This is a genomic window from Pseudomonas sp. 7SR1, from assembly GCF_900156465.1.
GTDB lineage: Bacteria > Pseudomonadota > Gammaproteobacteria > Pseudomonadales > Pseudomonadaceae > Aquipseudomonas.
The window spans coordinates 3,540,344-3,596,989 of sequence record NZ_LT707064.1; the positions used below are offsets into that span (position 1 = coordinate 3,540,344).

Here is a 56,646-nt window from a genome sequence, read left to right on the forward strand (position 1 = left end):
TCGATGCCAACATCGCGACCCCGGACCACAACGTGCCGACCACTGCGGAGCGCAAGGGCGGCATCGACGCGATTGTCGACCAGGTCTCGCGCCTGCAGGTCCAGACCCTCGATGACAACTGCGACGAATATGGCATCGTCGAATTCAAGATGAACGACGTGCGCCAGGGCATCGTCCACGTCATCGGCCCGGAGCAAGGCGCGACCCTGCCGGGCATGACCGTGGTCTGCGGCGACTCGCACACCTCGACCCACGGTGCCTTTGGCGCCTTGGCCCACGGTATCGGCACCTCCGAGGTGGAGCATGTGCTCGCCACCCAGTGCCTGGTGGCCAAGAAAATGAAGAACATGCTGGTGCGCGTCGAGGGCAAGCTGCCGTTCGGCGTGACCGCCAAGGACATCGTCCTGGCCGTGATCGGCAAGATCGGCACCGCCGGCGGTAACGGCCATGCCATCGAGTTCGCTGGCAGCGCCATCCGTGACCTGTCCGTCGAAGGCCGCATGACCATCTGCAACATGTCCATCGAGGCCGGTGCCCGGGTCGGGCTGGTGGCCGCCGATGAAAAAACCATCGAGTACGTCAAGGGCCGTCCGTTCGCCCCGAAAGGCGTCGAATGGGACAAGGCAGTGCAAGCCTGGAAAGACCTGGTGTCCGATCCCGATGCGACATTCGATACCGTGGTCGAGCTCGACGCCGCGCAGATCAAGCCGCAGGTCAGCTGGGGCACTTCGCCGGAAATGGTGCTGGCCGTCGACCAGAACGTCCCCGATCCGGCCAAGGAAATGGACCTGGTCAAGCGCGACTCCATTGTCCGCGCCTTGAAGTACATGGGCTTGAGCGCCAACCAGGCGATTACCGACATCAAGCTCGACCGCGTGTTCATCGGCTCCTGCACCAACTCGCGGATCGAAGACCTGCGCGCCGCGGCGGTAATCGCCAAGGGCCGCAAGGTGGCCTCGACCATCAAGCAGGCCATCGTCGTACCGGGTTCCGGCCTGGTGAAGGCCCAGGCGGAAGCGGAAGGGCTGGACAAGATCTTCCTCGAGGCCGGTTTCGAGTGGCGCGAGCCAGGGTGCTCCATGTGCCTGGCGATGAACCCTGACCGCCTGGAATCGGGCGAGCATTGCGCTTCCACCTCCAACCGTAACTTCGAAGGCCGTCAGGGCGCCGGTGGCCGTACGCACCTGGTGAGCCCGGCCATGGCCGCTGCGGCGGCCGTCAACGGCCGTTTCGTCGACGTCCGCGAATTGATCTGAAGGAGCGCAGCAATGAAAGCTTTTACCCAGCACACCGGTCTTGTCGCGCCTTTGGATCGTGCCAACGTCGACACCGACCAGATCATTCCCAAGCAATTCCTGAAGTCCATCAAGCGCACCGGTTTCGGCCCGAACCTGTTCGACGAATGGCGCTACCTGGATGTCGGCCAGCCATACCAGGACAACTCCAAGCGGCCGTTGAACAAGGATTTCGTGCTCAACGCCGAGCGCTACCAGGGCGCCAGTGTGTTGCTGGCCCGGGAGAACTTCGGTTGCGGTTCGAGCCGCGAGCACGCGCCGTGGGCTCTTGAAGAGTACGGTTTCCGCAGCATCATCGCGCCGAGCTACGCCGATATCTTCTTCAATAACAGCTTCAAGAACGGCCTGCTGCCGATCATCCTGAGCGACGCTGAAGTGGACGAGCTGTTCCAGCAGGTCGAGGCCAACCCGGGCTACCAGTTGCAGATCGATCTGGCAGCGCAAACCGTGACCCGTCCAGACGGCAAGGTGCTGAGCTTCGAGATCGATGCGTTCCGCAAGCATTGCCTGCTCAACGGCCTGGACGACATCGGCCTGACCTTGCAGGACAGTGACGCGATTGCCGCGTTCGAAGCCAAGCACCGAGCGAGCCAGCCCTGGTTGTTTCGCGATGCTTGATGGATCGATGTAGGCAGTACCGGCTTCATCGCGAGCTTGCTCGCGATGGGGTCCACCCAGGCAAAAAAACATAAGGACATCCCATGACCAGCACTGCCCACAGTCAGGTTGTACAAAAGCAATTCGGTGAGCAGGCTGCGGCCTACCTGAGCAGTGCCGTGCACGCCCAGGGCGCTGAGTTCGCGCTGCTACAGGCCGAACTGAAGGGACGTCCCGAGGCCCGCGTCCTGGACCTGGGCTGCGGTGCCGGTCACGTCAGTTTCCACGTGGCGCCCCTGGCCGGTGAAGTGGTGGCCTACGATCTATCCCAACAGATGTTGGATGTCGTGGCCACAGCAGCGGCCGAGCGTGGCCTGGGCAATATCAGCACGGTGCGGGGCGCCGCCGAGCGCCTGCCGTTCGCCGCCGCTGAGTTCGACTTCGTGTTCAGCCGCTATTCGGCGCATCATTGGAGCGACCTGGGCCTGGCGCTGCGGGAAGTGCGCCGGGTACTCAAGCCGGGCGGGGTGGCGGCCTTCATCGATATCCTTTCGCCGGGTGCGCCGTTGCTGGACACCTACCTGCAGAGCGTTGAAGTGCTGCGCGACACCAGTCATGTGCGCGATTATTCGGCCGGCGAATGGTTGCGCCAGGTCAGTGAAGCGGGGTTGCACACCCGCAGCACCTCGCGCCAGCGCCTGCGCCTGGAGTACCGCTCGTGGGTCGAGCGCATGCGCACCCCCGAGGTGATGCGGGCGGCGATACTCGAGCTGCAGCGTGCCATGGGCGACGAAGTGCGTGAATATTTTGAGATTGAGGCCGATGGTTCGTTCAGTACAGATGTACTGGTGCTGTGGGCCGAGCGATAGCCTTTTTCCCGGCCAGCCCCAGGGGCCTGTGCCGATAGAGCAAACGAGGAATACATGAGCAAGCAGATTCTGATTCTCCCTGGTGATGGCATTGGCCCGGAAATCATGGCCGAAGCGGTCAAGGTCCTGGAGCTGGCGAACGACAAGTACGGCCTGGGCTTCGAGCTCAGCCACGACGTGATCGGCGGCGCTGCCATCGACAAGCACGGCGTGCCCCTGGCCGATGAGACCCTGGATCGTGCCCGTGCCGCCGATGCCGTGCTGCTGGGTGCCGTGGGCGGCCCGAAATGGGACAGGATCGAGCGCGATATCCGTCCGGAACGCGGCCTGCTGAAGATTCGTGCGCAACTGGGCCTGTTCGGCAACCTGCGTCCTGCGATTCTCTACCCGCAACTGGCCGATGCTTCGAGCCTGAAGCCGGAAATCGTCTCGGGCCTGGACATCCTCATCGTCCGTGAGCTGACCGGTGGTATCTACTTCGGCGCCCCGCGTGGCACCCGTGATCTGGATAATGGCGAGCGCCAGGCCTACGACACCTTGCCGTACAGCGAGAGTGAAATCCGCCGTATCGCCCGGGTCGGTTTCGACATGGCCCGGGTGCGTGGCAGGAAACTGTGTTCGGTGGACAAGGCCAACGTCCTGGCTTCCAGCCAACTGTGGCGCGAAGTGGTAGAGCAGGTGGCCAAGGATTATCCAGACGTCGAGCTGAGCCATATGTACGTGGATAACGCCGCCATGCAACTGGTGCGTGCGCCCAAGCAGTTCGATGTGATCGTCACCGACAATATGTTCGGTGACATCCTGTCCGACGAAGCGTCGATGCTCACCGGTTCCATCGGCATGCTGCCGTCGGCGTCCCTGGATGCCAACAACAAGGGCATGTACGAGCCATGCCACGGCTCGGCGCCGGACATCGCCGGGCAGGGCATCGCCAACCCGTTGGCGACCATCCTGTCGGTGTCGATGATGCTGCGCTACAGCTTCAACCTCCATGACGCGGCGCACGCGATCGAGCAGGCCGTCAGCGTGGTGTTGGACCAGGGCTTGCGCACCGGCGACATCTGGTCGGACGGTTGTACCAAAGTCGGTACCCGGCAAATGGGCGATGCAGTAGTCGCCGCGCTGCGGAATCTGTAATCTTTCGGGCCCACCGCCAAGACGGTGGCCCACTTTTGTATAGGTGTAGTTGCGATGAAACGTGTAGGTCTGATCGGTTGGCGCGGCATGGTCGGTTCCGTGCTCATGCAGCGAATGCTGGAAGAGCAGGATTTCGATCTCATCGAACCGGTGTTTTTCACCACCTCCAATGTCGGTGGCCAAGGCCCGTCCGTGGGCAAGGATACCGGTGCGCTCAAGGATGCCTACAGCATTGAGGAGCTCAAGACCCTCGACGTGATCCTGACGTGTCAGGGCGGCGACTACACCAGCGAAGTCTTCCCCAAGCTGCGCGAAGCCGGCTGGCAGGGCTACTGGATCGACGCCGCTTCGAGCCTGCGCATGCAGGACGATGCCGTCATCATCCTCGACCCGGTGAACCGCAAGGTCATCGACCAGCAACTGGACGCGGGCACCAAGAACTACATCGGCGGCAACTGCACCGTCAGCCTGATGCTGATGGGCCTGGGCGGCCTGTTCGAAGCCGGCCTGGTGGAGTGGATGAGCGCCATGACCTACCAGGCGGCCTCCGGTGCCGGCGCGCAGAACATGCGCGAGCTGATCAAGCAGATGGGCGCGACCCACGCCGCCGTCGCCGATGACCTGGCCAACCCGGCCAGCGCCATCCTCGACATCGACCGCAAGGTTGCCGAGGCGATGCGCAGCGACGCGTACCCGACCGAAAACTTTGGCGTGCCGCTGGCCGGCAGCCTGATCCCGTGGATCGACAAGGAACTGCCTAACGGCCAGAGCCGCGAAGAGTGGAAGGCCCAGGCTGAAACCAACAAGATCCTGGGGCGCTTCAAGAGCCCGATCCCGGTGGACGGCATCTGCGTGCGCATCGGTGCCATGCGTTGCCACAGCCAGGCGCTGACCATCAAGCTGAACAAGGACGTGCCGATCGCCGACATCGAAGGGCTGATCAGCCAGCACAACCCTTGGGTGAAGCTGGTGCCGAACAACCGCGAAGCCAGCATGCAGGAGCTGAGCCCGACCAAGGTCACCGGCACCCTGAACGTGCCGGTGGGCCGTTTGCGCAAGCTGAACATGGGCTCGCAGTTCGTCGGCGCCTTCACGGTCGGCGACCAGTTGCTCTGGGGCGCGGCCGAGCCGCTGCGCCGCATGCTGCGGATCCTGCTCGAACGTTGATCGGCCGCTGCTGTGAAAGAACCCGTGCCTTGTGAGAGGCGCGGGTTTTTTTTGGGAGACGGTTGTGTGTCAGGTCGCCCCATCGCGAGCAAGCCCAGGCACTGCAAGTCCGCCAGCCGATTGCCTGCATACCGGTCACCCGGTAAAGTGCCGCTCCCCCCGTTTTACCTGAGGTAGACCCATGAGCCAGTCCTTTGATATTGCCGTGATCGGCGCCACCGGTACTGTCGGCGAAACCCTCGTCCAGATTCTTGAAGAGCGGGATTTTCCCGTCGGCAACCTGCACCTGCTGGCCAGCAGCGAGTCGGCGGGAAGCTCGGTGATGTTCCGCGGTAAAAACGTGCGGGTGCGTGAGGTCGATGAGTTCGATTTCAGCAAGGTCCAGCTGGCCTTTTTTGCCGCGGGCCCGGCCGTGACCCTGAGCTTCGCCCCGCGGGCCACGGCTGCCGGGTGTGCATTGATCGACCTGTCTGGCGCCTTGCCTGCGGAACAGGCACCGCAGATCGTGCCAGAGGCCAACGCCCATGTCCTGGCCGGGCTGGGCAAGCCGTTGCAGGTCGCCAGCCCCAGCGCTTCGGCTACGGCGCTGGCGGTAGCGCTGGCCCCCTTGCGTGAATGCCTGGACCTGCAGCGCGTCAGCCTGACCGCCAGCCTCGCTGTATCCACCCAGGGACGCGTCGCCGTCACCGAGCTGGCGCGCCAGACCGCCGAGCTGCTCAACGCCCGCCCGCTGGAGCCCACGTTCTTCGATCGGCAGATGGCATTCAACCTGCTGGCCCAGGTCGGCACGCCGGACGAGCAGGGCCATACACCGCTGGAAAAACGCCTGGTGCATGAGCTGCGGCAGGTGCTGAATCAACATTTATTAAAGATTTCCGTTACTTGCATTCAAGCCCCGGTGTTTTTCGGCGATAGCTTTAGCGTGACCTTGCAGTCCACAGCGCCTGTCGACCTGGCGAAGGTCAACGCGGCCCTGGAAGCGGCGCCCGGCATCGAGCTGGTGGAGGCGGGCGATTATCCGACGCCTGTGGGTGACGCCGTGGGCCAGGATGTGGTTTATGTGGGGCGCGTGCGCCGCGGTATCGACGATCCGACGGAGCTCAATCTGTGGCTGACCACGGATAACGTGCGCAAGGGCGCGGCGCTCAACGCGGTGCAGGTGGCGGAGTTGTTGATAAAAGACCTGCTGTAAAAGATACTTGGCAACAATTTGTCGAATGATTCTAGCTGGGCGCTATGCTTGGCCAGAGTGATGAAGGCGAACCTTGCTCCCGGGGCATTCCCGGGCATGCGTGAAACGATCGCGCGCACCGTTGTTTCTGGGGGCAGTGCGCAAAGCCTCGTGGCGGCGACAACAATACCTTCTCGCTGGCCGAGGAATGTTCAAACAAAGGAAGAGGCTATGGTTCAAGTTCGCAAACTGGTGTTAGCAATAGCGGCCGCCTCGGCGCTGTCCTCCGGTATGGCGCAAGCGCTCGGGCTCGGGGAATTGACCCTGAAGTCGACGCCGAACCAGCCTCTGGTCGCCGAGATCGAGCTGCTCGATGTCCAGCAGCTGTCCGCTGCCGAAGTCGTACCGAGCCTGGCCTCGCCCGAAGACTTCGCCAAGGCCGGCATCGACCGCCAGGCTTTTCTCAACGACCTGACCTTCACCCCGGTGATCAACGCCAACGGCAAGAGCGTGCTGCGCGTGACCTCCAGCCGGCCGTTGTCCGAGCCGATGGTCAAGTTCCTGGTGCAGGTGATGTGGCCCAATGGGCGCCTGCTGCGCGACTACAGCGTCCTGCTCGACCCGTCCAAATTCTCGCCCCAGGCTGCCGAGGCGGCCCGACCGAAACCACCCCAGGTCATATCGACACCGGTGACCGGGGCTACCAAGCCATCCCAGTACACCACTACACCGCGCGATACCCTGTGGGAAATCGCCGCCAAGGCCCGTAACGGCGGCTCGATCCAGCAGACCATGCTGGCGATCCAGGCGCTGAACCCGAACGCATTCATCGATGGCAACATCAACCTGCTCAAGACCGGCCAGGTGCTGCGTCTGCCCGACCCTGTGCAAAGTACTGCCTTGCCGCAGCCCCAGGCCATCGCCGAAGTGGCGGCGCAGAATGCCGCCTGGCGCCAGGGCCGCCAAGGACGCCAGGGCGTGGCGGGTACTGGCCAGCAGCAACTGGACGCGACCCGGCGCGGCCGTGGCGAAGATGCGCCGGCCCAGGCTGCCGGTCGCGACAAGCTGAGCCTGGTGTCGGCCGAGTCCGCCAAGGCCGGGGCCAAGGGCAAGGGCGCCGCCGGGGATGCCCAGGCGCTGAGCAACAAACTCGCGATCACCCAGGAAAGCCTCGATTCGGCTCGCCGTGATAACGAAGAATTGAAAAGCCGCATGGCGGATCTGCAAAGCCAGTTGGACAAGCTGCAGCGCCTGATCGAACTGAAGAACGACCAGTTGGCCAAGATGCAGGCCGAAGGCGCCGCTGTGCCACCGGCTCCGGGATCGACCCCGGCGATGTCGGCGCAACTGACTCCGCCGCCGCCCTCGGCGCAAGCACCAGCCACTGTGCCCACACCCGCACCCCAGGCCACGCCGCAAACGCCTCCTGAAGCCTCGCCTGGAAGTACGTCGGAAGCGACGCCAGCGGCGACGTCGACCGAGCAGAAATACAACGACCTGCTGACCAACCCGATCCTGCTGGGGTTGATCGGTGGCGGCGTGGTGCTCCTGCTTTTGCTGCTGTTGCTGCTTGCCCGTCGTCGCAAGGCGCAACAGGAAGCCGAGAAACATTTGCGCATGGCCCGAGCCCTCGAGGAGGAGGCCGACTTCTCCCCGGAGCTCGATCTGCCCCCGAGCAGCTTCGAGGGCATTGAAGTTCCACCACCGAGCGTCAAACTCGAACCCAAGCCAGTACCTGCCCCGGCGCCCAAGCCGGCTCCGGTGGTCGCGCCTGTCGTGGTCACGCCGCCGATCGCCGCGCCACTGGTGGCTCCGGCCGCCGATCGTTTCGACGACGTTCTGCCACAGGCCCAGGCTCATATCGATCGTGGTCGCCTGAACCAGGCGGCCGACCTGCTCGAACAAGGCATCAAGGCCGAACCGCAACGCAGCGATCTGCGCCTGAAGCTGATGGAAGTCTATGGCCAGCAGGGCGACCGTGACGCGTTCGTCGCCCAGGAGCGCCAGTTGGTGGCCAATGGCGATAACTACGCCCAGGTCGAGCAGCTCAAGAGCCGCTTCCCGGCCATGGCGGTCGCCGCCGGTGCCGGCCTGGCCGCCGCCGCAGTGGCTGCGGAACTGGACGCGCAGTACGTCAAGGATCTGCTGGAAGACACGCCGCCCACCGACGAGGAGCTCGACAGCGCCTTCGACCTGAGCCTGGATGATCTTGAAGCCGCACCGGCGGCCACGCCGCAGCCCGAGCCGATTCCGGAGCTGGATGCATTCCCGACCGACGACGACCTGAGTTTCGAGTCGGTGCTCAAACAGCAGACCGAAGCCGCCGAAAGCCTGGACGACCTGTCGGAGTTCGACCTGGACCTGGGCGCCGATGCCCCGGCGCCAGCCTTGGCCGACGAAGATTTCCTGCTGGACCTGGACAATGATCTCAAGGACCTGGACGTGCCGGCAGCCGAGACGCCGGCCCTGGACGATACCCCGGCCGACGACCTGGAGTTGCCGGCGGATTTCGATCTGTCCCTGGCCGACGAAATGAATGCCGGCGAGGCGCCCAAGGATCCCTTCGAGTCCGAACTGGACGATGTCAACGCGGAGCTGGAACGTCTGTCCGACAGCCTGGGCCAGCCATCCTTCACGGCTGAAGACGCCCTGGCCAGCGCCGACGAGGAGCCGGACTTCGACTTCCTCAGCGGTACCGATGAAGTCGCCACCAAGCTCGACCTGGCCCAGGCCTACATCGATATGGGCGACAACGACGGCGCCCGGGACATCCTCGGTGAAGTCCTCAATGAAGGCGATGCCACCCAGAAGAGCGAAGCGCAGGAAATGTTGTCGCGCTTGGCGTGAGATGAGCGATAGACAACGACGGCAGCCGGTGAGGCTGCCGTTTTTGTTTGTGGTGGGAATTGGAGTTGGGCGCGATGGCTCCATCCTGCCACCATAGGATCGACGGTGGCACTGGCATCCCGCCCGGCCGGCCTTATAATGCCCGCCTTTGCGTACCTCAGCAGGCTGTAATTCTTGGCAAACATAGATAATCCGACCGCCGAAATGGCGGCCGACGGCTTTTTCCGGATCGCCCTGGGCGTTGAATACAAAGGTTCGCGCTACCGTGGCTGGCAGCGCCAGGCCTCCGGCGTGCCGACGGTCCAGGAAATCCTGGAAAACGCGCTTTCCAAGGTCGCCGATTCGCCTGTGGCGCTGCATTGCGCCGGTCGAACCGACGCCGGTGTGCACGCCTGTGGCCAGGTGGTGCATTTCGACACCCAGGCCGAGCGATCGATGAAAGCGTGGGTCATGGGCGCCAATATCAACCTGCCGCACGATATCAGCGTCAGTTGGGCCAAGGTGATGCCGGCGCACTTCCATGCGCGCTTCAAGGCCATCGCCCGGCGTTATCGCTACGTGATCTACAACGACCAGATCCGCCCGGCGCACCTGAACGAAGAAATCACCTGGAACCATCGTCCACTGGATGTCGAGCGCATGGCCGAGGCTGCGCAATACCTGGTGGGCGTTCACGATTTCAGCGCCTTCCGCGCCGGCCAGTGCCAGGCCAAATCGCCGATCAAGCAATTGCATCACCTGCGTGTGACCCGTCACGGCAAGATGATCGTACTCGACATCCGCGCCAGTGCGTTCCTGCACCACATGGTGCGCAACATCGCCGGCGTGCTGATGACCATCGGTGCCGGTGAGCGGCCGGTGGAGTGGATCAAGGAAGTGCTGGACAGCCGCATCCGCCGTTCCGGTGGGGTGACGGCGCATCCGTTCGGGCTGTATCTGGTGCAGGTCGAATATCACAGAGAGTTCGAGTTGCCGGAGCGTTACATCGGGCCGCATTTCCTCACGGGCTTCTCGGAACTCGACGGCTGACGCCCTCCGTTGCATTTGCTACCATCCGGAACTTTCACGGGATCTGCCTGAGGTTTTTCACGACATGTCAGCCGTTCGCAGCAAGATTTGCGGGATTACCCGGGTCGAGGACGCGCTGGCGGCGGTCGAGGCCGGCGCCGATGCCATCGGGCTGGTGTTCTACGCCAGGAGTCCCCGGGCGGTGACGGTGCAGCAGGCACGAGCGATCATCCGGGCCTTGCCCCCGTTCGTGACCCCTGTCGGCCTGTTCGTCAACGCCAGCCGTTGCGAACTGGGGGAGATCCTCGACGCGGTGCCGCTGGCGCTGTTGCAATTTCATGGCGACGAGACCCCCGAGGATTGCGAGGGCTGGAATCTTCCCTATATCAAGGCGCTGCGGGTCAAGGCCGGCGACGACATCGCGGCTGGGTGCGAGGCGTTTGCCGGGGCCAGCGGGATCCTGCTGGATACCTACGTGGAAGGCGTTCCCGGCGGTACCGGTGAGGCGTTCGACTGGTCCCTGGTGCCCCGGGGGCTGAGCAAGCCGATCATCCTGGCGGGGGGGCTGACGGCCGAGAACGTGGCCGAAGCCATTCGCCAGGTTCGCCCGTATGCGGTGGATGTGAGTGGCGGAGTGGAGCAGGCCAAGGGCATCAAGGACCCGGCCAGGATCCGGGCGTTCATGGCGGCTGTGCACAGCAGCCAGTCGCCAATGTGACGGCTGGCAGACTGCCGCCGTCCATACCTGCACTGTACAAGCAGGCAGGCGCCGCCTTCGGGTGGGCCGATAGCGTAGTGGCAGCCGCGGTGGAGCGGTTGCCGGAATGGCAGAGGAGGTTGGGCTGCACGCAGGTCATGTTTCGCGCTGACCGTGGTGGCTCCTCGAACCTCGCCGCACAATGAATTTAGCTCAAGGGCATACGCGGGGCCGCGAACCAGAGCGTTCGGGCCGCCGGTACTGGAGAAAGAAAGCATGAGCAACTGGTTGGTAGACAAACTGATCCCTTCGATCATGCGTTCCGAGGTGAAGAAAAGCTCGGTGCCTGAAGGTCTGTGGCACAAATGTCCATCCTGCGAGGCGGTGCTGTACCGCCCCGAGCTGGAAAAGACCCTGGACGTTTGCCCCAAGTGCAACCACCACATGCGCATCGGCGCACGTGCCCGTATCGATATTTTCCTGGATGCCGAAGGCCGTGTTGAGCTGGGCGCCGACCTGGAGCCCGTGGACCGCCTGAAATTCCGCGACGGCAAGAAATACAAGGATCGCCTGACCGCTGCCCAGAAGCAGACCGGCGAAAAGGATGCCCTGGTGTCCATGAGCGGTACCCTGCTGGGCATGCCGGTGGTGGTCTCGGCCTTCGAGTTCTCCTTCATGGGCGGTTCCATGGGCGCCATCGTCGGCGAGCGCTTTGTCCGCGCCGCCAACCATGCCCTGGAAAACCGTTGCCCGATGGTCTGCTTCTCCGCTTCTGGCGGCGCGCGGATGCAGGAAGCGCTGATTTCCCTGATGCAGATGGCCAAGACCTCCGCGGTGCTGGCGCGTCTGCGCGAAGAAGGCATTCCCTTCATCTCGGTGCTGACCGACCCGGTCTACGGCGGCGTTTCCGCCAGCCTGGCGATGCTGGGCGACGTAATCGTCGGCGAGCCGAAGGCCCTGATCGGCTTTGCCGGCCCGCGCGTCATCGAGCAGACCGTGCGTGAAAAACTGCCGGAAGGCTTCCAGCGCAGCGAGTTCCTGCTGGAGCACGGCGCCATCGACATGATCATCCATCGCCAGGAGCTGCGTCCGCGCCTGGGTAACCTGCTGGCGCAACTGATGGGCCTGCCGACGCCTAAGTATGTCGCCACGCCCATCGAGCCGATGGTCGTTCCACCGGCGCCTGCGGGCCTATGATCCAACGTACCCTGGGCGATTGGCTGGCCTATCTCGAGCAGCTGCACCCGTCGGCTATCGACATGGGGCTGGAGCGCTCGCAGGCCGTCATGTCCCGCATGGGGCTGGGCAAGCCGGCCCCCAGGGTCATCACTGTCACCGGTACCAACGGCAAGGGGTCGACCTGCGCCTTCATGGCCTCGCTGTTGCGGGCCCAGGGGCTGAGTGTCGGTGTGTACAGCTCGCCGCACCTGCTGCGTTACAACGAGCGGGTGCAGATCAACGGCGTCGAGGCTGGCGACGCCGAGCTGTGCGAGGCCTTCGTCGCGGTGGAAGCCGGGCGAGGCGAGATATCCCTGACCTATTTCGAGATGGGCACTCTTGCGGCGTTCTGGTTGTTCGCCCGTGCCGGTCTCGATGCCGTTGTGCTGGAAGTGGGCCTGGGAGGTCGCCTGGACGCCGTCAACCTGGTGGATCCAGACGTCGCGCTGGTGACCAGTATCGGCGTGGACCATGCCGATTACCTGGGCGACACCCGCGAATCCGTGGCTTTCGAAAAGGCCGGCATCTTCCGCCAGGGCGCGCCTGCGCTCTGCGGCGACCTCGATCCACCACAGCCATTGCTGGACAAGGCTCGGGAACTGGGCTGTCCGTTTTTTGTGCGTGGGCGCGATTTCGATCTGGCCACGACCGAGCAGCATTGGCAATGGCGTGGCAGCGATGCCCAGGGTAATCCGGTGGAGTTGCATGACCTGCCGCTGCTGGAGCTGCCAATGGAGAATGCCGCGCTGGCGCTCCAGGCCTACCGGTTGCTGGGGCTGCCCTGGGATGCCGGCCAGATCGTCAAGGCCTTGCAGGCGACCCGTGTCGTCGGCCGGCTCGATCGCCGCACGTTCGATTGGCAGGGCAAGCGCCTGAGCCTGCTGCTGGATGTCGGCCACAACCCCCATGCGGCGCACTACCTGGCCGAGCGCCTGGCTCATCGGCCTGTGGCGGGGCGGCGACTGGCGGTATTCGGGTTGTTGTCCGACAAGGATCTGGATGGCGTGGTCGAGGCGTTGAGTGCTAGTGTCCAGCATTGGGCAGTCGCGCCGCTGGACTCGCCGCGTTCGCGTCCGGCGGCACAATTGCAGGCGGCCTTGCAGGCGCGTGGCGCTTCGGTGGATGCTTATGCAAGCGTGGTCGCCGCGCTGGAAGGGCAGTGCGCCCTGGCGACCGCCGACGACGAAATCCTGGTGTTCGGATCATTTTTTTGTGTCGCCGAGGCCCTTCAATGGCTGAGCCGGCGCTCCACGGAGGAAGCTGCAGATGGCATTGCTGGATAAGGCATACAAGCAGCGCATGGTAGGGGCCCTGGTATTGGTGGCCCTGGCGGTGATTTTCCTGCCGATGCTGTTTTCCCGTCAGGACGAGCAGCGTCAGGTCACGGTCGATGCACCGGCCGCGCCCCAGGCGCCGGCGATGCCACCGGTGCAGGTCGAGCCGGTGACGGTGCCTGAGCCCCAGGCGCTGCCCCAGGAACCCGTTCCAAGCGATGAAGAACTGGCCGCGCAACCCGCGCCTGCGATGCCGATCACGCCCGCTCCAGCGGCTCCAGCGGCGCCGACCGCTGCACCGACTACATCGAGCAAGCCGTCTGTCGCAGCAGCGCCTGCGCCTGCTGCTCCGGCAGCCAAGCCGGCACCGAGCCAGCCGATCACCGCAGCGCCGACCAAGCCGGACACCACCCAAAGTCGCGTGGACGCCAACGGCCTGTCGGTCAGCTGGTCCGTGCAACTGGCCAGCCTGAGCAGTCGCGAGAGCGCCGAGAACCTGCAGAAATCCCTGCGCAGCCAGGGGTACAACGCCTATATCCGTTCCGCCGACGGCAAGAACCGGGTATTTGTCGGGCCGCTGATCGAGCGTGCCGAGGCCGATCGCCTGCGGGACTTGCTTGGCCGTCAGCAGAATCTCAAGGGGTTCGTGGTGCGTTTCCAGCCAGAGCGTGGTTGATCGCGGTTTGCCTGATTTGAATCACACTGACAATCGCAGCTTACCGACAGCCCTGCGCTCTGCTAAAATGCGCCGCCTTATCCGTCTGTAGGCTGCACCGTGCCATTTACCTGGGTTGACTGGGCGATCGTTGCAATCATCGCCATCTCCGCATTGATCAGTCTGAGTCGCGGCTTCGTCAAGGAAGCCCTCTCGCTGCTGACCTGGATCATCGCGGGGGTCGTGGCCTGGATGTTTGGTGGTTCGCTGTCCCAGTACCTTGCCGGATACATCGAAACTCCGTCGGCTCGCGTGATCGCGGGCTGTGCCATCTTGTTTATCGCCACCTTGCTGGTCGGCGCAATGATCAATTATCTGATCGGCGAACTGATTCGTGTCACCGGGCTTTCCGGGACCGACCGGTTCCTGGGCATGGCCTTTGGCGCGGCGCGTGGCGCCTTGCTGGTGGTCGTGGCCGTCGGGCTGCTGAGCCTGGGGCCGGTACAGCAGGATTCGTGGTGGCAGGAGTCCCGGCTCGTGCCACAATTTCTATTGGTCGCAGACTGGTCCAAGAACCTGATCCTGGGTTGGAGCAGTCAGTGGCTTGCCAGCGGTATCAGCGTACCCGCTGAAATACCGTTCAAGGAACAACTATTGCCGACGGCCAAAACGCCGCAGTGATCGTTGTTCAGTTCAGATCCATTAAGTAGGGGTTGCGTCGCATGTGTGGCATCGTCGGTATCGTCGGTAAGTCGAACGTCAATCAGGCGCTGTATGACGCGCTAACCGTGCTCCAGCACCGCGGCCAGGACGCTGCCGGTATCGTGACCAGCCATGACGGCCGGTTATTCCTGCGCAAGGACAATGGCCTGGTCCGTGACGTGTTCCATCAGCGCCACATGCAACGCCTGGTCGGCCACATGGGCATCGGTCATGTGCGCTATCCGACCGCCGGCAGCTCGACCTCGGCCGAAGCCCAGCCGTTCTACGTCAACTCGCCGTATGGCATCACCCTGGCGCATAACGGCAACCTGACCAACGTCGAGCAGTTGGCCAAGGAAATCTACGAATCGGACCTGCGCCACGTCAACACCAATTCCGACTCGGAAGTGATGCTCAACGTCTTCGCCCATGAGCTGGCCCAGCGTGGCAAGCTGCAGCCTACCGAAGAAGACGTGTTCGCCGCCGTGACCGAAGTGCACAACCGTTGTGTCGGTGGCTACACCGTGGTGGCGATGATCACCGGCTACGGCATCGTCGGCTTCCGCGACCCCCATGGCATCCGTCCGATCGTGTTCGGCCAGCGTCACACCGACGAAGGCGTCGAGTACATGATCGCTTCCGAAAGCGTATCCCTGGACGTGCTGGGCTTCACCCTGATCCGCGACCTGGCTCCGGGCGAGGCGGTCTACATCACCGAAGACGGCAAGTTGTTCACCCGTCAGTGCGCGACCAACCCGACCCTGACGCCGTGCATCTTCGAACACGTCTACCTGGCGCGTCCGGACTCCATCATCGACGGCATCTCGGTCTACAAGGCCCGCCTGCGCATGGGTGAGAAGCTGGCCGAGAAGATCCTGCGCGAGCGCCCGGACCACGACATCGACGTGGTGATCCCTATCCCGGACACCAGCCGCACCGCGGCCCTGGAGCTGGCGAACCACCTGGGCGTCAAGTTCCGCGAAGGCTTCGTGAAGAACCGCTACATCGGTCGCACCTTCATCATGCCGGGCCAGGCCGCGCGGAAAAAATCCGTACGCCAGAAGCTCAACGCCATCGAACTGGAATTCCGCGGCAAGAACGTCATGCTGGTGGACGACTCCATCGTGCGTGGCACCACTTGCAAGCAGATCATTCAGATGGCCCGCGAAGCCGGCGCCAAGAATGTGTATTTCTGCTCGGCGGCCCCGGCCGTGCGTTACCCGAACGTCTATGGCATCGACATGCCGAGCGCCCATGAGCTGATCGCCCACAACCGCACCACCCAGGAAGTCGCCGACCTGATCGGCGCCGACTGGCTGATCTACCAGGACCTGCCGGACCTGATCGAAGCGGTAGGCGGCGGCAAGATCAAGATCGAGCAGTTCGACTGCGCGGTATTCGATGGCAAGTACGTCACCGGTGATGTCGACGAGGCATACCTGAACAAGATCGAAAGCGCCCGCAACGATGCATCCAAGGCCAAGACCCAGGCGGTCAGCGCGATCATCGATCTGTATAACAACTGAGTGACGAACCGGCCCCGAGGGGCCGGTTTGCGTTTAACCGAGGAGTGGCAGCATGAGTCAGGATTGGGATGCCGGTCGGCTGGACAGCGACCTTGAAGGCGTAGCGTTCGACACCCTGGCGGTTCGCGCCGGTCAGCACCGCACGCCGGAAGCCGAGCACGGCGATCCGATGTTCTTCACCTCCAGCTATGTATTCCGTACCGCTGCCGATGCGGCGGCGCGGTTTGCCGGCGAAGTGCCCGGCAACGTCTATTCACGTTACACCAACCCCACCGTGCGGGCGTTCGAAGAGCGCATCGCCGCCCTCGAAGGCGCCGAGCAAGCGGTTGCCACCGCCACCGGCATGGCGGCGATCATGGCGGTGGTCATGAGCCTGTGCAGCGCCGGCGACCACGTACTGGTGTCGCGCAGCGTCTTTGGCTCCACCATCAGCCTGTTCGAGAAGTACTTCAAGCGCTTCGGCGTGGAAGTCGACTACGTGCCCCTGGCGGACCTGTCCGCCTGGGATGCGGCGATCAAGGCCAACACGAAGCTCTTGTTCGTCGAATCGCCCTCCAACCCATTGGCCGAGCTGGTGGACATTGCCGCCCTGGCGGAGATCGCGCACGCCAAGGGCGCCATGCTGGTGGTGGATAACTGCTTCTGCACCCCGGCGTTGCAACAACCGCTGAAGCTGGGGGCGGACGTGGTGGTGCATTCGGCCACCAAGTTCATCGATGGCCAGGGGCGTTGCATGGGCGGCGTGGTGGCCGGTCGCAGCGAGCAGATGAAGGAAGTCGTGGGCTTCCTGCGCACTGCCGGGCCGACCCTCAGCCCGTTCAACGCCTGGATCTTCCTCAAGGGCCTGGAAACCCTCGGCCTGCGCATGAAGGCGCATTGCGCCAACGCCCAGGCCCTGGCCGAGTGGCTGGAGCAGCAGGACGGTATCGAGAAGGTGCATTACGCCGGCCTCAAGAGCCATCCGCAGCACGACCTGGCCGTGCGCCAGCAACGGGGGTTCGGTGCGGTGGTGAGTTTCGAGGTCAAGGGCGGCAAGGAGGGCGCCTGGCGCTTCATCGACGCGACCCGGTTGATTTCCATCACCGCCAACCTGGGCGACAGCAAGACCACCATCACCCATCCGAGCACCACCTCCCACGGTCGCCTCTCGCCCCAGGAGCGTGAGGCGGCGGGCATCCGTGACAGCCTGATCCGCATCGCGGTGGGCCTGGAAGACGTGGCGGACCTGCAAGCCGATCTGGCTCGTGGGTTGGCGGCCTTGTGATCGAAGGCACTCATGGCCGGGTCGCACTCGTAACGGGTGCCGCCCGGGGCATCGGCCTCGGCATTGCGGCCTGGCTGATCTGTGAGGGCTGGCAGGTGGTCCTGACCGACCTGGATCGCGAGCGCGGCTCCCGGGTGGCCAAGGCCCTGGGGGATGGCGCCTGGTTCATTGGCATGGATGTGGCGGACGAGGCGCAAGTGGCGACGGGCATCGCCGAAGTCCTCGGGCAATTCGGACGGCTCGATGCGCTGGTGTGCAACGCAGCCATTGCCGACCCGCACAACATCACCCTGGAAAGCCTCGACCTGGCCTACTGGAACCGGGTCCTGGCGGTGAACCTGGGCGGCCCGATGCTGCTGGCCAAGCACTGTGCGCCTTACCTGCGCGCTCACAACGGCGCCATCGTCAACCTGGCCTCGACCCGCGCCGCGCAATCGGAGCCCGATACCGAGGCCTACGCGGCGAGCAAGGGCGGCTTGCTGGCCCTGACCCACGCTTTGGCGATCAGTCTGGGGCCGGAAATCCGCGTCAATGCCGTCAGCCCTGGCTGGATCGACGCCCGCGACCCGTCCCAGCGCCGCGCGCAGCCGCTGACCGACGCCGATCACGCCCAGCATCCGGCGGGCAGGGTAGGGACGGTCGAGGACGTGGCGGCAATGGTGGCATGGCTGCTGTCGCGTAACGCCGGTTTCGTCACGGGCCAGGAGTTCGTGGTGGACGGCGGCATGACCAAGAAAATGATTTATGAATGAACAGCAGCCACAAGTCGCGAGCTACAAGCGGCAAGTGGTTATGCGGTGTTGGGGCTTGCGAGTTGCCGCTCGAAGCGTGCAGCTCGAAGCTGTTTTTGAAAAAAATCCAACCCTGCTATTGACTTAGCTTCGGCACCTGCGTAAATTTCGCGGCCTCAGCGAAGCAAAGGGTGATTAGCTCAGCCGGGAGAGCGTCTGCCTTACAAGCAGAATGTCGGCGGTTCGATCCCGTCATCACCCACCATGTTCCATGAGAGTCTTGCGAAAGCAAGATGGAAGCCGTCAAAAGCCTCCACCGACGCGCAGCGGTAGTTCAGTCGGTTAGAATACCGGCCTGTCACGCCGGGGGTCGCGGGTTCGAGTCCCGTCCGCTGCGCCATATTTACCGAGTCAGGTCAGCCTGGTTCGAGATCGAGGCTTCAAAGGCCCTGGTCAGACGAGTTAACTGGACGCAAGTCCATAGCGATACGCAGCGGTAGTTCAGTCGGTTAGAATACCGGCCTGTCACGCCGGGGGTCGCGGGTTCGAGTCCCGTCCGCTGCGCCATATCTGCTTCGAGGCCCACTGAACGCCTTGAAGCCAGGAAGAAAGCCGTACAGCGGACTTCTGATCGATAGCAAAGACCCTGGTCGAAAGACCGGGGTTTTTTTGTTTCTGGTGTAACGATATTGCGAAGATCGGAACAAGCCCGTGATAAGCGAGCTTGCTCCCGCTGGGCTGCGAAGCAGCCCTTGCTTGCTGAGTTGGCAAGACTCAGGGGGCGAGCCTCAGAACCCCAATCTATCCCGCAGCCCGTAATACCACGCACCCATCGCCGCAAACGGCGTGCGCAACAGCTGGCCGCCAGGGAACGGGTAGTGGGGCAGATCGGCAAATGCATCAAAACGCTCAGCCTGACCACGCAGCGCCTCGGCCAGGACCTTGCCTGCCAGGTGCGTGTACGTCACGCCATGGCCGCTGCAGCCCTGGGAGTAGTAGATGTTGTCGCCCAGACGCCCCACCTGTGGAAGACGCGACAACGTCAGCAGGAAATTTCCGGTCCATGCGTAATCGATCTTCACATCCTTGAGCTGGGGGAAGGCCTTGAGCATCTTCGGACGGATGATCGCTTCGATGTTCGCCGGATCCCTCGCGCCATACACTACGCCGCCGCCGAAGATCAGGCGCTTGTCGCCTGTCAGTCGGTAATAGTCCAACAGGTAGTTGCAGTCCTCGACGCAATAATCCTGGGGCAACAGGCTGTGGGCCAACTCTTCCCCCAGAGGCTCGGTGGTGATCACCTGGGTGCCGCAAGGCATCGACTTGGACGCCAGCTCCGGCACCAGATTGCCCAGGTAGGCATTGCCCGCCACGATGATGAACTTGGCCCTGACCTTGCCTTGTGGCGTATGCACCACCGGGCTTGCACCGCGTTCGATGCGCACCGCCGGCGATTGTTCATGAATGACCCCGCCAAGGGACTCCACCGCAGCGGCTTCGCCCAACGCCAGATTGAGGGGATGGATATGCCCGCCGCTCATGTCCAGCATGCCACCCACGTACTCTTCGCACGCCACCACTTCGCGAATGCGGCGTTGATCCAGCAGCTCCAGCTGGGTATGGCCGAAACGCTCCCATAGACGTTTCTGCGATTCCAGATGCCCCATCTGTTTAGCGGTAAGGGCTGCGAAGACGCCACCGTCCTTCAAGTCGCACTGGATCTGATACTTCGCCACCCGCTCACGAATGATCCGACCGCCCTCGAAGGCCATGTTGCCCAGCAATTGTGCCTGCTGCGGCCCGACACTGCGTTCGATCACATCGATGTCGCGGCTGTAGCTGTTGACGATCTGCCCGCCGTTGCGACCCGATGCGCCAAACCCCACCTTCGCGGCCTCGACAATCGTGACCTTGAAGCCGTTCTCCAGCAAAAACAGGGCAGAGGACAGGCCGGTATAGCCAGCGCCGATCACACACACGTCGGTTTCGACGTCACCTTGCAGGGCCGGGCGCGACGCAGCCGCGTTGGCCGATGCGGCGTAGTAAGACGCTGGATAAGGAGTGTTCGCCATTCTGCAACCTCTGTTTTATATTTTTTACGAATGCGCCGATCCTACCCGAGATAAAAATCCGCCGCCAGCCACCGCAAATACTTCATTGCCCCGGCGAAATTAAATATTTTGCATATTCATAGGGTTAGGTGAAAAAAGGTGTTGACACCCCTTCGGAATTCCGTAGAATGCCGCCTCACAGCAGGCACGTAGCTCAGTTGGTTAGAGCACCACCTTGACATGGTGGGGGTCGTTGGTTCGAGTCCAATCGCGCCTACCAAACAAAATCCGCTCTGCTGGGCGGTCTAGAAGGGTCAACCGAGAGGTTGGCCCTTTTTTGTTTGCCGCTGGCAAAAGTCCAGTCCCATCCAGCCGCTCTGGCTCGGCGCAACAATCCCAACAAACTCCTCCCTCTGCGAATAGACAGAAAAGTGGCGTAGGCGCTGTTCCGTCATTCTTTAGCCGTGAGCGACTATAGGGGGGCCGTGGCACCGTAACGCTGGTTGATAGGTGGCTTCTTTTCGACAGTGGCGTACGTAGAGACTGGAAAGAGCTCATCGAACGGTGCAAGTCACGGAGGGGAACTATCGAGTAGCGATGGTGAAGGCTTGCGTTGAACCTGGATCCCGAGAAAAAGCCCGGCGCACCGGGCCTGATCGGGGCCAATTTTCAGCGGGAAATTTCTTTCTCTGTCACGCCGACGGCTGATCTTTCCCTGCGTCTGCGAAGCCAGCTATAGAGTGCATGCACGGGGTGCAGAAATGCCGCAAGCACGGCCACCAGCATGACGATGAAGATGATGATCAGTGGGACGCTTTCGTGCGAGAACATGGTGGTCACTCCTGTAGTCACTATGTTGGAACCCGCAGGGTAGACGCATCGGACCTTGCTTGCGGTGAACGAATGTTCATCATGGGACGCTTGATTTGTGCTAAGGCAGGGCTCGAAGAGTGATTGGGTCGAGTATGCAGTCCCAGCGTCGTCACGATGGAAAGCTCCGTATCGGCGAGAACCCGTGTAATGTTCGAGCGTGAGGCGCTCGTGGGGGAGGGAGTGAAGGTTGGCTGCTTGCCGGCTTGGACATCCGCATGGTGTTCTGTTGTTGTGTATTCGCATTGAAGCGGGTGACGCAACACCCTGGAGATAGGTTGATCAATGCCAAAGAAACATCAGGAAAGCAAAGCAGTGACGGCTGCTGATATCGAGCGCTCTATCCAGGCGCTTAATATCATGGCGGAACGCCTCTGGGGCGATGGGCGGGAAGCGGAGGCGAAAGCTCTGCTCAATGCCCTGGATGCCTTAAACAGGGCACTGGATCGGATCAGGATTGGAGAGAGTCGCAGGGTTCTTCATTGAACGGAAAAGGCAGGGTTCTCCTGTAAAAGACTGACCGCTTCGTCAGCTTCTTGACCCGGCTAGTCCTGGGTAGACTTCGCAGGTTGGCTGGATTGGCCGGTCATCTACATGGATTTGGAAATTATGGATAATCCTGCACCTCTGGTTAGGAATATCTCACGCTCGGTCCTGGCAACCTCGCCGTGATCTACTGCCTTTTTCGTACATTCAAAAAATGCCTGCTGGCTGGTCGGCGAGGGCTGGAGCCAAGCCAGAATGGCCGATATCGCGCTCATTAGTCGGCTCCACCTGCTTGCTGCTGGCAATCGCCGGCCTGTTGCTATGGCGGCGTAGCGCAAAGTCATCCTGGGTCCTGTTGGGGGCATTGCTCCTGGGGCTGACATTGATTCCGATCATGCTGCCTGACATCTTCCATATGCCGGCCAGCCTTTACATCCAGCTTGCCTGGTGCCTGCTGCCGGTTATCCTGCAAGCCGTTCTGCTGGTTGCGGTATGGGGCTATAGCCTGCGGTTGCGTAAATCCGGTTATCTGAAATAGAGCTTTCAACTTCGAAGCCCAGCCTATCCCGCTGGGCTTTTTCGTTATGGCTGGCAGGGGTGGCAGAATGGGGCAGGAGCGTCGTATGGACAGAATGTCTCTGGCGTTTTCCCGTTAGAAATCCCTTGGAACCAAAAAACGTTGATAGGTAGCTGGTTACCCAAGTTTAAGCACTTCCGTTGCTCGCTACGACATGCGCGCACAATAAGATGGGGGGCAAATGACGGTTACGAGATGAGCCAATAGCAACGAACTCGAAACGAGCTCTGCCCCCATAGTTTTCGTATCAGGCTTGTCCTTGATAAAAGGTGATCGTCTCTTTTAAAGAGTCCGAGAACCCGTAAATATCGTCAAGCGAGCTTATCGGGTGACGCGTTTCGTTCTTGTCTTTATCGAAGACGCCTAAATACTTTTGCGTTCTATTGAAATGCAACCTTGCGATTGGTTTTCGATTGTTGTCATCCAATAGAATTCCGAAATAACTTTGTGTATCTCGGTGTGCGATCCGCTTTGCATCAATAACTGTACGCACTATCGCTTTTATTATATGGAATCCTTCGAGTTCTTCCATGGTAGTGAGAACTCTATCTTCTGGTACATCATTAGCATCCGGTTGGGTTTCGGATACTACAACTTCGGCCGGAGTAGGAAGGGGTACGCCACTGATTGCAGATTTCAATCGATCATTTATCTGATCGTTCAGGAACTGAGCAGCGGCTTTTTTTGTAAGCAGTGCAAACTGTTCTCTTACCTTCTGGGTAATCGCGCCTTCGTAGATCCGTGAAGCAAAGAAACGCACGAAATCATCGTCGGGCTGAGTTAGTTGTGAGGCCATTTCTCTTTTGATCTGTCCTACATATTTCAGCTCGCCAGCTGCATTGATAATCGATTCAACGTCGAATGCTGATTTCGTAAGTTTTTGCAGCTCGGGAATAACGTGCTCGTCAATGTCTAAAAGATCTATTTCTAAAAATGGTTTTTCATCCATTTTGTTAGGAGCGTCTAGGTCGGTGAAAAATCTATAGAATCTGCCGTTTGTCAGGATTGAAATTCTAGCGGTTGTGACGTGGAAGTATCTGAATAGTTGGCTGGCGTGGTTTATGTTTAAGGGTTCGCCAATTTTCTTGGTTTCAATAAGAATTTGAATTTGGCCGTTCTTTAGTATTGCGTAATCAATTTTTTCGCCTTTTTTGGTACCAATGTCACATACATATTCGGGCACGACTTCAGATGGATCGAAAACATCGTAGCCAAGCACTGTATGGATGAAGGGCATTACAAACGCGGTTTTAGTTGCTTCTTCCGTTTGGATCGTTGACGCTAACTGACTCACCTTTGCCGACATCGCATTCAAGCGCTCTAAAAATTCCATTTTCCTGGCTCCACTGCAGATTCGCCCGATTGGGCTGATGGAGGCCTAACGCTACTACTTGTTAGCTGTGTTCGAATACTGTGTTTTTATCCACGCTGGATACACATGCAGCTAGAAAGGCTTGTACAGCGATCATAGTGAAAGCCTCGTAAATCTGTTACCAAGTTGAACCGCCGATACTATTCAGTGGCCAAAACCCTTATCCACCCCAGAGGACACTGCAATGGCCGATGAAAAGCAAAAAGACCCGCCCAAGAACGACACCCCTGCGCATTCCACAGAGCAGGAACGTGAGCGTCTGAAGGATTTCAACAAGGACGGTATTCCACCGGGGGCGTGCTGATCTGGTGATCTGGCATGCTTCGTAATGTTTGAGGCGGTCCCTCCAATGGGGTGGCAGACGGTCGAAAATGTCTTGCTTCGATGAAGGAGCGGTGCGCGCGTCCTCAATATTCATCTCAGGTCCTTGGGGGACCGTTAGCAAGTCATGGACGTGCTAAAGGCATTGTCTGGGATACGGCGCAAGGGCGTCTCCCTGCCGCGCGGGTTGCAGTCCTTCGGGCCGAGCTTTTGTTTCCAACCGTATCTCGCTTTGTTACCGTGACGGCCTTTTGCATGCAGGGAAGAACAGAAGAGATGGTTCCATTAAGAATGCTGGCAATTGCCATTTGGGCATTGCTCAGCGCTGAGGCGCGAGCGTGGTATGTCGAAAATCCGGTCGAGAGAGCGTTGACCGCTACGACGCTGGTGCCGACTATGATCGTTGGCGCAACGACGGCCTTCACCGTAGATGGGCCGGCCATATTCAAGTCCGCCAAGAGTGATGCGATTGTATTCATCGGATCAGATGGCGAGATCAGAGGGGCGCATTTTGAGCAGGCCTCCCGTTACTATCGAGCGACCCACAGCTTGCCTCTGATGTCAGATCGGCAACTGGCCCGAGTGATCGTAACGTCTTACTGACCGATTCTCACCTCCCATGCTCAAGCGTCTCATGCTTGGCGACGCCTCACACTTTTCGCAGAGCCTGGCTGAAAATGTTCTGGACTCGTTCGACCTGCCGCTCAGCCTCTTCGCCGATACGCTGTTCCTGCCCCGTACCGTCTTTACTCGTCTTGGTTCATCCGCAACAGTATTCAGCGAATATCAGCGGTGAATTCTTTGGCAGTGGCTTCGGTACGTTCACATTGGCCTGATGCCGTGAAGCAGAAGTAATCCCGCTGTCGGGTGGGGAAGCCCTGGCATATCAGCCGGGGCTTTCTTCGCCCGTGCTGGGAGGCTCCGGTTTTTCTCTAGACGCTCGTTAAAGCCGTCAGATACTCCACGGCCTTGCGATATTTCTCTACCCGCTCCAGGTCTTTCGGTCCGGGCCTGTCGATCCGTGACAAATCGCTGTTTTCCGCAAGATCGGCCAGTTTCACTCGACGAGCCAGGGGATTGCGGGCAGCCCGTTCGATGAAGATTTGGTAAGGCTCGCCTTCGTGCCTGGTGAGAGACTCGATGGCGGCGAGGATCGTTTCGCTGAAGCCATCCTTGCGCAGATCGGCGATGCTCACCCGGGTGTCTTCGATCACATCGTGCAATACCGCGACGATCCGTTCGTCCTCATGGGCCAGGCGCCGCATGACGTTCAACGGATGCAGGATGTAAGGCGCGCCGCCTTTGTCGGTCTGCCCTTCATGGGCCAGAGCGGCAATCGATATAGCCTTTTCAAGTGTGCTCACGACCTTTCCCTCGTCCGCTTTCGATTGTTGCCGGTAAGCGAGAATGTCATGCCTTTTCGACGATTACACCCCGGGACCGTCGGGCTCGTCATTCATCTGAGGTGTCTGCACAGGGACGGCGCCTGATACAGAGGGCGCATTGCACTTGATTGTTGTTCGAGGGAATGAATCCTGGCCGGACGAGACCGAACCACTGCCCAGTCGCCCGCGCAAAAGCGGGCGATGGCTTCCTCAATAGCCAGCCTCGGCAATCAGGCCACGCAGCCAATTCCCTCCGCGAAGCCATGTTCCTGCACCGCGGCCATGAAGTGCAGTGGCATGTCCTGTTTCACTTCGATGGCCGGCATTTCAAAGCCGCCCACGATTTGTCCCTGAAGCCCACTCAGCCGTATCGACTCTTCTTCCTTTGCCTTTGCCATTCTCGCGTGGTTCGCTGCGATTTCGTTGAGAGTTGACACGGTACATCTCCGATGACTGACCAAGCGGTAATTAAAGGCCGCCGCGTCAGGGTTACGTCGTCCTGAGGCTGCCATGCCAGGTCGGTGCAAGCCTTGAGCCAGACGTGGCGGCTGACGGTGCATGCGGTTCCATTCACGACGAATGGTACGCACGCACAAATTCATACCGGTCACAGATGAATATTTGAAGACGTCAGCCGTCCGTGTCGACCCCGTAGCCCTGCGGGCTGCCTTCCCTGTGGCTGAACAACACCAGTACCGCCAGGCCTGTCAGGCTGGTGGCGAGGGCCAGCAGCAGGATCACCTGGCGGGTGCCGAGTGGCGCGGCCAGCAACGCGACCAGCAGGCCCGCCAGGGGTTGCGACAGATTGTTGAGCAGGGTGATGACGCCGACGGTCTTGCCGAAGTCCTGGGGCGGAATGATTTTCTGGCGGACACTGCGCATGTACACGTTAAACATCTTGTCGAAACCGACGATCAGCAGGAAACCAACCACATAGCCCCACGCGGATGGGCTGAGCGCGGTGATGAACGCGCCTGCGGCGATCAGGCTGTAGGACAGGACTCCCAGCAATTTCAGGGGCAAGGTGGCGCGGGCCAGGAAGAACAGGATGAGAATGGTGGTCACGGCTCCGGCGGCTTGCAGTCCGGCATAGTCATCCTTCGTGGCGTCGTATTGACCGATCGCCATGGCGGCGGAAGTGGCGAGGGTGACACCGATGACCAGATTGACCCCGGCTGCCAGGCAGATGAGTTTTTTCAGCTGGGTGAGTTTGCCGATGTGGCCCAAAGCAATGCGCAGCGGGCTCAGCCATGCGTCGTAGCGTTGTTCGAAGATTTGCAGCGTGACCGGGCTGCTCCGCTGCCAGGACAGCATCGCCAGGTCCGCCAGCAGGAACAGGCCGGCAATCGCCAGCACTACCCAATGCCACGCCCATGCCTCGAGCATCAGCGCTGCCACCAGCGGGCCCAGTACCAGCCCGGCCTGGTCGGCGATCTGCGAATAGGACAGGGTCTTGGCATAGGTGTACTGCTTGAAAATGTAGGGCATCACCACTTCACGGGCCATGATGCCCTGGGTGGTCAGCACGCCGCACAAGGCGGACAACGCGACGATCCAGTAGATCCCGCCAAAGAGCCCGTAGAGTCCCACGCCGACGATGCACGCCACGGCGCGATAGACCTGGCTGATGTGCAGGATACGAATCGGCGAGAATCTATCGCACAGCGCGCCGCAGATCGGGAACGACAAGTAACGCGGCAAGGCTTCGGCGAAGAAGGCCAGGCCCGCCCAGGACGCACTGCCGGTGGTCTGGAACACCATCAGCGGGACGATGAACAGGAGGATCTGGTCGGCCAGCCGGGAAAGAAACAATGAGACGAAAAAGGCCAGGTAATCCTTGCGCATGAAGCTCCTTGGTGACTGTGACAGCGGTTATCCGGTCCAGGCAAGCGACGCACAGTGTGATATGGAACTAATATCACCGTTAGTCTCTATATCTTTACAGGCAAACCCCTTCTTGAGAGAACGGCCATGTTCAAATCGCGTTCGTTGATTGCTGCAGTTACCTGTTTCGCCCTGGCGGCGGGCCCTGGCATTGTTGTCGCGGACCCGGGCAACGGCAAGGGAAACGCTCAATTCGATCAAGGTCCCGGTCAAGGGCAGGGAGGCAAAGGCGGGCAGGGCAACAAGGGCGGTCAAGGAAATCCCGGCCACAAGGACAATCAGGGCGGCAAGGGAAACCAGGGAGGTGGCGGCGGCGATTGGCACAACGGCCCGAGCATCGACCGTAGCGGCATCCTGGGGGTGATTGGCGGTTATCGCGATTATTGGAGCCCCGGCCCGGCGTTGCCACCCGGCATCCAGAAGAACCTGGCCCGGGGCAAGCCGCTGCCGCCGGGTATCGCCAAGAAGCTCGATGGCCGGCTGCTGGGGCATCTGCCGCACTATGACGGATATGAGTGGCAGCAGGTGGGCACTGATCTGATCCTGGTGGCGATCGCCAGCGGCATCATCTATGAAGTGCTCAGCGGCGCGTTCGACTGACCCTTTGCCTCAGCGACATGGCAGCCTCTTCGGAGGCTGCCTTCGTATCAGCCTTCAAGTTGTCGCAGGCGTTTGTACAGGGTGTTGCGGCTGACGCCCAGCCGTCGCGCCAGGTGTGAAATGTTCCCGCCCACCGCCTGCAACTGACGGTTCAGGTCCTCGGCATCGTTCAGGTCCACCGCCAGGGGCTCCGGCTGTTCCACGGGTTCCATTTCCAGGTCGACAAAAAAGTCGTCCGGCAGATGTTCGGGTCGGATCGGCTGTTCCTCGGCCATGGCGAGGGCCACCTGCAATACGCTGCTGACCTGTCGCAGGTTGCCCGGCCACGGATGGCGCTCGAAGAGTTCCAGCACCTCGCGGCTCAGGCCGGCCCACTGGGTCGGTTCGCGATGATGTTCCCAGAGCCGCTTGAACAGGGCCTGCTTGTCGCTGCGCTCCCGCAGGGGCGGCAGCTCCAGGGTCAGGCCGCCGATGCGGTAGTAGAGGTCTTCGCGGAACCGGCCCAGTTGCACCTGTTCGCGCAGGGAGCGGTTGGTGGCGGAAATGATGCGGATGTCCACCGGGAACAGCTCGGCGCTGCCCACCGGTTGCACGCAGCGTTCCTGCAACACCCGCAGCAGCCGGGCCTGGGTTGGGAGCGGCATGTCGCCGATTTCGTCGAGGAACAGCGTGCCGCGGTCGGCCTTGCGGATCAGGCCGATGCTGCCCTTCTGGTTGGCGCCGGTGAAGGCGCCTTTTTCGTAGCCGAACAGCTCCGATTCCACCAGCTCGGCGGGGATCGCCGCGCAGTTGACCGCGATGAACGGTTGCTTGCAACGGGAGCTGGCCTGGTGCAGGGCTTTGACGAAGACTTCCTTGCCCACGCCCGTTTCGCCGTGGATCAGCAGCGGAATGTCTTTTTCCAGCAGGCGCTCGGCCTGGCGCACGGCTTTTTCCACGCGACTGTCACCAAAATGCAGGGTGTTGAGGCTGATGGCGTTGCCGGCGGGCGCCGGCGCAGGTGTCGGCTCGGCAAACACGCGCGGCTTGATCGACAACTGGCTCGGACGCTTGAGCATGCACTGGAAACGATTGCGCCCGGCCGCCTGCAAGGAAAACGGCAGGCCGTCGGGTTGGTTCAGCAGGTCCAGCAGCGACACCTTGAACAGGCTTTCGATGCTGACCCGGGACAGGCTCAGCCCCAGCAGGTTGTCGGCCCGGCGGTTGGCGGAAAGCACCTGGCCGGTCTCATCGAAAATCAGCAGGCCGGCCCACTGGCTGTCGAGGTTGTTCAACCCGGTGTTGAACGTCAGCTGGAAATGCTCACCGCGAAACAGGTTGAGGATCAGCCGGTTCTCCACGGTCTGGCTCATCATCTTGACCATGCCCAGGGTGTGGGAGGGCGGCAGGTAGCTGTCGCTGGAGACATCCAGCACCGCGATGACCTTGCGCTCGGCATCGAAGATCGGCGCGGCGGAACCGGTCATGAAACGGTTGGCCTTGAGAAAGTGTTCATCGTGTTCGATGTGCACCGCCTGTTCACAGGCCAGCGCCGTGCCGATGGCGTTGGTGCCGGTGCAGCGTTCCATCCAGCTCGCTCCGGCGCTGAAACCATGGGCCAGTTTCGGCTCGATGAAACGCTGGGTACCCCAGGACGTCAGCACCTGGCCCTGGTTGTCCGCCAGCATGATCAGGCAATTGGAGTTGCTCAGGATGTTCTCGTAGTACGGCAGGACTTCCTGGTGAGTGGTCTGCACCAGGGAATGCTGGCTCTCCAGCAACTGGGCGACGCCCTCGGCGGGCAGCGGGTCGAAGGAGGGCACGCTCTGATGGTCGAGGCCGAAGGCACGGCAACGGGACCAGGAGGCCTGGATGATGGCGTCATGGGACAAGACTGGGGCAGGTGCGGCCATGGGGCACTCTCGCAGGAGCTGTTTATTATTGTTGTGGTAAGTCTCGCACAGACTCCTTGTGCGGGGGCAGGCCTGAATAGCACGTAATACACAGCCCCTTGTGGGAGCGGGCGCCCACAGGGATCGAAGTCAGGCCAACCGAAAGCGTTCATTCAGTGTTGTTCAAAATTGTTCATTGTCAACCGGCGAATTGTTCAGTTGTTCAGTTCTGGTTGTTCATTTCTGTTCATCAACGAACGTATTTTTCCCGCGATTATTGAGAAAAACCCACTACATCAACGTGTTGTGATTCCTGGCACGGCTTTCGCTTTCAAGCTTCGGTCGCTTGACTCCAAAAATAAAAAGGCCGAGCCATGTCATTAACGCTTGAGCACATCTGTCGCACCGTCGAAGGCCAGACCTGGATCGACGATGCCAACCTGAATTTCGAACCCGGATCCTTCAACGTCCTGCTGGGGCGCACCCTGTCCGGCAAGACCAGCCTGATGCGGCTGATGGCCGGCCTGGACAAGCCCGACAGCGGGCGCATCCTGATGAACGGCGTCGACGTGACCCACCGCCCGGTGCGGTTGCGCAATGTGTCGATGGTCTATCAGCAGTTCATCAACTACCCGACCATGACGGTATTCGAAAACATCGCCTCGCCCCTGCGCCAGGCCGGTGTGGCCGACGAGGTGATCCAGGACAAGGTGCTGGAAACCGCCCGGATGCTGCGCATCGAAAAATTCCTCAAACGCCATCCGCTGGAGTTGTCCGGGGGCCAGCAGCAGCGCACGGCCATGGCACGGGCCCTGGTCAAGGACGCCGAACTGATCCTGTTCGACGAACCGCTGGTGAACCTGGACTACAAGCTGCGCGAGGAACTGCGCCAGGAGATGCGCGAACTGTTCCAGGCCCGCCACACCATTGCTGTCTATGCCACCACCGAGCCCAACGAGGCCCTGGCCCTGGGTGGCACCACCACGATCCTGCACGAGGGCCGGGTGATCCAGAGCGGCAAGTCGTCGTCGGTCTATCACCAGCCGCAGACTGTCCTGGCCGCCGAATTGTTTTCCGAGCCGCCCATCAACCTCATGCCTGGTCGTATCGCCGGCAATGAAGTGAGCTTCGCCAATTTCGTGCACTTTCCGCTGAACGTCGACCTGCGTCCGGTGGGCGAGGGTGAGTTCCGGTTTGGCGTGCGCCCCAGCCATATCTCCCTGGTGCCGAGCAACGACGATGACCTGGAGTTGGCGGTGACCGTCGAGGTGGCGGAGATCAGCGGCTCGGAAACGTTCCTGCATGTTCGCAACGAGCATTTCCTCCTGGTGCTGCACTTGCCGGGAGTGCATGAGTACGACGTGGACGCGCCGATCCGCATCTACATTCCGACCCACAAACTGTTTGTCTTCGATGCCTCGGGCAAGTTGGTCCAGGCTCCCGGCCAGCGTATCGCGAGGGTTGCCTGATGGCTGAAATACGTTTGCAGAACCTCGCCCACAGCTACACCAGCACACCGGCGGGCCCAGAGGACTACGCGATCCGCGAGATGAACCACATCTGGGAGCAGGGCGGTGCCTATGCGCTGCTCGGCCCGTCAGGGTGCGGCAAGTCCACCTTGCTCAACATCATTTCCGGGTTGCTCAGCCCGTCCGAGGGCCAGGTGCTGTTCGACAGCAAGGTGGTCAACGAGCTGAGCCCGGAGCGGCGCAACATCGCCCAGGTGTTCCAGTTCCCGGTGGTGTACGACACCATGACGGTGTTCGACAACCTGGCGTTCCCCCTGCGTAACCAGGGTATGGCCGAGGCGAAGATCCACACCAAGGTGCAAGAGATCGCCGAGGTCCTGGACCTGCAGAACCTGCTGGACAAAAAGGCCCGCAACCTCACCGCCGACGAGAAGCAGAAAGTCTCCATGGGCCGTGGGCTGGTGCGCGACGACGTGTCGGCGATCCTGTTCGACGAGCCGCTGACGGTGATCGACCCGCACCTGAAATGGAAACTGCGGCGCAAGCTCAAGCAGATCCATGAGCAGTTCAACATCACCATGGTCTACGTCACCCACGATCAGTTGGAGGCGTCCACCTTCGCCGACAAGATCGCGGTGATGTACGGCGGCCAGATCGTGCAGTTCGGCACGCCCCGGGAATTGTTCGAGCGCCCCGGCCATACCTTCGTCGGCTACTTCATCGGCAGCCCGGGCATGAACCTGATCGAGGTGACCGCCCAACCGGGTGGCGTCGGTTTCGCATCCACCCATCTGCCCCTTTCCGACACCTTGCAGCGTCGGGTCGCCGAAGCGCAGGGCAAGCGCCTGAAAGTCGGTATCCGGCCGGAGTTCGTCCATGTCTGGGACGGCCCCTACGACGATGCGATGCGGGCCGAGGTGGTACACGTCGAAGACCTGGGCACCTACAAGATCATGACCCTCAACCTCGACGGCGCGCCGCTGAAGGTACGCCTGGCCGAAGACAAGCCTGTGCCGGAGGGTACGGCCTATATCAGTTTCCCGGCGCAATGGCTGATGGTCTACGCCGATGAATACCTGCTGGAACCGTTGAGCGAGGTGCAGCGATGAACAAGGTGCAGAACAACAAGGCCTGGTGGCTGGTATTGCCGGTGTTCCTGCTGGTGGCTTTCAGTGCCGTGATCCCGATGATGACCGTGGTCAACTACTCGGTGCAGGACATTTTCGACCAGTCCAGCCGCTACTTCGTCGGTGCCGACTGGTACAGGCAGGTGCTGATGGACCCGCGCCTGCACGACTCGCTGTTGCGCCAGTTCATCTACTCGGCCTGCGTGCTGCTGATCGAGATTCCCCTGGGCATCGCCATCGCGTTGACCATGCCGACCAAGGGCAAGTGGTCGTCCCTGGTGCTGATCATCCTGGCGATTCCGCTGCTGATCCCGTGGAACGTGGTGGGCACCATCTGGCAGATCTTCGGCCGCGCCGACATCGGCCTGCTGGGGTCCGTCCTGAACAACCTGGGGATCAACTATAACTACGCGGCCAACACCATGGATGCCTGGGTCACGGTGCTGGTGATGGATGTCTGGCATTGGACGTCCCTGGTGGCGCTGCTGTGCTATTCGGGGCTGCGGGCGATTCCGGACGTGTATTACCAGGCCGCGCGGATCGACCGGGCGTCCAATTGGGCGGTGTTCCGGCACATCCAGTTGCCGAAGATGAAGAGCGTGCTGCTGATCGCGGTGATGCTGCGCTTCATGGACAGCTTCATGATCTACACCGAACCGTTCGTGCTTACCGGCGGCGGGCCGGGCAACGCCACCACGTTCCTCAGCCAGACCCTGACGCAAATGGCCATCGGCCAGTTCGACCTCGGCCCGGCGGCGGCGTTCTCCCTGGTGTACTTCCTGATCATCCTGTTGGTGTCGTGGCTGTTCTATACCGCCATGACTCATTCCGACGCCAACCGTTGAGGCCCGTGCGATGAGCAAGAGAAAGCTGATTCCGTTGCTGATCTACATCCTGTTCCTGCTGGTGCCCATCTACTGGCTGCTGAACATGTCGTTCAAGAGCAATACCGAGATCCTCGGCAGCCTGACCCTGTGGCCCCAGGATTTCACCTTCCACAACTACAAGGTGATCTTCACCGACCCGAGCTGGTACACCGGTTACCTGAACTCGCTGTACTACGTCAGCCTGAACACGGTGATTTCCCTGTGCGTGGCCCTGCCGGCGGCCTATGCGTTTTCCCGCTACCGCTTCCTGGGGGACAAGCACCTGTTCTTCTGGCTGCTCACCAACCGCATGGCACCACCGGCGGTGTTCCTGTTGCCGTTCTTCCAGTTGTACTCGTCCATCGGACTGTTCGACACCCATATCGCCGTGGCCCTGGCCCATTGCCTGTTCAACGTGCCGCTGGCGGTGTGGATCCTCGAAGGCTTCATGTCCGGGGTGCCGAAAGAAATCGACGAGACCGCCTACATTGACGGCTACAGTTTCCCCAAGTTCTTCGCCAAGATCTTCATCCCGTTGATCGGCTCCGGCATCGGCGTCACGGCGTTTTTCTGCTTCATGTTTTCCTGGGTCGAACTGTTGCTGGCCCGCACGCTCACCTCGGTGAATGCCAAGCCGATCGCGGCGGTGATGACCCGCACCGTGTCGGCCTCCGGCATCGACTGGGGCGTGCTGGCGGCGGCGGGGGTATTGACTATCCTGCCGGGCATGCTGGTGATCTGGTTCGTTCGCAACCACGTGGCCAAGGGCTTTGCCCTGGGCCGGGTCTGAGGAGTCGATGATGGAATGGATGAACTGGACCGTCCCTACGGCGGCCTTCTTTGGCGTCATTGCCCTGTTGCTGGCGGGCATGACCACGTGGGAAATGCGTTCGCCGAGTATTCCCCGGCGAGGTTTCCTGCCGATTGCCACCACCCGTGGCGATCGGTTGTTTATCGGTCTTCTCGGTAGCGCCTACCTGCACCTGCTGGTGATCGGCGCGACCGACTGGAGCATCTGGATAGCGTTCGCGTTGTCTTTGGTGTGGCTGTTGGCAGTGATGCGGTGGGGCTAAGTGGCCTGTGTGGCTAATTGGTGCAGTCAGATTAACCGTACAGGCCACGTCGAAGGTTCGACGATCAGGCTCTTAAACCCAAACAGGAGGTCTCTATGTTCGATAAAAACAATAAGCTGCGACATAGCGTTTCATTGGCAGCCATGCTGGCACTCAGCGGGCTGAGCGCTGCGGCCTGGGCCGACGCCTATGAAGACGCCGCGAAAAAATGGATCGGCAGTGAATTCAAGCCGTCAACCCTGACAGCCGAGCAGCAACTTGAAGAGCTCAAGTGGTTCATCAAGGCGTCCGAGCCGTTTCGCGGCATGAAAATCAACGTGGTGTCGGAAACCATCGCCACCCACGAATATGAATCCAAGGTGCTGGCCAAGGCGTTCTCCGAAATCACGGGCATCCAGCTGACCCACGACCTGTTGCAGGAAGGCGACGTGGTGGAGAAGCTGCAGACCCAGATGCAGTCCGACAAGAACATCTACGACGGCTGGGTCAACGACTCCGACCTGATCGGTACGCACTTCCGCTACGGCAAGACCGAGTCGATCACCGACCTGATGGCCAACGAAGGCAAGAACTTCACCTCGCCGACCCTGGACCTCAAGGACTTCATCGGCATCTCCTTCACCACCGCGCCGGACGGCAAGCTCTATCAACTGCCCGACCAGCAGTTCGCCAACCTGTACTGGTTCCGCGCCGACTGGTTCGAGCGTCCGGACCTGAAGGCCAAGTTCAAGGAAAAGTACGGCTATGAGCTGGGCGTACCGGTGAACTGGTCGGCCTATGAGGACATCGCCAAGTTCTTCTCCGAGGACGTCAAGGAGATCGACGGCAAGCGCGTCTACGGCCACATGGACTACGGCAAGAAAGACCCGTCCCTGGGCTGGCGCTTCACCGATGCCTGGTTCTCCATGGCCGGCGGCGGCGACAAGGGACTGCCCAACGGCTTGCCGGTGGACGAGTGGGGCATTCGCGTCGAGAACTGCCATCCGGTGGGCTCCAGCGTGACCCGCGGCGGCGATACCAACGGGCCGGCGGCCGTGTTCGCCACCACCAAGTATGTGGACTGGATGAAGAAGTACGCACCACCGGAAGCGGCGGGCATGACCTTCTCCGAATCCGGCCCGGTGCCCTCCCAGGGCAACATCGCCCAGCAGATCTTCTGGTACACCGCCTTTACCGCCGACATGACCAAGCCGGGCCTGCCGGTGGTGAATGCCGATGGCACGCCGAAATGGCGCATGGCGCCGTCGCCACGCGGTCCGTACTGGGAAGAAGGCATGAAGCTGGGGTATCAGGACGTGGGTTCCTGGACCTTCATGAAGTCCACGCCTGAGAAACAGCGCCTGGCCGCCTGGCTCTATGCGCAGTTCGTGACGTCCAAGACGGTGTCGCTGAAGAAGACCATCGTTGGCCTGACGCCGATTCGCGAATCGGACATCAACTCCCAGGCGATGACCGACCTGGCGCCGAAACTCGGTGGCCTGGTGGAGTTCTACCGCAGCCCGGCCCGCGTGCAATGGTCGCCTACCGGGACCAACGTACCGGACTACCCACGCCTGGCACAGTTGTGGTGGAGCCATATCGCCGAAGCGGCCAGCGGCGAGAAAACCCCGCAACAGGCCCTCGACGGCCTGGCCAAGGACCAGGACGCGATCATGACGCGCCTGGAACGCTCCAAGGCCCAGGCCACCTGCGCACCGAAAATGAACCCCGAGCGCGACGCGCAATACTGGTTCGACCAGCCGGGCGCACCGAAGCCGAAACTGGCGAACGAGAAGCCTAAAGGCGAAACGGTGAGTTACACCGAACTGCTGAAATCCTGGGAGGCGGCACGCAAGTAAAACGGCATCGCCCATGAACGAACGGCACCGAAAGGTGCCGTTTCTGTTTGTGTGCCACAGGTTGGATGCAACGCCACAGACACCCCAAGTGGTCGTGGATCAACCCGCTTTGGCCGGGCTGGCCTGGGCGTTTCCGGCCACGGGCGACGGTGCGCTTTTGAGCAACGCATCCAGCGCCTGCCGGTACGTCCGGCCCGCCAGGCTCATGCTGTTGTTATGCGTGGCGCCCGGTACCAACAGCAGACGCTTGGGTTCGCGGGCGGCGTTGAACAATTGTTCGCTGAAGCGTGGCGGCACGTAGCGGTCGGCAGCGCCGTGGACCACCAGCAGCGGCATATTGATCTCGCCGATCTTGTCGATGGAGTCGAATTTCTGCGACAGCAGCCAGCGCACCGGCAGGGAGGTGTTCGCCATGGCGGTGGCGACATCCCCCAGGGACGTGAAGGTCGATTCGATCACCAGGCCTCGAGCGGGCACCGGTTTGCCATGTCTTGCCGCCTCCTGACCCAGTTCCGCGGCAAGATCCACCGCGACGGCGCCACCCAGGGAATGGCCGTAGATCAGCCGCAGGGCCGGGTCGGGTTGCAACACCTCGAGACGCTCCCAGGCGATTCTTGCATCTTCGTAGACGCTGGCTTCGCAGGGCAGGTCCCCCTGGCTTTTGCCGAAGCCACGGTAGTCGATCGCCAGAACCGAATAGCCCAGCGCCCGCAATTGCTGGATGCGCAACAGCTGCCCGGTCAGGTTCCAGCGCACGCCGTGCAGGTACAGGATCGCCGGTGCGTCCCGGCGCTCGGCCGGCCACCACCAGCCGTGGATATTTTCCCCGGCCTTGAAGTTCCTGGGCTTGAGATCGAATTCCTGGACACCGCTGGGCAGGCCGCTGAACCAGCTCGCCGTGCCCGGTTCGATGCGGAACACCAGTTCGCGCTCCTTGTGCTGCAACACCCCACAGCCCACCGGTAGCCCTACCGCCATCGCGGCCATGAAAAACCAGGCCAGCCAGCGTTGCCTGAGGCGAGAGAGTAAGGATGAAGGCATCGGCGCGATTCGCTACTCGGAACGGAAACTTGCCTTTTAGCAGATTCCTGGGAGGGCCCGCAGGGATTTCGGACGGTTTGCCCATGGTGAGGGAATCTGCCGCGCCAGCCTGTCTCAGGAGGCAACCCGATCGAACTCTCGCCGTTTCGCCCCACTCGAAACTCAATACTCACCCATATCGAGGAACGATGCCATGACGAGCGAGCATTCCAAGGGGCAGGCCCAGGCCGGCAACGCTGCGCCAGCGAAGGACGCTACCGGCGAGCCGGTGGATGTGGTGGAGCGCGATATTCGCCACCCCGATCCGACCACCGACAAGGTGGATAAGACGATCACCCCCAAATCTATCAAGAGCCACGAGCAGGATGCCGAGAAATTGCGGGACAAAGCCACGGACGTGGAGAAAAAGCTCAACCGATAACCGGGTCGTCAATTTTTTCAAGCAGCTTATGAACGACACCGCCTCAGGGTTCGGAACGTGTGCACCGGGTATCTCAACGACAAGGGCGCGATGCCTGAGAATCTTGTGAGACGGGCGTAGCTCGATCTCACAAGATAAAGGCTTTCATACCAGAGGTGTCATTACGCATCCTCAAGCTGGACGGGTTCGAGCATTCGTTCAGTTTTGCCATACCCCACCTTGGGCACCCCCGCCAGGCGCTGATGCAGTATCTTGCTCAATGAGCAACCAGGAGGCAGGTAGCTATCGCCGAAGTCCCCTTTCAGCTGCGTCGGATGAGTGATCACTTCCAACAAACCGTATTGCGGTGCCGCGGTGTGTTGCAAGTCGGCCGACGTGCAGACGTAGTCAGCCGTCGCGCCGCATAGACGACGCAGGCGGCGGTTGAGCAGGGTCTTGAAGATACGCTTGGCTACATTCAGGTTCGCCCCAACGTTGCGTGCCAGGCGAATGGGCACACCTTGCTGCGCAGCGAAGCGCGCAACCAGTTCGCCGATGGGCCAGATGTTGTGTACATGCTGATGAGAGTCCAGGTGGCTTGGACGCAAACCGTGATCCAGGCAGTGCTGCCATTGCGCCTGAAGTTCGCCCTCGATTGCCGCCAGGTCTTTCGAGCCCAGGCGCAGGCAATAGCGCGACAGGCTGAAATCGAACTGGCCGTGCGCATCGCAAAATGCCCGACGCGATTTTATGGCCTGGCTCAACGGCCACCCATGGCTGAGATTGAAATGCAGGCCGACGCGTCCTTTGAGGCGCGGCCGTCGGGACAGGACACACGCCTGTTTGAAGCCCGGCATATTGGCCATTATGGTGGCGGAACTGATGAGACCTGCTTCGAAGGCTCGAACGATTATCATGTTTTCACTGACGCACAGTCCGAAGTCGTCAGCGTTGATGATCACTTGGCGCGGCATGGGGAATCTCCTTTTCCTTGGGGATAGAAGGTGAATCTGTCGCTTTGGTTTTTTGTGGTGCTTTTTTACGAAGCCAGGGTTTAAGACTTTTCCAGAGACGCAAGGCAAGCCCGAGGACCAGGCCATCGGGTTGCCAGGAATAAAAACTCCAACGCCAATGCTCCAGTTGTCCGGTCATGCGTTCGTGCAATTGATGACTGGAGTTATCGAGACTGACCCGTGACGCATCGATCCACCGCCAGTTTTCCTCCAGTCCCCAGCGGATCCATTCCTCAAGCAATACCCGGCCACTGCCCAAGTCCGAATGCTGCGGCAGGAACGCCAGGTTGTAGTCGTACAGTCGACCTTGATCCAACAGACCGAGGCGATAGCTGATGCACTCGCCATCCAGCTCCAGCATCACTACCCGTACCAGGCCCTGGGCGGCGAGGGCGGTAAAGGCGTGGTTCATCCATTGCCGACGCATGGCGTCAGCGAAGATGCCGACACCTTCCTCGCCTTTCCAGCTGGCGGCCTCGACATCGGCAAGTGCCCGCAGCACCTGTCCCATGCTGATAGCATCCGGGGTCACTCGGCGGATCTGGGCACCGCAGGCGGCGATTCGCTTGCGCGCCCGGCGCAACTTGTAGCGTGGATCACCGGAAATTTCCTGATGATCGCTGTCGCTGATCAGGTGCACCGGCACCCGGCAACTCAGGCGCCGCTCGCCCGTGGAGCTCATGGCCATCCAGGCACTGAGCACGCTTTCTTCCCCGACCGGTTCGGTCAGCTCATTGAATTGCAGCAGTGCGTGGGGCAGGTGCTGGCGAATCTGCGTCAACGCCTGTGCCATGCCTTCGGCATCCAGGCGCACCAGCAGCGCGATGCGGTCGGCCAATGGATAACCCAGGTGGCGCAGTACCCGGAAGCGCAACCCGCCGATACGCTCAAGTCCTGATATCAGGGGCAGGCAAAGGCACAAGGTCTGATCCTGCCAGCCCAGCAGCACATGTAATTGCTGCTCGGGCGACAAGGCGAACTCCGCCGCTTGCAGCCAGGCCAGGGTATTGAACGGTGTCGCGTCGGCCACCCGGGTTCGCAGCTGTTCATAAGCTGTCGCGGGAAAATCCTCTGCGCCCAGGGAGCTACACCATTGGAACCGGATCGCCATGGAAGTCAGGCCGCCGCAGTGGATGCAACCGGCTTGGCCGGTTTGCGAAAAGAGTCGAGGAGCGAGCCGGTGTAGAACGTGTCACGGAAAAACCGCCAGCGGCCGAACAAGCAATACATGTGAGTGATCTGGCCGCGCTCCTGATAGTCCATGCGCAGATGCAGCTTGGCGGCTGGAACGTTGCTCAGTTCGAAGACATCGACCACTTTGTTGCAACCCTGCTCGGCCATGGCTTTCCACAGATCCAGCTGGATATCCACCGATAGCAGGGTCCCCCAGTAAGCGCGGTACAGCTCACCGCCGAACTCGAAGAACTCGCCCGGTCTGACCGGGAACCAGCAGCGAAAGAAATGGCGGTCGAAATAGTCCCGTGTACTGCCCCAGATGAAAGCGACGACGTCGTCCTTGTCGTCCAGGTACATGAGCCCGGTATGGCCTTCGGCAGCCAGTTCGCGCATGGTCTCGACGCGGTCGCCAAAGTACGTGGCGAAGGCATCGGCATTGCCGGTGGTAATGTTCTCCCGGCGCAGCGGCGCATAGGGCCTGAGGTTATTGGGCCGTATCGGACTGACCAGATCGCGTTCCATCCACACCAACTGTTCGTGGAAATACACGTAGTGTCTGCACAGCTGATTCAGAACGGCGCGCAGACCTTTTTTGCGAATGCGATCACGCAGTTTTTGCAGAACGTTCATGGTGCCTCCTGGCGTGGGGCGGGTTGGGGATAAACCCCCTCGCGAGCATGCTCGCGAGGGGAGGTTGAAGCGTCATGGACATCAGGCCGGCGCTGTCGACGCAAGCGGCTGGGCCGGTTTGCGAAAGGCATCCAGTGCCGAGCCGCGGTAGAACGTGTCGCGGAAAAACCGCCAGCGACCGAACAGGCGATACACGTGGGTGATCTTCCCGCGTTCCTGGAAGCCCATGCGCAGGTGCATCTTGATCGCCGGGATATTTTGCAAGTCGCAGACATCGACCATCGTCTGGCAACCTTTGCCTGCCATGACCTTCCACATCTCCAGCTGCATGTCCGCCGACATACTGGAGCCCCAGTAGGCGCGGATCATCTCGCCACCGAACTGAAAGTATTCGCCAGGCTTGATCGGGAAGTTGCAGCGATAGAAATGGCGGTCGAAATAGTCTCGCGTACTGCCCCAGGCGAAACCCACGGTGTCGCCCTGAGCATCCAGGTACATCAAGCCCGTATAGCCTTCGGTTGCCAGCTCGCGCATGGTCTCGACGCGGTCGCCGAAGTGCCGGGCAAAAGCATCGGCATTGCTGGTCGTGATGAATTCCAGGCGCATTGGCGGGTAGGGCTTGAGGTGATGCGGGGGCAGTGGGGTTCGCACATCGTGCTCCAGCCACACCAGTCGGGTGTGGAAAAACACGTAGCGCCTGAACAGTTGTTTGAGGACGGCGCGCAGGCCTTTTTTCCGAATGCCATCACGTAATGCTTGCAGAACGCTCATGGTGCCTCCTGACGGGTGGCGGGTTGGGGGAAAGAGAGGGCGGTCCAGCCCAGGGCAAACACCGTTTCTGCTGGCAGGAGAAAACGGGTCTGCCCGGCCTCGCAGTTGAACGGGGCGCTACGGCTTTGGTTGTCGGGGCCGAAATACATCAGTTCGGCTTTCGCCTGGGGACAGGGCCCGCCGTCCAGGCTGACCTGTTGTGGGCGCGTGCTTTTGTTCACGCCCAGCAGGCTGCGCCTCGCGTCGGTGGCCATGGCCAGCACGTCGACTTCGAAGGCGTCGTTATCCAGGCGTAGCACCTGGCTGAGCCAATGCTGTTGGATGAACTGCTGGGCCAGCCCCACCGGCTTGAGTTCGAAGCGCTGGCTGTCCAGCACCCGGACCATGCCCTTGGGGTACTCGGGTTCGTCGGCGAGCATGAACCAGTTGAGCATGTCCAGCCAGCCGTCGGCCGAGGCGTTGACCACCACGGAGGTCCACCACAGGGCGGCGTAATGGGTTTGCTGCTCATAGGGGCTAAGGCTCGAGCCGCTGGACATGTTGGTCTGGTCCAGCAACAAGGCTTTGCGCGGGCGCCCCTGGCTATCCAATCCCACCAGGCGGGCGGCCTGACGAACGCTGTCGCGATAGGCCCGAGTTGCCAGCAGGTCGCGGATCATCCATTCGTGCCAGGCCAGGGCATCTACCTGGTCGCCGTGCTTATCCAGCAAGCGTCGCGCCCAGTCGATGCCACGCTTGTCGGCAGCGTTCTCGGCCAACGGACCGTTGGTGAAACGTGAGCTGGCCGGTATGGCGATACGAACCCCGGCGCGTGCGTTGGCAGGATCGGCGCGGACCTGAGCCGCCATGCTCTGGAAAACCTGCTGGAAGCTGGTGAAGTCCGGGTAGTTCAGGTTCGGCTCATCGGCAAAGCTGATGTAATGGATGCCTTTGCCGCCCAGGGCGCGGGTCGCGGTGAGCCAGGCTTGCAAGCCGCTGTGGCTGGTCCGGTCGGCCTGCAGGTCGGCCCGACGTTGGCTGCCGGCCAACAAGGTGATGTCCCGGTCGATGCCGAAGCGATCCTGATACAGGCGCCGGAATGCGTCTTCATGACTCGCCCTGGCCGCCATGACATCGACCAGGCTGTAGAAGGAAGCCGCTCGGGGTTTGATCGCATCGAGCAGGGGGTAGCTGGACGGCGGCGGCAACACATAGGGCAAATACACGCCCAGCCTCGGGGTTGGGCCGAGCGTCTCGTGGTACAGCATCAGGTGGGTCAGCCCCGGATCCTGGCGCAGCGGCTGCAGGTGCGCCGGGTTCTGGGCGAACAGGTTGGCGCTGCCGTCCAGCCAGAATGCCACCTTGCCATTGCCCTCCAGGCGCAGGCGCCAGATCTGCTCGACGTCGGCAACGGGCAGCGCCAGCTGGTCGAACTGCCAATAGGCGGGGTGCGGCTTGAGGTTGAGCTTAAGCTGCTTGCCGTCGGTGACGCGTCGGGCCTGCAGGCTGCGCACGCCATTGTGGTACTTGCCCGCCAGTACGGCCCGCTCGCCGGGCGCGACCTTGAAATACAGCTCATCGCCATCGTGGGTTTCGGCGCTGAAGTGCACCTTGGCCGGCGCGAACAACGCCCGGGTGCGCGCATCGTGCTCGACGCTATAGCGACGGAAACTGTAGCCGGGAATCTCCAGGCGGTAACTGGCGTCGGCGGGCGGCAGTGGCCACGTTTGCTCGCCACGGGTCTGGGCCGGCTCCACCTGGCGTTCACCCACCAGGCGACCCTGGCCATCCAGCAGGAACAGGTGTTCGGTATTGGCGTCGGCCTGCCAGGCCGGTACCCAGCGCACGACCAGCTGGTCCGGCCGGTCGGTCTGCAGGTACAGGCTGCCGTCGCGGATACCGGTCCATTGCATGGATGCGCCCTGGGCCAGAAGAGCCAGGCTCCAGAGGCATGGAGCCAGAGCCATTCTCCAGCAGAGCCGGACCGGTCCCTTCGCGAGCCAGCTCGCGAGGGCGGCTGGACTGACGATCACCTTCATGCCGATTTCCCCAGCAGCATCTGCCGCATCGGCAACAGGTCACTGGGCAGGATGATCAGCGTCTGCCACCACGGCACGCCGCTGAGACGGCAATACATCGTCAGCAGGGCCAGGGTCACCCCCAGATACGCGATGGAGGAGGCGGCGGCCGCGCCGACAATGCCATAGCGTGGAATCAGCAGCAGGTTCAACGCCAGGTTCAACAGCGCGCCGGCGCCCATCAGCCACGACACCAGGCCGGGGCGGTCCTTGCCCAGCAGGTCCAGGCGCAGGATGCTGGCGTAGCACAACCCGAACAGCCCCGGCAGCAACGCCAGCAAGGCCGGGTAGGCAGGCTGGTAGGCGATGCCGAACAGTGTGACGATCAGCCACTGGCCGATCAGCGCCATGCCCAGGCACGCACCGAGCATGACCGTGGCGGTCAGGCGCAGGGCCAGGGGGGTCAGGCGTTGCATGTCCCTGTCCTGTTGCAACAGGCGTTTCATCAACGGCGTGGTGACCGCTTCCGGCACGATCAGCAACAGTTCGGCGGCGGCGCTGGCCATGGCGTAGTGACCCAGGGCCGTACTGCCCAGCAGGGCACCGATAAACAGGAAGTCCGAGCGTAGGATTATCTGCTGGAACAGCAGGTCCGGGTGACTGCGGGCGCCGTAGAGCAGCAGCTCGCCCTGGCCGCTGCGATCCCAGCGCAACGACAGGTCGTGATCGCGTCGCAGCCACATCCAACCGGCCAGCCCCACCAGGCTCAGGCCCGCGAGCCAGCTGATCAGCGCCGCCTCCAGGGCGGCATCCTTCCACAGCCAGAACAGCGCCAGGAACAGCAGCAACGGCGCCAGGGATTCGATCAGCCGCAAGGCATTGAAGGCCCCCACGCCGCCGGAGGCATTGTGCAGGGTCAGCAGGCCGCTCTTGAGCACCGTCAGGGGCACGGCCAGCAACAGCAGCCAGGCCAGCAGCCCCAGCTGCGTAGTGATGTCCAGTTCGCTGCCGAACTCCCGCGCCAATGCCACCACCAGCAACGTCAGCAGCCCGGCCATCAGGCAGCCGAAGATCAGCACCTGGCTGAGCAGCAGCCCCATGGAGCGTTGCTGGGCCGCCTGATAGCCCACGGCACTGTTCAGGCCGCCGCTGGTGACGGCGCTGATCAGGTCCGGCAGGGTGCTGAGCAGGGCGAACAACCCGCGTTCGCTGGGCCCCAGGATCCGGGCCAGCAATACGTTGCGCAGCAGGCGCAGGCCGATCATCGCCAGGCGCGTGCCCATGCTCAGGAGCAGGTGCTTGAGGTATTGGGCGCGGCTCATGGGCGTGCTCCGCGGCGGATGCGCCAGGCCAGCAATTCGGGGTGTTGGGCGTTGCGCTGGCTGACACCGAAACGCGGCAGGTTCAGAGGATCGCCGTCGCTGCGATACAGCCCGGTCTCGGTGCCCAGGGCGAACGCAAAGCCATGGGCCGCTACCTGCCGGCGCACGCGTTCGTCGTGATCGCCGTTGGGGTAGCAATACACTGGCAGCGGTTGTGCGCAGCCATTTTCCAGCGCGATGCGGCTGCGGCTGAGCTCCTCATGCAGACGCTGGTCGTCCAGCGCAGTCAGGATCGCATGGCTGGCACCGTGAGGGCCGAAGCGGACCAGGCCGGAGTCTTCGAGCATGCGCACCTGGGTCCAGTCCAGCGCCTGGGGCTGGGCGCCACTGGGACAGGCCTGGTTGAGATCGCTCAACACCTGCGGGTCGAGGGTCTTGAGGCTTTGCAGGTAATGCAGCAGCGACAGGCTGCGACGCTCATCGTCCAGGTCATCGAGCATCACCGGCAACGGTCGGCCAGCCTGTTGCAATTGTTCGATCAACACATGCCGCGCCAACTGGCCATGGCTGCCCCACAGGGTTTCGCCAATGCTTTCCCACCAGAAGTGCTGGCGGCTGCCGATGAAGTCGGTGGACAGGAAAATGCTCGCCGGCACCTGGTACTGGCGCAGCAGGGGAAAGGCGTTCATGGCGTTGTCACGCCAGCCGTCGTCGAAGGTCAGGGCCACTCGCGGGCGGTCCGGGACGCTGGCGGGGTCGGCCAGCAGCAGGGTCATCAGCGGCACGCATTCGAAGTAGCGCTGCAGCCAGATCAGCAGGTGCTCGAAGGCTTCCGGTCCCACGCACAGTTCGTTGCGATGAGGCAGCTCGGCGGCGCGGTCGTTGCTCAGCACACGGTGCAGCATCAGGATGATGCCGGCGCCGCGCAACGGGCCACGTCCCAGGGACGTGTTCAGGTACAGCCAGCCGCCGGTGCGCTTGAAGACTTGTTTGATCGACATCGGCCATGCTCCTCAGCGGTTCTGCTCGGGATTCCATTGGCTGTAGCGCTGGCCGCGCAGGAACTGCCACAGGCCCAAGCTCATGCCCGTCATCGTCACCAGCACGAAAGCGGCCAGGCGAAACGGCCGGGGCAAGCGATGACGGCGGTCCAACAGGCCGACCAGCGCCATGGCATAGCCGAACAGTTGCCCGGCCAGGGTCAGGCGGTAGAACGGGTGGTCGTCCCACAGCCAGGCGTTGCTGAGCAAGAGCGGCAACAGCAATACCGGCGCCAGGCGGCGGATCAGTTTGTGGCTGATCAGGCCGACGGCGTAGAGCCCGTGACGCAGCGGGTTGAGCAACGCCCGGCGATGGGCCAGGCTCAGCAGGCCGCCGACGGTGACCCGCAGGCGCCGGCGAAACTGCTTGTCGGCCTCGTCCACACCCTGGTCGATCACCCGGGCCTGGGGCACGTAGACGATGGACTTGCCGGCCGCCGGGGCGCAGGTGCTGAGAAAGAAGTCATCGTTGACCTGCGCCGGGATCGGCTGGAACAACTCGCGACGCAGGGCCAGCAGGGCTCCGTCGGCCGACACCATGCAGTCGGTGCGGCTCTCTGCCCGGCGCAGCCAGCCCTCGTAGTGCCGATACAGGCTGTCGCCCAGGCTCAGGCCCTTGCCCGGCACGGGGATCTCCATATGTCCGGCGCAGGCGCCGACTTCCGGATCGCCCAGGGGCGCCAGTAAATGGCCGAGGGTGTCGTGGGCCCATTGATTGTCCGCGTCGGTGAACACCAGGATCTCGCCACGGCTGTGGGCCACTCCGGTATTGAGGGCGGCGGCCTTGCCCAGACGTGGCAGGTCGAGCACGCTGATGCGCGGGTCGACCACCTTGCGCGCGCAGGCCACCGTGTCATCGCTGGAGCCGTCGCTGGCGAGAATGATCTGCAGCGAACGGGCGTTGTAATCCTGGGCCAGCAAGGTGCGCAGTTTATCTTCGATATGCCGCGCCTCGTTATGGGCGGCGATGACGATGCTGATGTCCATCGGCAGGGCCTTGCCGTAGCGCCGGACAGGAAACAAGGGCGACAGCAGGCTCAACATCAGGGGATAACCGAGGTAGGCGTACACCGGCAGCAACAGGCAGGCCCAGTAAATGAATTCAGCCACGGGCAGGTCTCCTGACAGTCCAATGACACAGGTTGAGCAGCAAGGCGGCGCCGGTCAGGTGCAGGCGCACACCATGCAGGGCCCACAATTGCAGGGTCAGTCGCGGGTCGCGTCGGCTCTGGCGCAGGCTGAGGATCAGGGCCGGCAATGACATCGCCAGCAGGATCAGCAGCGCCAGGCGCGGTTGGCCCTGCAGCAGCGCCACCAGGGCCAGGAAGTCCAGCCCCCAGGCGCCGATGGACAGCGCGGGGAAACGCAGCAGGCGCAGGCTCGGGCCATGGCTGCGCAGCAGTTGCAGATGACTGCCCTGGCGCCACAGTTCCTTGCTCATCCATTCGCGCCAACTGCCTTCATAGCCCCAATGCAGGGCCAGGCTATCGTTGACCAGCAACAGTCGCGCGCCGGCCTGGCGCAGGCGCAGGGAGAAATCCTTGTCCTCGCCGGTGCGCAGGGTTTCATCGAAACCACCCACCCGATCGAACCACGAGCGACGCATCAGCAGATTGGCGCTGGGCAGCCATTGCACCCGGTGCAGGGGGCGGGAATCGGCACGCTGGCTACGCCGTTGCCAGGCTTCGGCGAACCAGGGGGCCTGGCGCGGGGTTTCCAGGTCCAGGCCGAGCACATCGCCTTGGCCTTCCAGTTCCAGCATCAACGTGAGCCAGTCGGCCGGCATCTCGATGTCGGCGTCGATGAACGCCAGCCACTGGCCGCTCGCGAGCGCGGCCCCCCGGTTGCGCAGGGCGCCGATATGGACGCCGGGCACGATCAGCACACGCGCCCCCAGTTCGTTGGCGATGCGTGGCCCGTGGTCGTCGGAACCGTTGTCCACCACGATCAGCTCGCATTCCAGCTGTGCCTGGCGAGCGGCTTGCTGCGCCGCCAGCAAGGTGCGGCCGATGTGCCGCGCCTCGTTGTACATCGGGATCACGATGCTCACCAGGCTCATGCGCGAACCTCCTGGGGGGCGGTCTGCTCGGCGTCATGGCGCAGCACACTGGTGAGGGCGAGCATGATCCACAGCAGCTTGTGGTTCGGCGCGCTGAGGAACATCAGGAACAGTGCCAGCGACAGGAAGCTCATGCCCAGGTGGGTCAGCAGGTCCGCCTGCGCCCAATCCCGGCGACGCAACCAGAGCTGGCGGGCGCGCAGCAGGTTGTACAGGCCCAGGCCGAGCATGCCGACGAACATCAGCCCGCCGGGAATACCGATTTCGCTGAAGATCTCCAGATAGGTGTTGTGAGCCCGGCGGTACAGGTCGCTGAGCTTGCGGTTGGCCGAAAACGCCTTGGCGTAGCCGGTGGGGGCGTAGTGCAGGGGGAAGGTCCCGGGACCGGTGCCCAGCACGGGATTGTCCTGGATCATCCGACTGCCGACGACGATGTACGAGGCACGCCGGCCCAGGGATTCGTCCTGGTGGGCACGGGCGCCATTGCTCAGGATGCTCAGGGACTGGATGCGCGCTACATAGCCGTCCGGCATCACGGCAATCGCCACGGGAATCAGAAGGGCCAGCCCGAGCATGGCGAATCCCAGGTGCCGCGGGCGGATGCGCGGCAGTTGGGCGCGATAGTGATACAGGCCGATCATCAGGCTGAGCATCAACACAACCAGTCCGGAGCGTGACTCGGTCTTGGTCATGCCGCCCAGCAACAGGATGAAGCAGCCGCCCCAGAACAGTCGATGCAGCAGGTTCGGGCCGCGCACCACCAGCAGCAACGCCAGGGGGATGGTAAAGGCAATCAGCAGGGCGAAGGAGTTGGGGTCTTCCAGCAGCCCGGAGGCGCGGCCCTGCTCCTGGTACCGGGCGGAAAACATCGCCAGCACGCAGGTGGTGGTCACGCTCAGGGTCACCAGCCGGCAGAACAGGTCGAGGTTCAGTTCGCGACCGATCAGCAAGGTGATCACGAAGAGAATCAGGCCCACCCTCAACTCGCGAAAATGGGTCAGGGACAGGTCCATGTTCTGCGACAGCAACAGGCTCAGGCCATAGAGCATCATGAAGCCCACCAGAGGGCGCCAGATGTTGCTGCGCAGGCGGGTCCCGGGGATCTGGTGCAGGGCCAGCTGCAACATCAGGATCAGGATCAGCGCCACCCCAAGGAACTTGCTGCCGGAAAGGGAGTTTTCCTTGAACAGGCCTTCGAAGGGCACCAGCGCGGCAATGCCCAGCAAGCCCCAGGCGGGCTTGCGGTACAGCATGGCGACCCCCACCAGGCCCAGCACAGCGCCCGGCGCCAGGAACGGGTAGGGGCTGGCCAGCAATGCCAGGCACACCAGGCCCAGCAGGCTGACGAGCGAGAGCGGGACAATCATGGGCGAGCCTCCCTTGCCGTGCGGATATAGAGCTGCGACCAGCGTTCGGCCAGCGTGCGCAGGTCGTAGCGGTCCCGTTGGGTGCGGCGCGCGTTGTCGGCCAGGATCTGCGCCAGGCGCGGTTCGCTGAACAGGGTTTCGATCTGCCTGGCCAGTGCGGCGCTGTCGGCCGGCGTGGCGAGCAGGCCGTTGTGGCGGTCCTGCAACACGTCGGGGATGCCACCGACGCCGAACGCCACCACCGGCACGCCGGCCTGCATGGCTTCGAGCAGGATCATCGGCGTACCTTCGGTGCGCGAACTGATCACCAGGGCATCGAGGCGGCTCCACCAGGCATTCATGTCGGTCTGGTACCCCGGCAGCTCGATGCGCGTAGGCAATCCGGCATCGGTGATGCGCTTGAGCAGGGCCTGGCGTTCCGGGCCGTCGCCGAGCATCACGGCGTGCAACGACCCATGGCGCTGGCACAGCGGGATCATGGCGTCGAGGAACAGGTCCGGGCCTTTCTCACTGCTCAAGCGGCCGACGTAGCCCACTCGCCAGCGCTGCCCGTCGTCTCGGTGGGGCAAAAGCGTGGTGGTGGCCGGCAGGCCGTTGGGGATCACGTCGAGTTTTTCCGCCCGCACGCTGGCCTGGCGGTGCAGCGCGGCGATGCTTTCGGCCACGCAGACCACGCGCTTGACCGAGGCCGTACGGCACAGCTGCAAGCTCAACCAGGTATAGAAGCGCTGCTTGGGGCTGCGCGGCGTGAAGCCATGCTGCGTGATCACCAGCGGCAGGCGCAGCAGCGTGGCGGCCGCCCAGCCGAACAGCAGCCCTTTGAAGTTGTGGGTATTGAGCAGCGGTCGTTCGTGGCGCCGCTGGCGCAGGTGCCGCAACAGCTCGGCCCACGACCCACAGTGGTGGCAATCGACCCCAGCCTGGCGGAAGCGCGTGATCAAGGTCGGCGGCGCCGCCAGGAACAGCACCTGGTGCTGTCCCGGCGTGGCCAGGCAATGATCGAGCAGCATCCGCTCGGCCCCGTAGAAGCCGCCGCTGTCGAGCAAATGAATGATCGGCAGGGGGCTGCTGCGGTGGGACGGGCCGAACGGCGCGTTCAATTGCGCACCCAATGGACAAGGCTGGGCAGGCTCCAGTTGCGATGCGGGTTGACCGGCTCCGCAGATTGCTCGTTGATCACCAGCAGCACCGGTACCTCAAGTTGCTGGCTGATCTGTGCTGGATGCTTGAAGCGATGGTCGAAGAACTCACGCACGTAGACCAGGGCGATGGCCAGCAGCAGGCCGCTGAACAGGCCGAAGACGATGATCAGCATTGGCTTGGGAAAGGCCGCGGCCGTCGGTTCGAAGGGCGGGCTCAGCACCCGGGCGTTGGACAGGTCGTTGTCCAGCGAGCGGGCGGTGCTGGCTTCGGCGAACCGCTGGGCATAGGTGGAGAACGCCGCATGCAGGGCATTGATCTCGGTGTCCATCTGCCGCAGTTTGCTTTGGGCCTCCTGCAGTTGGTGGATACGCTCCTTGAAGGCGCCGATGCGTGCGACCTTCTGATCGATCACCGAACCGACCACCGCCAGGTCGGTGGTGCGTTCCTGGATCCGGTTGTTCACCACCTTGAGGAACTGCTGGCGGGTCCGGACGATCTGTTCGCGGGCCAGCAGCATCGGTTCGCTGCCGGGCTGGAAGATCGCCAGGTCATTCATGTAGCGGCTGACCTGACTGGTCAGTTGCTCGCCCAGTTGCTTGATCTCCCGGTCCTCGAACGCGATGTTGTCCACCGTGGTGGTGAACGTGAACGGGAAGGTGTAGTCGCTGAAGCGCGAACTGTTCGCCGAGGCCAGGCTGGCCTTGAGGTAGTCGAGCCAGCGCTGGCTTTGCAGCAGGCGGTCGCGGTACAGGTTCAAGGCCTGTTCTTCGGTGTTGATGGCATTCAGGCGGAAGGTGATTTCTTCCTTGGGATCGGACGAGCCGACGCCTTCCAGCAGCGCCAGTCGATGGCCTTCCAGGCCGTCGAGCCGCTGCTGGTACTGGGTCTTCTTCTGTTCGTAGAAGGTTTGCGGCAGTTCGATCGATTGCAGTTCCTGGCGCCCGGTGAGGTAGTTCTGCAGCAGCTGCGCCACGAAGCGCGTGCCCTGGGCCGGATCGCCGAAGCTGTAGACGATGGAGATCACGTTGGAGCCGGGCAGGGTCTCGATCTTCAGGTTTTCGATGGCCTCGTCGGTCAGGGTGTCGAGCACGGTATCGCGCACCGGGTCGACTTCCAGTCCCAGGCCATCGCGCAACGGGTTGATCACGTATTCACGCAGCGGCGTGGTGATATAGCGCTTGAGCGGGTCGCTCACCCACTTGTTGAGGATGCCGGGGCTGGGGGTGTACTCGCCCTGTTCGCGCAAGGTGGCGATGGTCTGCCGGATCAGCGCCGGAGAACGCAGGATATTGCTTTCGGTTTCCATGTCCGCCAGGGACGGTGGAATGAAGGTGGCGTTTTCCTGGTTCAGCGACGTGGTGGCGTCGCCCTGGGAGAGCTTTTTCGACTGGACGATCACCTGGGCGGTGATGTCGAAGCTCTGCTTGAGCATCAACGGCAGCACCAGGGCGATCACGGCGAAGATCAGGAAGACGCGCTTCACCCACTGCTTGTTGGCGAAGAAGATCCTGAAGAACTCGTGCAGATAGTTTTCCTTGGGGCTCATGATCGGTCACCTGAGATTCAGTTGTCGCTGCCTTTGTTGTCGACGCGGTAGCCGAAGCTGAACCCCACGCCCTGGAACAGCACCACATCGGCCAGTTGCCGGGCCAGCTCGCCGGCACTGGCAAGCTTGGTCTTGGGCACGAAGAGCATGTCTTCCGGCTGCAGGTAGGCGATCTGCGCCGCGTCGCCGCTCAAGGCTTTTTCCACGTCGTAGTGCCGGGCTTCGACCTGGTTGCCGTTACGGCGCATGATTACCACCGAGTCGAGCCGGGCCTTGACGTTCGTGCCACGGGCCAGGGTCAGCGCCTCGAGTACCGAGATCGGCCGGCGGATCGGATAGGAGCCGGGCTGCGCGACTTCACCCAGCACATAGATTTCGTTGCCGGCGGTGGACTTGAGCAGCACATCGACGGTCATGCGCCCGGGCAGCTTGGCGTAGCGCTCGTTGAGGAAGGCTTCCAGCTGGTTGACGGTCATGCCTTGCAACGGGATGGAGCCGATTTCCGGGAAGCTCGCATACCCGTCGCTGCCCACGGTGATTTCCCGGCTCATGCCGGTGCCCGGGTGCGTCAGAGTGTTCCTGAGGTTCGTCTCGCTGCTCAGGGGGCTGGTCACCAGCACCGTCAACTGGTTGCGGTTGGGCTGGAACAGCATTTTCTGATCATAGGCACGCTGCACCGTCAGGCGGGCTTCGTCGGTGGTCTGGCCGGCGATCTTCACCGAGGTGTTGGCCCCCGGCAGCTCGATGGTGCCGTCGGGCATCACCTGTTGCGTGCCGTTGAGCTGGCTGGCGGCAGTGAAGTTCAGCGCGACCTGGTCGCCGGGTTGCACCCGATAGGACTGGGGGCCGGTGGTGCTGATGTGGAAAATCACATCCAGCACGTCCTGGGGCCGCAGGGTCTTCTCCACCTTGGGCATGTCGGTGGCCTGGGCGTTGGCCGGTGCGGCCGTGAGGATCTGCACCGGCATGGTCATGTTTTCGTTATGGCTGGAGCAACCGGCAAGCGGCAGCAACAGCAGGACAAGCAGTCTGGCGTTCATCTCGTCATCCTTCTGCAGGCTTACAGGTTGTTGTAGAGCCACTTGGGCATGTAGTACTTGCGGCGGTTGAACACGCTGCCCACCACCTTCGCGCCGGCCTGGGCCAGGCGTTGGCGCGCGGCCTGGGCCACTTCCCAACGGGTGTCTTCACCGCGTACCACCAGCACCACGCCGTCTGCCTGGGTGCTCATGACCAGGGTGTCGGAGGCCGAGTACACCGCGTCGGCGTCCACCACCACAAAGCGGTATTGCGCCGCCAGCTGCCTGAACAATGGACGCAGTCGCTCGGGGCTCAGGCGTTCGGCGTTGTGCCCCAGGCGGCCGTTGGGCAGCACGTCGAAAGGCATGCCGGAGGCCTGCACCACGCAATCCTGCAGCAGGGGCGGGGCGAGGCTGTTGAACAGCATGTCGCTGAAGCCACGCTCCTTGTGCAGCAACAGTTGCTGGCTGAGGCTGTGCGGCGACTGGCTGGCATCCACCAGCAATACGCGGCCGCTGCTCATCTGCGCCAGTTGGGCGGCCAGTGCCATGGCACTGGTGGTGGTTCCGGTGCCGGTGTTGGCGGCTGTCAGAAGCAGAATCCGCAAGGAAGGGTCGAGCACGGTCGAGGTCAGGTTGGTCTCGCTCGGGCTTGCGATGGTCAGGATATTCGTTGAACCGTCCATTTAACTCGCTCCGTGGCCGCTGAACACTTTGAAAGGGGTAATCATCAGGATCTTCAAATCCAGCAACAGGCTCTGTTCGGCGATGTAGCTGAGGTCCAGTTCCACACGCTGGTCGAAGTCGATATCGCTGCGCCCGGAGATCTGCCAGAGGCCGGTGAGGCCGGGGTAGATGCTCAGGCGCGCGAGGTGGTTGTCCTTGTAGCGATAGGCGTTGAACGAGGTCGGTCGTGGACCTACCAGGCGCATGTCGCCGGTCACTACATTGATCAGGTTCGGCAGTTCATCGAGGCTGCTGCGGCGCAGGAACCGGCCGATGGGCGTGATGCGCGGGTCGTTGTCGATCTTGAAGTCGATGGCATCGGCGCCGTGTTTGTTGAGGTGGCGCAGCGACTCCTTTAGCGCTTCGGCATTGGCGATCATGGTGCGGAACTTGTACATGCCGAAGACGCGGCCTCGGTAGCCGGTGCGTTTCTGTACGAACAGCACCGGACCGGGGCTGGAGACCTTGACCAGCACCGCCAGGCCCAGCAGCAACGGGCTGAGCAGCACCAGCAGCACCAGCGCGCCGAGGCAGGCCACCACACGATTGGTCCGCGAAACGGTCCAGGGTCGCCCGCCATGGCGCCCGGTCAGCCAGCCACGGCCCTGCCGGTGGATGGCGGCATCCAGGCGCCGGCGATGTTCGGGGTCGACACGCTTGTCGCCGGGGACATTGATGGGAATGTGCTGTTCATGTCGGGTCATAGACTCCTCCGTTGAAGTTCGGCCGCAACGGGCAGGTGGGCAACAGGCAGCGCGTAGTAATCGAGGAACCACCGGGTGAAGCGACCCAGGCCCTCGTCCAGCCCGATGGCGGGCTGGAAACCGGTGGCGCGTGCCAGGTCGCTGGCATCGGCACAGGTGTTGAGCACGTCCCCCGCTTGCAGGGGCAGCAGTTCGATGCGAGCGGTCCGGCCCAGGTGTTTTTCCAGCAGCGCGACATAGGTGCGCAGGGTTATCGGGTGCTGGCCGCCGATGTTGTAGATCCGCCACGGGGCCCGGCTGGTGGCCGGGTCCGGTTGTTCGTGATCCCACAGGGGCGTGACCCGGGGCGCTTGGTCGATCAGCCGGGCGATGCTCTCGATGATGTCGTCGATGTAGGTGAAGTCGCGCTGGTGCTCGCCATGGTTGAACAGCTGCAGCACTCGGTCTTCGGTGATCGCCCGGGCGAACTGGATCGGCGACATGTCCGGCCGGCCCCAGGGACCGTACACGGTGAAGAAGCGCAGGCCCGTGCAAGGAATGCCGAACAGATGGCTGTAGCTGTGGGCCATCAGTTCGTTGGCTTTCTTGCTCGCCGCGTACAGCGACAGTGGGTGGTCGACGCCATCCTGCACGGAGTAGGGCGTGCGCTGGTTGGCGCCGTATACCGAGCTGGAGGAGGCGTAGACCAGGTGCCTGACCGGATAGCGCCGGCAGTTTTCCAGGATGTTGAGAAAGCCCGTGACATTGCTGTCGATGTAGGCTTGGGGGTGCTCCAGGGAATAGCGCACCCCGGCCTGGGCAGCCAGGTGGATCACCACGTCCGGGCGGCGCGACTGGAACAGCGCGTCGATGGCCGTCGCGTCGGTCAGGTCCGCCCGCACCAGGGGAAACTCGCCGGCCTGGTCCTGCACCCAGGCCACGCGGTCATGCTTGAGCTGGGGATCGTAGTAGTCGTTGAAATTGTCCAGCCCGCAGACCCGGTGGCCGTCGCGCAGCAGCCGCAGCACACAGTGGGCACCGATGAAGCCGGCCGCGCCGGTCACCAGGATGTTCATGCTTGCGGCCCTTGGACCGGTACCGTGTGCCGCAGTCCGATCCCGCGGTACAGCAGCCCGGCGGCCGCCAGGTGCTCGGGGTTGTACAGGTTGCGTCCGTCGATGACGAGGCGGGCCCGCAGTTTGCTGGCCAGCAGGTCGAAATCCACCACGCGGAAGTTCTTCCATTCGGTGCAGATCACCAGGGCGTCGGCATCCTCCAGGGTGTCGTCACGGGTGGCGCACAGGTTCAGGTCCTTGCGGTAGCCGTAAATACGCCGGCATTCGGACATGGCCTCGGGGTCGTAGGCCTGGACCCGGGCACCTTCGCGCCACAGTGCCTCCATCAGGTAACGGCTGGGGGCTTCGCGCATGTCGTCGGTGTTGGGCTTGAAGGCCAGGCCCCAGATGGCGATCGATTTGCCCGCCAGGCCGTCGGGGAATTGCCCGGCGAGCTTCTCGAACAGGATATGCCGCTGGCTGTCATTGACATCGGTGACGCTGCGCAACAGGCGCAGCGGCATGCCGCTCTGTTCGGCCGTGTGCAGCAGGGCGCGCAGGTCCTTGGGAAAGCACGAGCCACCGAAACCACAGCCGGGGTAGATGAAGTGATAACCGATGCGCGGGTCCGAACCGATGCCCTTGCGCACGGCCTCGATGTCGGCACCCAGGCGCTCGGTGAGGTTGGCCAGTTCGTTCATGAAACTGATGCGAGTGGCGAGCATGGCGTTGGCGGCGTACTTGGTCAGTTCCGCGCTGCGGTTGTCCATGAACATCAGCTTTTCGTGGTTGCGACAGAAGGGCGCATAGAGTTCGCTCATCTGGTCGCGGGCCAGCGGGTCGGCCGTGCCGATGATGATCCGGTCCGGCCGCATGCAATCGGCCAGGGCGCTGCCTTCCTTGAGAAATTCAGGGTTGGACACCACGCGCACGTTCAAGCGTTTCAGGCCGCGCCGGGCCAGTGCCTGGCGGGCGCATTCGGCGACTTTGTCGGCCGTGCCCACCGGCACCGTGGACTTGATGATCAGGGTGCGGTCGCTGTCCATGAAATCGGCGATCTGCCGGGTGACCGCCAGCACATGGCTCAGGTCCGCCGAGCCGTCTTCATCGGCAGGGGTGCCCACGGCGATGAAGATCAGCTCGCCATGGTTGACCGCGTCGCTGGCCTGGGAGCTGAACGACAGGCGCCCTGTCTTGATGTTGTCTTCAAGCAGACCGGACAGCCCCGGCTCGCTGAATGGCGGTACCGCTTGCTGCAGTTGCCGGATCTTGTTCGGGTCGATATCGATGCACAGGACGCGGTGGCCTACATCGGCCAGCGCTGCTGCCTGGATCAACCCAACATACCCCGTCCCAAATACGCTCACGTCCATTTTGGCGCGCCTCGTAAATCGGTTGATGTAACTCGGATGAAACTGTTAGAGGGGGTATAGCGCAGCTTCAGAAAAGCGTGTCAGCAAAATGACAGTTGTCAGTGTTGGCAAAACTAGAAAGGTTCGGGCCTTTTGATATCAAGTTATTGACTGCCTTGAGAAAGTCCCGGTTTTAAAGGGTGAAAATGGATTTTAAGAAAGCGATGAACGGTATTTATCCATAGGTTTTGACGATTTGTGTCTCAAAAGTGTGTCATTTTTGGGCTAACTTTTTTTTGACGCTTGCGCCGTTCGTCTCTTTTCTTGCGCATTGGAAAGTCGCTGCTACTGTGCAGAA

53 protein-coding genes and 4 tRNA genes (1 of these 57 running past the window's edge) are annotated in these 56,646 nt (G+C 62.2%); 32 read left to right on the forward strand and 25 right to left on the reverse strand.

Going from position 1 to position 56,646, the window contains the following annotated elements; genetic code table 11:
- From leuC to BW992_RS16185, 19 genes are all read left to right on the forward strand, one after another.
- Window positions 1-1,256, forward strand: partial view of a 3-isopropylmalate dehydratase large subunit gene (gene leuC / locus BW992_RS16095; protein WP_072392249.1) — the 3' portion only. It extends 163 nt beyond the left edge of the window; the window shows 1,256 of its 1,419 coding nt (coding positions 164-1,419); its start codon lies beyond the left edge, outside the window; its stop codon occupies window positions 1,254-1,256.
- Window positions 1,257-1,268: 12 nt separating this feature from the next.
- Window positions 1,269-1,913 carry a 3-isopropylmalate dehydratase small subunit gene (gene leuD, locus BW992_RS16100; protein ID WP_072392252.1) on the forward strand — a complete coding sequence of 215 codons (645 nt, stop codon included), beginning with the start codon at window positions 1,269-1,271 and terminating at the stop codon, window positions 1,911-1,913.
- An 83-nt stretch (window positions 1,914-1,996) separates the two neighbouring features.
- The gene (locus tag BW992_RS16105; protein WP_072392256.1) at window positions 1,997-2,761 is read left to right on the forward strand and encodes a class I SAM-dependent methyltransferase; all 765 of its coding nucleotides are present in this window, start codon (window positions 1,997-1,999) and stop codon (window positions 2,759-2,761) included.
- 54 nt (window positions 2,762-2,815) lie between these two features.
- Window positions 2,816-3,898 (forward strand): 3-isopropylmalate dehydrogenase, encoded by a 1,083-nt coding sequence (leuB, locus tag BW992_RS16110; protein WP_072458160.1) that lies wholly within the window; start codon window positions 2,816-2,818, stop codon window positions 3,896-3,898.
- 54 nt (window positions 3,899-3,952) lie between these two features.
- Complete coding sequence (asd, locus tag BW992_RS16115) at window positions 3,953-5,065, forward strand: aspartate-semialdehyde dehydrogenase (RefSeq protein WP_072392264.1); 1,113 nt, start codon at window positions 3,953-3,955, stop codon at window positions 5,063-5,065.
- Between the two features lie 181 nt (window positions 5,066-5,246).
- The gene (locus tag BW992_RS16120) at window positions 5,247-6,257 is read left to right on the forward strand and encodes an aspartate-semialdehyde dehydrogenase (RefSeq protein ID WP_072430686.1); all 1,011 of its coding nucleotides are present in this window, start codon (window positions 5,247-5,249) and stop codon (window positions 6,255-6,257) included.
- A 210-nt stretch (window positions 6,258-6,467) separates the two neighbouring features.
- Window positions 6,468-9,083, forward strand: a complete 2,616-nt coding sequence (locus tag BW992_RS16125; protein WP_076406576.1) for a FimV/HubP family polar landmark protein — start codon at window positions 6,468-6,470, stop codon at window positions 9,081-9,083.
- Between the two features lie 204 nt (window positions 9,084-9,287).
- The gene (gene truA, locus BW992_RS16130; protein WP_072392273.1) at window positions 9,288-10,112 is read left to right on the forward strand and encodes a tRNA pseudouridine(38-40) synthase TruA; all 825 of its coding nucleotides are present in this window, start codon (window positions 9,288-9,290) and stop codon (window positions 10,110-10,112) included.
- A 64-nt stretch (window positions 10,113-10,176) separates the two neighbouring features.
- Window positions 10,177-10,809, forward strand: a complete 633-nt coding sequence (locus BW992_RS16135; RefSeq protein WP_072430684.1) for a phosphoribosylanthranilate isomerase — start codon at window positions 10,177-10,179, stop codon at window positions 10,807-10,809.
- A gap of 255 nt (window positions 10,810-11,064) precedes the next feature.
- Window positions 11,065-11,985, forward strand: a complete 921-nt coding sequence (accD, locus tag BW992_RS16140; protein WP_053154736.1) for an acetyl-CoA carboxylase, carboxyltransferase subunit beta — start codon at window positions 11,065-11,067, stop codon at window positions 11,983-11,985.
- A complete protein-coding gene (gene folC / locus BW992_RS16145; protein WP_072392280.1) occupies window positions 11,982-13,289 on the forward strand; it encodes a bifunctional tetrahydrofolate synthase/dihydrofolate synthase in 1,308 nt (435 codons plus the stop codon). The genes accD and folC overlap by 4 nt, the downstream gene beginning before the upstream one ends.
- A complete protein-coding gene (locus BW992_RS16150; RefSeq protein ID WP_072430682.1) occupies window positions 13,273-13,956 on the forward strand; it encodes an SPOR domain-containing protein in 684 nt (227 codons plus the stop codon). The genes folC and BW992_RS16150 overlap by 17 nt, the downstream gene beginning before the upstream one ends.
- A 99-nt stretch (window positions 13,957-14,055) precedes the next feature.
- Window positions 14,056-14,616 (forward strand): CvpA family protein, encoded by a 561-nt coding sequence (locus BW992_RS16155; RefSeq protein WP_072392287.1) that lies wholly within the window; start codon window positions 14,056-14,058, stop codon window positions 14,614-14,616.
- Window positions 14,617-14,657: 41 nt separating this feature from the next.
- Window positions 14,658-16,163, forward strand: a complete 1,506-nt coding sequence (gene purF, locus BW992_RS16160) for an amidophosphoribosyltransferase (RefSeq protein WP_072392290.1) — start codon at window positions 14,658-14,660, stop codon at window positions 16,161-16,163.
- Window positions 16,164-16,215: 52 nt separating this feature from the next.
- Window positions 16,216-17,427, forward strand: coding sequence for an O-succinylhomoserine sulfhydrylase (locus BW992_RS16165; RefSeq protein ID WP_072430681.1), 1,212 nt, complete (start codon window positions 16,216-16,218; stop codon window positions 17,425-17,427).
- Window positions 17,424-18,179: an SDR family oxidoreductase gene (locus BW992_RS16170; protein WP_072392297.1), complete on the forward strand. Its 756-nt coding sequence runs from the start codon at window positions 17,424-17,426 to the stop codon at window positions 18,177-18,179. Before BW992_RS16165 ends, BW992_RS16170 begins: the two co-directional genes overlap by 4 nt.
- A 168-nt stretch (window positions 18,180-18,347) precedes the next feature.
- A tRNA-Val gene (locus tag BW992_RS16175) sits at window positions 18,348-18,423 on the forward strand.
- Between the two features lie 58 nt (window positions 18,424-18,481).
- Window positions 18,482-18,558: transfer RNA gene (locus tag BW992_RS16180), tRNA-Asp, on the forward strand.
- 90 nt (window positions 18,559-18,648) lie between these two features.
- Window positions 18,649-18,725 (forward strand) — tRNA-Asp (locus tag BW992_RS16185).
- Window positions 18,726-18,946: 221 nt separating this feature from the next.
- Here the strand turns inward: BW992_RS16185 and BW992_RS16190 are convergent.
- Window positions 18,947-20,230 carry an NAD(P)/FAD-dependent oxidoreductase gene (locus BW992_RS16190; RefSeq protein ID WP_076406579.1) on the reverse strand — a complete coding sequence of 428 codons (1,284 nt, stop codon included), beginning with the start codon at window positions 20,228-20,230 and terminating at the stop codon, window positions 18,947-18,949.
- A gap of 182 nt (window positions 20,231-20,412) precedes the next feature.
- Between BW992_RS16190 and BW992_RS16195 the strand changes: the two genes are divergently transcribed.
- Window positions 20,413-20,489 (forward strand) — tRNA-Val (locus BW992_RS16195).
- A gap of 389 nt (window positions 20,490-20,878) precedes the next feature.
- Here the strand turns inward: BW992_RS16195 and BW992_RS27085 are convergent.
- Window positions 20,879-21,040: a hypothetical protein gene (locus BW992_RS27085; RefSeq protein WP_165887429.1), complete on the reverse strand. Its 162-nt coding sequence runs from the start codon at window positions 21,038-21,040 to the stop codon at window positions 20,879-20,881.
- A gap of 324 nt (window positions 21,041-21,364) precedes the next feature.
- Here BW992_RS27085 and BW992_RS16200 point away from each other — a divergent pair, with 324 nt between their 5' ends.
- Both BW992_RS16200 and BW992_RS26935 read left to right on the forward strand, forming a co-directional pair.
- Window positions 21,365-21,565 carry a hypothetical protein gene (locus BW992_RS16200; protein ID WP_072392303.1) on the forward strand — a complete coding sequence of 67 codons (201 nt, stop codon included), beginning with the start codon at window positions 21,365-21,367 and terminating at the stop codon, window positions 21,563-21,565.
- A gap of 394 nt (window positions 21,566-21,959) precedes the next feature.
- Window positions 21,960-22,103 carry a hypothetical protein gene (locus BW992_RS26935; protein ID WP_156682191.1) on the forward strand — a complete coding sequence of 48 codons (144 nt, stop codon included), beginning with the start codon at window positions 21,960-21,962 and terminating at the stop codon, window positions 22,101-22,103.
- A 286-nt stretch (window positions 22,104-22,389) separates the two neighbouring features.
- Here BW992_RS26935 and BW992_RS16210 read toward each other — a convergent pair whose 3' ends face one another.
- On the reverse strand, window positions 22,390-23,475 hold the full coding sequence (locus BW992_RS16210) for a type I restriction endonuclease (protein WP_072430679.1): 1,086 nt from the start codon (window positions 23,473-23,475) through the stop codon (window positions 22,390-22,392).
- A gap of 651 nt (window positions 23,476-24,126) precedes the next feature.
- On the opposite strand from BW992_RS16210, the gene BW992_RS16215 reads away from it, so the two are divergent.
- The gene (locus BW992_RS16215) at window positions 24,127-24,438 is read left to right on the forward strand and encodes a DUF2388 domain-containing protein (RefSeq protein WP_231991057.1); all 312 of its coding nucleotides are present in this window, start codon (window positions 24,127-24,129) and stop codon (window positions 24,436-24,438) included.
- Between the two features lie 16 nt (window positions 24,439-24,454).
- Complete coding sequence (locus BW992_RS26940) at window positions 24,455-24,631, forward strand: hypothetical protein (protein WP_156682192.1); 177 nt, start codon at window positions 24,455-24,457, stop codon at window positions 24,629-24,631.
- A gap of 136 nt (window positions 24,632-24,767) precedes the next feature.
- On the opposite strand, the gene BW992_RS16220 is transcribed toward BW992_RS26940, so the two are convergent.
- From BW992_RS16220 to BW992_RS16230, 3 genes are all read right to left on the reverse strand, one after another.
- Complete coding sequence (locus BW992_RS16220) at window positions 24,768-25,199, reverse strand: HD domain-containing protein (protein ID WP_072392314.1); 432 nt, start codon at window positions 25,197-25,199, stop codon at window positions 24,768-24,770.
- 251 nt (window positions 25,200-25,450) lie between these two features.
- Window positions 25,451-25,657, reverse strand: a complete 207-nt coding sequence (locus BW992_RS16225) for a hypothetical protein (protein ID WP_072392317.1) — start codon at window positions 25,655-25,657, stop codon at window positions 25,451-25,453.
- 193 nt (window positions 25,658-25,850) lie between these two features.
- A complete protein-coding gene (locus BW992_RS16230) occupies window positions 25,851-27,065 on the reverse strand; it encodes an MFS transporter (protein ID WP_072458166.1) in 1,215 nt (404 codons plus the stop codon).
- A gap of 126 nt (window positions 27,066-27,191) precedes the next feature.
- Between BW992_RS16230 and BW992_RS16235 the strand changes: the two genes are divergently transcribed.
- A complete protein-coding gene (locus BW992_RS16235; RefSeq protein WP_076406582.1) occupies window positions 27,192-27,704 on the forward strand; it encodes an anti-virulence regulator CigR family protein in 513 nt (170 codons plus the stop codon).
- 47 nt (window positions 27,705-27,751) lie between these two features.
- Here BW992_RS16235 and BW992_RS16240 read toward each other — a convergent pair whose 3' ends face one another.
- Window positions 27,752-29,596, reverse strand: a complete 1,845-nt coding sequence (locus tag BW992_RS16240; RefSeq protein ID WP_072392325.1) for a sigma-54-dependent Fis family transcriptional regulator — start codon at window positions 29,594-29,596, stop codon at window positions 27,752-27,754.
- A 353-nt stretch (window positions 29,597-29,949) separates the two neighbouring features.
- On the opposite strand from BW992_RS16240, the gene BW992_RS16245 reads away from it, so the two are divergent.
- The 6 genes from BW992_RS16245 to BW992_RS16270 all read left to right on the forward strand — a co-directional run bounded on the left by BW992_RS16245 (window position 29,950) and on the right by BW992_RS16270 (window position 35,948).
- On the forward strand, window positions 29,950-31,044 hold the full coding sequence (locus tag BW992_RS16245) for an ABC transporter ATP-binding protein (protein WP_072392327.1): 1,095 nt from the start codon (window positions 29,950-29,952) through the stop codon (window positions 31,042-31,044).
- Window positions 31,044-32,153 (forward strand): ABC transporter ATP-binding protein, encoded by a 1,110-nt coding sequence (locus BW992_RS16250; RefSeq protein ID WP_072392331.1) that lies wholly within the window; start codon window positions 31,044-31,046, stop codon window positions 32,151-32,153. Before BW992_RS16245 ends, BW992_RS16250 begins: the two co-directional genes overlap by 1 nt.
- Window positions 32,150-33,016: a carbohydrate ABC transporter permease gene (locus BW992_RS16255; RefSeq protein ID WP_072392335.1), complete on the forward strand. Its 867-nt coding sequence runs from the start codon at window positions 32,150-32,152 to the stop codon at window positions 33,014-33,016. Before BW992_RS16250 ends, BW992_RS16255 begins: the two co-directional genes overlap by 4 nt.
- A 10-nt stretch (window positions 33,017-33,026) precedes the next feature.
- Window positions 33,027-33,827 (forward strand): carbohydrate ABC transporter permease, encoded by an 801-nt coding sequence (locus BW992_RS16260; RefSeq protein WP_072392338.1) that lies wholly within the window; start codon window positions 33,027-33,029, stop codon window positions 33,825-33,827.
- A 10-nt stretch (window positions 33,828-33,837) separates the two neighbouring features.
- On the forward strand, window positions 33,838-34,110 hold the full coding sequence (locus tag BW992_RS16265; protein WP_072392341.1) for a DUF2160 domain-containing protein: 273 nt from the start codon (window positions 33,838-33,840) through the stop codon (window positions 34,108-34,110).
- A gap of 95 nt (window positions 34,111-34,205) precedes the next feature.
- Window positions 34,206-35,948, forward strand: a complete 1,743-nt coding sequence (locus BW992_RS16270) for an ABC transporter substrate-binding protein (protein ID WP_072392344.1) — start codon at window positions 34,206-34,208, stop codon at window positions 35,946-35,948.
- A 99-nt stretch (window positions 35,949-36,047) separates the two neighbouring features.
- Here BW992_RS16270 and BW992_RS16275 read toward each other — a convergent pair whose 3' ends face one another.
- A complete protein-coding gene (locus BW992_RS16275; RefSeq protein WP_076406585.1) occupies window positions 36,048-36,989 on the reverse strand; it encodes an alpha/beta hydrolase in 942 nt (313 codons plus the stop codon).
- 193 nt (window positions 36,990-37,182) lie between these two features.
- Here BW992_RS16275 and BW992_RS16280 point away from each other — a divergent pair, with 193 nt between their 5' ends.
- Window positions 37,183-37,410 (forward strand): hypothetical protein, encoded by a 228-nt coding sequence (locus tag BW992_RS16280; RefSeq protein WP_072392350.1) that lies wholly within the window; start codon window positions 37,183-37,185, stop codon window positions 37,408-37,410.
- A 161-nt stretch (window positions 37,411-37,571) separates the two neighbouring features.
- Here the strand turns inward: BW992_RS16280 and BW992_RS16285 are convergent, their stop codons facing one another.
- From BW992_RS16285 to BW992_RS16365, 17 genes are all read right to left on the reverse strand, one after another.
- Window positions 37,572-38,363: a carbohydrate deacetylase gene (locus BW992_RS16285; protein WP_072430674.1), complete on the reverse strand. Its 792-nt coding sequence runs from the start codon at window positions 38,361-38,363 to the stop codon at window positions 37,572-37,574.
- Window positions 38,335-39,513, reverse strand: a complete 1,179-nt coding sequence (locus tag BW992_RS16290; RefSeq protein ID WP_072392356.1) for a GNAT family N-acetyltransferase — start codon at window positions 39,511-39,513, stop codon at window positions 38,335-38,337. Before BW992_RS16290 ends, BW992_RS16285 begins: the two co-directional genes overlap by 29 nt.
- A 5-nt stretch (window positions 39,514-39,518) precedes the next feature.
- A complete protein-coding gene (locus tag BW992_RS16295) occupies window positions 39,519-40,208 on the reverse strand; it encodes an N-acetyltransferase (protein WP_072392359.1) in 690 nt (229 codons plus the stop codon).
- A gap of 81 nt (window positions 40,209-40,289) precedes the next feature.
- Window positions 40,290-40,979 (reverse strand): GNAT family N-acetyltransferase, encoded by a 690-nt coding sequence (locus tag BW992_RS16300; RefSeq protein WP_072392362.1) that lies wholly within the window; start codon window positions 40,977-40,979, stop codon window positions 40,290-40,292.
- A complete protein-coding gene (locus BW992_RS16305; protein ID WP_076406588.1) occupies window positions 40,976-42,925 on the reverse strand; it encodes a hypothetical protein in 1,950 nt (649 codons plus the stop codon). Before BW992_RS16305 ends, BW992_RS16300 begins: the two co-directional genes overlap by 4 nt.
- 68 nt (window positions 42,926-42,993) lie before the next feature.
- Window positions 42,994-44,298, reverse strand: coding sequence for a lipopolysaccharide biosynthesis protein (locus tag BW992_RS16310; protein WP_076406591.1), 1,305 nt, complete (start codon window positions 44,296-44,298; stop codon window positions 42,994-42,996).
- On the reverse strand, window positions 44,295-45,299 hold the full coding sequence (locus BW992_RS16315) for a polysaccharide deacetylase family protein (RefSeq protein ID WP_072392371.1): 1,005 nt from the start codon (window positions 45,297-45,299) through the stop codon (window positions 44,295-44,297). Before BW992_RS16315 ends, BW992_RS16310 begins: the two co-directional genes overlap by 4 nt.
- A 12-nt stretch (window positions 45,300-45,311) precedes the next feature.
- On the reverse strand, window positions 45,312-46,448 hold the full coding sequence (locus tag BW992_RS16320) for a glycosyltransferase (protein ID WP_076406594.1): 1,137 nt from the start codon (window positions 46,446-46,448) through the stop codon (window positions 45,312-45,314).
- Complete coding sequence (locus BW992_RS16325) at window positions 46,441-47,397, reverse strand: glycosyltransferase (RefSeq protein ID WP_072458174.1); 957 nt, start codon at window positions 47,395-47,397, stop codon at window positions 46,441-46,443. The genes BW992_RS16320 and BW992_RS16325 overlap by 8 nt, the downstream gene beginning before the upstream one ends.
- Window positions 47,394-48,764: an O-antigen ligase family protein gene (locus BW992_RS16330; protein WP_072392382.1), complete on the reverse strand. Its 1,371-nt coding sequence runs from the start codon at window positions 48,762-48,764 to the stop codon at window positions 47,394-47,396. Before BW992_RS16330 ends, BW992_RS16325 begins: the two co-directional genes overlap by 4 nt.
- Window positions 48,761-49,864 (reverse strand): glycosyltransferase family 4 protein, encoded by a 1,104-nt coding sequence (locus tag BW992_RS16335; RefSeq protein WP_072392385.1) that lies wholly within the window; start codon window positions 49,862-49,864, stop codon window positions 48,761-48,763. Before BW992_RS16335 ends, BW992_RS16330 begins: the two co-directional genes overlap by 4 nt.
- The gene (locus BW992_RS16340; RefSeq protein ID WP_076406597.1) at window positions 49,861-51,453 is read right to left on the reverse strand and encodes a GumC family protein; all 1,593 of its coding nucleotides are present in this window, start codon (window positions 51,451-51,453) and stop codon (window positions 49,861-49,863) included. The genes BW992_RS16335 and BW992_RS16340 overlap by 4 nt, the downstream gene beginning before the upstream one ends.
- Window positions 51,454-51,470: 17 nt before the next feature.
- Complete coding sequence (locus tag BW992_RS16345) at window positions 51,471-52,493, reverse strand: polysaccharide biosynthesis/export family protein (RefSeq protein WP_072392392.1); 1,023 nt, start codon at window positions 52,491-52,493, stop codon at window positions 51,471-51,473.
- 20 nt (window positions 52,494-52,513) lie between these two features.
- Window positions 52,514-53,158 carry a CpsD/CapB family tyrosine-protein kinase gene (locus BW992_RS16350; protein WP_072392395.1) on the reverse strand — a complete coding sequence of 215 codons (645 nt, stop codon included), beginning with the start codon at window positions 53,156-53,158 and terminating at the stop codon, window positions 52,514-52,516.
- Window positions 53,159-53,902: a sugar transferase gene (locus tag BW992_RS16355; protein ID WP_072430671.1), complete on the reverse strand. Its 744-nt coding sequence runs from the start codon at window positions 53,900-53,902 to the stop codon at window positions 53,159-53,161.
- Window positions 53,899-54,957 carry an NAD-dependent epimerase gene (locus BW992_RS16360; RefSeq protein ID WP_072392401.1) on the reverse strand — a complete coding sequence of 353 codons (1,059 nt, stop codon included), beginning with the start codon at window positions 54,955-54,957 and terminating at the stop codon, window positions 53,899-53,901. Before BW992_RS16360 ends, BW992_RS16355 begins: the two co-directional genes overlap by 4 nt.
- Window positions 54,954-56,309: a UDP-glucose dehydrogenase family protein gene (locus tag BW992_RS16365; RefSeq protein WP_076406599.1), complete on the reverse strand. Its 1,356-nt coding sequence runs from the start codon at window positions 56,307-56,309 to the stop codon at window positions 54,954-54,956. The genes BW992_RS16360 and BW992_RS16365 overlap by 4 nt, the downstream gene beginning before the upstream one ends.
- Between the last annotated feature and the right edge of the window lie 337 nt (window positions 56,310-56,646).

Coding starts and splice junctions, on each gene's coding strand:
- BW992_RS16105 (WP_072392256.1), top strand. CDS start 1,997: ATGACCAGCACTGCCCACAGTCAGGTTGTACAAAAGCAATTCGGTGAG.
- BW992_RS16315 (WP_072392371.1), bottom strand. CDS start 45,299: ATGTCGATCAAACAAGTCTTCAAGCGCACCGGCGGCTGGCTGTACCTG.
- BW992_RS16120 (WP_072430686.1), top strand. CDS start 5,247: ATGAGCCAGTCCTTTGATATTGCCGTGATCGGCGCCACCGGTACTGTC.
- BW992_RS16265 (WP_072392341.1), top strand. CDS start 33,838: ATGGAATGGATGAACTGGACCGTCCCTACGGCGGCCTTCTTTGGCGTC.
- BW992_RS16135 (WP_072430684.1), top strand. CDS start 10,177: ATGTCAGCCGTTCGCAGCAAGATTTGCGGGATTACCCGGGTCGAGGAC.
- BW992_RS16215 (WP_231991057.1), top strand. CDS start 24,127: ATGCTGGCAATTGCCATTTGGGCATTGCTCAGCGCTGAGGCGCGAGCG.
- BW992_RS16360 (WP_072392401.1), bottom strand. CDS start 54,957: ATGAACATCCTGGTGACCGGCGCGGCCGGCTTCATCGGTGCCCACTGT.
- BW992_RS16250 (WP_072392331.1), top strand. CDS start 31,044: ATGGCTGAAATACGTTTGCAGAACCTCGCCCACAGCTACACCAGCACA.
- BW992_RS16270 (WP_072392344.1), top strand. CDS start 34,206: ATGTTCGATAAAAACAATAAGCTGCGACATAGCGTTTCATTGGCAGCC.
- accD (WP_053154736.1), top strand. CDS start 11,065: ATGAGCAACTGGTTGGTAGACAAACTGATCCCTTCGATCATGCGTTCC.
- BW992_RS16260 (WP_072392338.1), top strand. CDS start 33,027: ATGAGCAAGAGAAAGCTGATTCCGTTGCTGATCTACATCCTGTTCCTG.
- BW992_RS26940 (WP_156682192.1), top strand. CDS start 24,455: ATGCTCAAGCGTCTCATGCTTGGCGACGCCTCACACTTTTCGCAGAGC.
- BW992_RS16300 (WP_072392362.1), bottom strand. CDS start 40,979: ATGAGCGTTCTGCAAGCATTACGTGATGGCATTCGGAAAAAAGGCCTG.
- BW992_RS16350 (WP_072392395.1), bottom strand. CDS start 53,158: ATGGACGGTTCAACGAATATCCTGACCATCGCAAGCCCGAGCGAGACC.
- purF (WP_072392290.1), top strand. CDS start 14,658: ATGTGTGGCATCGTCGGTATCGTCGGTAAGTCGAACGTCAATCAGGCG.
- BW992_RS16275 (WP_076406585.1), bottom strand. CDS start 36,989: ATGCCTTCATCCTTACTCTCTCGCCTCAGGCAACGCTGGCTGGCCTGG.
- BW992_RS16235 (WP_076406582.1), top strand. CDS start 27,192: ATGTTCAAATCGCGTTCGTTGATTGCTGCAGTTACCTGTTTCGCCCTG.
- folC (WP_072392280.1), top strand. CDS start 11,982: ATGATCCAACGTACCCTGGGCGATTGGCTGGCCTATCTCGAGCAGCTG.
- leuD (WP_072392252.1), top strand. CDS start 1,269: ATGAAAGCTTTTACCCAGCACACCGGTCTTGTCGCGCCTTTGGATCGT.
- BW992_RS16365 (WP_076406599.1), bottom strand. CDS start 56,309: ATGGACGTGAGCGTATTTGGGACGGGGTATGTTGGGTTGATCCAGGCA.
- BW992_RS16280 (WP_072392350.1), top strand. CDS start 37,183: ATGACGAGCGAGCATTCCAAGGGGCAGGCCCAGGCCGGCAACGCTGCG.
- BW992_RS16200 (WP_072392303.1), top strand. CDS start 21,365: ATGCCAAAGAAACATCAGGAAAGCAAAGCAGTGACGGCTGCTGATATC.
- truA (WP_072392273.1), top strand. CDS start 9,288: ATGGCGGCCGACGGCTTTTTCCGGATCGCCCTGGGCGTTGAATACAAA.
- BW992_RS16290 (WP_072392356.1), bottom strand. CDS start 39,513: ATGGCGATCCGGTTCCAATGGTGTAGCTCCCTGGGCGCAGAGGATTTT.
- BW992_RS16190 (WP_076406579.1), bottom strand. CDS start 20,230: ATGGCGAACACTCCTTATCCAGCGTCTTACTACGCCGCATCGGCCAAC.
- leuB (WP_072458160.1), top strand. CDS start 2,816: ATGAGCAAGCAGATTCTGATTCTCCCTGGTGATGGCATTGGCCCGGAA.
- BW992_RS16165 (WP_072430681.1), top strand. CDS start 16,216: ATGAGTCAGGATTGGGATGCCGGTCGGCTGGACAGCGACCTTGAAGGC.
- BW992_RS16255 (WP_072392335.1), top strand. CDS start 32,150: ATGAACAAGGTGCAGAACAACAAGGCCTGGTGGCTGGTATTGCCGGTG.
- BW992_RS16345 (WP_072392392.1), bottom strand. CDS start 52,493: ATGAACGCCAGACTGCTTGTCCTGCTGTTGCTGCCGCTTGCCGGTTGC.
- BW992_RS16125 (WP_076406576.1), top strand. CDS start 6,468: ATGGTTCAAGTTCGCAAACTGGTGTTAGCAATAGCGGCCGCCTCGGCG.
- BW992_RS16230 (WP_072458166.1), bottom strand. CDS start 27,065: ATGCGCAAGGATTACCTGGCCTTTTTCGTCTCATTGTTTCTTTCCCGG.
- BW992_RS16305 (WP_076406588.1), bottom strand. CDS start 42,925: ATGGCTCTGGCTCCATGCCTCTGGAGCCTGGCTCTTCTGGCCCAGGGC.
- BW992_RS16150 (WP_072430682.1), top strand. CDS start 13,273: ATGGCATTGCTGGATAAGGCATACAAGCAGCGCATGGTAGGGGCCCTG.
- BW992_RS16330 (WP_072392382.1), bottom strand. CDS start 48,764: ATGATTGTCCCGCTCTCGCTCGTCAGCCTGCTGGGCCTGGTGTGCCTG.
- BW992_RS16240 (WP_072392325.1), bottom strand. CDS start 29,596: ATGGCCGCACCTGCCCCAGTCTTGTCCCATGACGCCATCATCCAGGCC.
- BW992_RS16340 (WP_076406597.1), bottom strand. CDS start 51,453: ATGAGCCCCAAGGAAAACTATCTGCACGAGTTCTTCAGGATCTTCTTC.
- BW992_RS27085 (WP_165887429.1), bottom strand. CDS start 21,040: ATGTTCTCGCACGAAAGCGTCCCACTGATCATCATCTTCATCGTCATG.
- BW992_RS16310 (WP_076406591.1), bottom strand. CDS start 44,298: ATGAGCCGCGCCCAATACCTCAAGCACCTGCTCCTGAGCATGGGCACG.
- BW992_RS16295 (WP_072392359.1), bottom strand. CDS start 40,208: ATGAACGTTCTGCAAAAACTGCGTGATCGCATTCGCAAAAAAGGTCTG.
- BW992_RS16245 (WP_072392327.1), top strand. CDS start 29,950: ATGTCATTAACGCTTGAGCACATCTGTCGCACCGTCGAAGGCCAGACC.
- BW992_RS16325 (WP_072458174.1), bottom strand. CDS start 47,397: ATGAGCCTGGTGAGCATCGTGATCCCGATGTACAACGAGGCGCGGCAC.
- asd (WP_072392264.1), top strand. CDS start 3,953: ATGAAACGTGTAGGTCTGATCGGTTGGCGCGGCATGGTCGGTTCCGTG.
- BW992_RS16285 (WP_072430674.1), bottom strand. CDS start 38,363: ATGCCGCGCCAAGTGATCATCAACGCTGACGACTTCGGACTGTGCGTC.
- BW992_RS16355 (WP_072430671.1), bottom strand. CDS start 53,902: ATGACCCGACATGAACAGCACATTCCCATCAATGTCCCCGGCGACAAG.
- BW992_RS16210 (WP_072430679.1), bottom strand. CDS start 23,475: ATGGAATTTTTAGAGCGCTTGAATGCGATGTCGGCAAAGGTGAGTCAG.
- BW992_RS26935 (WP_156682191.1), top strand. CDS start 21,960: ATGCTGCCTGACATCTTCCATATGCCGGCCAGCCTTTACATCCAGCTT.